47 protein-coding genes, 2 tRNA genes and 2 rRNA genes (2 of these 51 running past the window's edge) are annotated in these 57,247 nt (G+C 72.3%); 36 read left to right on the forward strand and 15 right to left on the reverse strand.

All coding sequences use genetic code 11. From position 1 onward, the window contains the following. The 5 genes from ACGFZP_RS00005 to ACGFZP_RS00025 form a co-directional block, all read left to right on the forward strand. Window positions 1-1,173, forward strand: a 23S ribosomal RNA gene (locus tag ACGFZP_RS00005) (it extends 1,796 nt beyond the left edge of the window). A gap of 85 nt (window positions 1,174-1,258) precedes the next feature. Further along, window positions 1,259-1,375, forward strand: a 5S ribosomal RNA gene (gene rrf, locus ACGFZP_RS00010). A gap of 418 nt (window positions 1,376-1,793) precedes the next feature. Next, window positions 1,794-2,810 (forward strand): ABC transporter substrate-binding protein, encoded by a 1,017-nt coding sequence (locus ACGFZP_RS00015; RefSeq protein WP_392926923.1) that lies wholly within the window; start codon window positions 1,794-1,796, stop codon window positions 2,808-2,810. Window positions 2,811-2,816: 6 nt separating this feature from the next. After that, the gene (locus ACGFZP_RS00020; RefSeq protein WP_392926924.1) at window positions 2,817-3,638 is read left to right on the forward strand and encodes an ABC transporter ATP-binding protein; all 822 of its coding nucleotides are present in this window, start codon (window positions 2,817-2,819) and stop codon (window positions 3,636-3,638) included. Continuing rightward, entirely contained in the window at window positions 3,635-4,603 is a 969-nt protein-coding gene (locus ACGFZP_RS00025; RefSeq protein ID WP_392926925.1) for an ABC transporter permease, read from the forward strand. Before ACGFZP_RS00020 ends, ACGFZP_RS00025 begins: the two co-directional genes overlap by 4 nt. A 91-nt stretch (window positions 4,604-4,694) precedes the next feature. Here the strand turns inward: ACGFZP_RS00025 and ACGFZP_RS00030 are convergent, their stop codons facing one another. Together ACGFZP_RS00030 and ACGFZP_RS00035 are read right to left on the reverse strand one after the other, a co-directional pair. After that, entirely contained in the window at window positions 4,695-6,020 is a 1,326-nt protein-coding gene (locus tag ACGFZP_RS00030; RefSeq protein WP_392926926.1) for an LLM class flavin-dependent oxidoreductase, read from the reverse strand. Window positions 6,021-6,165: 145 nt separating this feature from the next. Then, window positions 6,166-7,371, reverse strand: a complete 1,206-nt coding sequence (locus tag ACGFZP_RS00035) for an ROK family transcriptional regulator (RefSeq protein ID WP_392926927.1) — start codon at window positions 7,369-7,371, stop codon at window positions 6,166-6,168. 219 nt (window positions 7,372-7,590) lie between these two features. Between ACGFZP_RS00035 and ACGFZP_RS00040 the strand changes: the two genes are divergently transcribed. The 4 genes from ACGFZP_RS00040 (at window position 7,591) to ACGFZP_RS00055 (ending at window position 12,156) form a co-directional block, all read left to right on the forward strand. After that, on the forward strand, window positions 7,591-10,209 hold the full coding sequence (locus tag ACGFZP_RS00040) for an ATP-binding protein (RefSeq protein ID WP_392926928.1): 2,619 nt from the start codon (window positions 7,591-7,593) through the stop codon (window positions 10,207-10,209). 14 nt (window positions 10,210-10,223) lie between these two features. After that, window positions 10,224-10,904 (forward strand): response regulator, encoded by a 681-nt coding sequence (locus tag ACGFZP_RS00045; RefSeq protein ID WP_392926929.1) that lies wholly within the window; start codon window positions 10,224-10,226, stop codon window positions 10,902-10,904. A 92-nt stretch (window positions 10,905-10,996) separates the two neighbouring features. Next, window positions 10,997-11,404: an OB-fold nucleic acid binding domain-containing protein gene (locus ACGFZP_RS00050; RefSeq protein WP_387939610.1), complete on the forward strand. Its 408-nt coding sequence runs from the start codon at window positions 10,997-10,999 to the stop codon at window positions 11,402-11,404. 2 nt (window positions 11,405-11,406) lie between these two features. Then, the gene (locus ACGFZP_RS00055; RefSeq protein WP_392926930.1) at window positions 11,407-12,156 is read left to right on the forward strand and encodes a DUF3159 domain-containing protein; all 750 of its coding nucleotides are present in this window, start codon (window positions 11,407-11,409) and stop codon (window positions 12,154-12,156) included. A gap of 84 nt (window positions 12,157-12,240) precedes the next feature. Here ACGFZP_RS00055 and ACGFZP_RS00060 read toward each other — a convergent pair whose 3' ends face one another. Beyond that, window positions 12,241-12,912, reverse strand: a complete 672-nt coding sequence (locus ACGFZP_RS00060; protein ID WP_387939614.1) for a potassium channel family protein — start codon at window positions 12,910-12,912, stop codon at window positions 12,241-12,243. Next, on the reverse strand, window positions 12,912-13,580 hold the full coding sequence (locus tag ACGFZP_RS00065; protein ID WP_392926931.1) for a potassium channel family protein: 669 nt from the start codon (window positions 13,578-13,580) through the stop codon (window positions 12,912-12,914). The genes ACGFZP_RS00060 and ACGFZP_RS00065 overlap by 1 nt, the downstream gene beginning before the upstream one ends. A 229-nt stretch (window positions 13,581-13,809) precedes the next feature. Between ACGFZP_RS00065 and ACGFZP_RS00070 the strand changes: the two genes are divergently transcribed. Together ACGFZP_RS00070 and ACGFZP_RS00075 are read left to right on the forward strand one after the other, a co-directional pair. After that, on the forward strand, window positions 13,810-15,879 hold the full coding sequence (locus ACGFZP_RS00070; RefSeq protein WP_392926932.1) for an APC family permease: 2,070 nt from the start codon (window positions 13,810-13,812) through the stop codon (window positions 15,877-15,879). A 311-nt stretch (window positions 15,880-16,190) separates the two neighbouring features. Further along, a complete protein-coding gene (locus ACGFZP_RS00075; protein ID WP_392928272.1) occupies window positions 16,191-17,546 on the forward strand; it encodes a class I SAM-dependent RNA methyltransferase in 1,356 nt (451 codons plus the stop codon). A gap of 116 nt (window positions 17,547-17,662) precedes the next feature. On the opposite strand, the gene ACGFZP_RS00080 is transcribed toward ACGFZP_RS00075, so the two are convergent. After that, window positions 17,663-17,857, reverse strand: coding sequence for a hypothetical protein (locus tag ACGFZP_RS00080; RefSeq protein WP_392926933.1), 195 nt, complete (start codon window positions 17,855-17,857; stop codon window positions 17,663-17,665). A 408-nt stretch (window positions 17,858-18,265) separates the two neighbouring features. On the opposite strand from ACGFZP_RS00080, the gene ACGFZP_RS00085 reads away from it, so the two are divergent. Together ACGFZP_RS00085 and ACGFZP_RS00090 are read left to right on the forward strand one after the other, a co-directional pair. Then, entirely contained in the window at window positions 18,266-18,502 is a 237-nt protein-coding gene (locus ACGFZP_RS00085; RefSeq protein ID WP_387939622.1) for a toxin-antitoxin system HicB family antitoxin, read from the forward strand. Next, on the forward strand, window positions 18,499-18,921 hold the full coding sequence (locus ACGFZP_RS00090) for a fic family toxin-antitoxin system, toxin component (RefSeq protein ID WP_392926934.1): 423 nt from the start codon (window positions 18,499-18,501) through the stop codon (window positions 18,919-18,921). Before ACGFZP_RS00085 ends, ACGFZP_RS00090 begins: the two co-directional genes overlap by 4 nt. 82 nt (window positions 18,922-19,003) lie before the next feature. Here the strand turns inward: ACGFZP_RS00090 and ACGFZP_RS00095 are convergent, their stop codons facing one another. Next, the gene (locus ACGFZP_RS00095; RefSeq protein ID WP_392926935.1) at window positions 19,004-19,867 is read right to left on the reverse strand and encodes a GNAT family N-acetyltransferase; all 864 of its coding nucleotides are present in this window, start codon (window positions 19,865-19,867) and stop codon (window positions 19,004-19,006) included. Window positions 19,868-20,157: 290 nt separating this feature from the next. Here ACGFZP_RS00095 and ACGFZP_RS00100 point away from each other — a divergent pair, with 290 nt between their 5' ends. The 6 genes from ACGFZP_RS00100 to ACGFZP_RS00125 all read left to right on the forward strand — a co-directional run bounded on the left by ACGFZP_RS00100 (window position 20,158) and on the right by ACGFZP_RS00125 (window position 26,050). Next, a complete protein-coding gene (locus tag ACGFZP_RS00100; RefSeq protein ID WP_392926936.1) occupies window positions 20,158-21,153 on the forward strand; it encodes a RimK family alpha-L-glutamate ligase in 996 nt (331 codons plus the stop codon). Next, window positions 21,150-22,034, forward strand: a complete 885-nt coding sequence (locus tag ACGFZP_RS00105; protein ID WP_392926937.1) for a RimK family alpha-L-glutamate ligase — start codon at window positions 21,150-21,152, stop codon at window positions 22,032-22,034. Before ACGFZP_RS00100 ends, ACGFZP_RS00105 begins: the two co-directional genes overlap by 4 nt. 52 nt (window positions 22,035-22,086) lie before the next feature. Continuing rightward, window positions 22,087-22,917, forward strand: a complete 831-nt coding sequence (locus ACGFZP_RS00110) for a putative RNA methyltransferase (protein WP_392926938.1) — start codon at window positions 22,087-22,089, stop codon at window positions 22,915-22,917. Between the two features lie 314 nt (window positions 22,918-23,231). Further along, a complete protein-coding gene (locus ACGFZP_RS00115; RefSeq protein WP_392926939.1) occupies window positions 23,232-24,530 on the forward strand; it encodes an AAA family ATPase in 1,299 nt (432 codons plus the stop codon). 203 nt (window positions 24,531-24,733) lie between these two features. Beyond that, window positions 24,734-25,078 carry a nucleotide pyrophosphohydrolase gene (locus tag ACGFZP_RS00120; RefSeq protein ID WP_392928274.1) on the forward strand — a complete coding sequence of 115 codons (345 nt, stop codon included), beginning with the start codon at window positions 24,734-24,736 and terminating at the stop codon, window positions 25,076-25,078. A 165-nt stretch (window positions 25,079-25,243) separates the two neighbouring features. Next, window positions 25,244-26,050, forward strand: a complete 807-nt coding sequence (locus tag ACGFZP_RS00125; protein WP_392926940.1) for a DUF6099 family protein — start codon at window positions 25,244-25,246, stop codon at window positions 26,048-26,050. Between the two features lie 615 nt (window positions 26,051-26,665). On the opposite strand, the gene dapD is transcribed toward ACGFZP_RS00125, so the two are convergent. Further along, on the reverse strand, window positions 26,666-27,655 hold the full coding sequence (gene dapD / locus ACGFZP_RS00130; RefSeq protein ID WP_392926941.1) for a 2,3,4,5-tetrahydropyridine-2,6-dicarboxylate N-succinyltransferase: 990 nt from the start codon (window positions 27,653-27,655) through the stop codon (window positions 26,666-26,668). Between the two features lie 186 nt (window positions 27,656-27,841). On the opposite strand from dapD, the gene ACGFZP_RS00135 reads away from it, so the two are divergent. The 3 genes from ACGFZP_RS00135 (at window position 27,842) to argF (ending at window position 33,399) form a co-directional block, all read left to right on the forward strand. After that, window positions 27,842-29,497 (forward strand): 3' terminal RNA ribose 2'-O-methyltransferase Hen1, encoded by a 1,656-nt coding sequence (locus tag ACGFZP_RS00135; protein WP_392926942.1) that lies wholly within the window; start codon window positions 27,842-27,844, stop codon window positions 29,495-29,497. Beyond that, the gene (locus ACGFZP_RS00140) at window positions 29,494-32,214 is read left to right on the forward strand and encodes a polynucleotide kinase-phosphatase (RefSeq protein ID WP_392926943.1); all 2,721 of its coding nucleotides are present in this window, start codon (window positions 29,494-29,496) and stop codon (window positions 32,212-32,214) included. The genes ACGFZP_RS00135 and ACGFZP_RS00140 overlap by 4 nt, the downstream gene beginning before the upstream one ends. Window positions 32,215-32,397: 183 nt before the next feature. Then, window positions 32,398-33,399 (forward strand): ornithine carbamoyltransferase, encoded by a 1,002-nt coding sequence (gene argF / locus ACGFZP_RS00145; RefSeq protein WP_392926944.1) that lies wholly within the window; start codon window positions 32,398-32,400, stop codon window positions 33,397-33,399. Between the two features lie 26 nt (window positions 33,400-33,425). Here the strand turns inward: argF and ACGFZP_RS00150 are convergent, their stop codons facing one another. Together ACGFZP_RS00150 and ACGFZP_RS00155 are read right to left on the reverse strand one after the other, a co-directional pair. Beyond that, a complete protein-coding gene (locus tag ACGFZP_RS00150; protein WP_392926945.1) occupies window positions 33,426-33,959 on the reverse strand; it encodes a superoxide dismutase family protein in 534 nt (177 codons plus the stop codon). 164 nt (window positions 33,960-34,123) lie between these two features. After that, the gene (locus ACGFZP_RS00155; protein ID WP_392926946.1) at window positions 34,124-34,531 is read right to left on the reverse strand and encodes a type II toxin-antitoxin system VapC family toxin; all 408 of its coding nucleotides are present in this window, start codon (window positions 34,529-34,531) and stop codon (window positions 34,124-34,126) included. A 370-nt stretch (window positions 34,532-34,901) separates the two neighbouring features. On the opposite strand from ACGFZP_RS00155, the gene acnA reads away from it, so the two are divergent. Both acnA and ACGFZP_RS00165 read left to right on the forward strand, forming a co-directional pair. After that, window positions 34,902-37,547: an aconitate hydratase AcnA gene (gene acnA / locus ACGFZP_RS00160; protein ID WP_392926947.1), complete on the forward strand. Its 2,646-nt coding sequence runs from the start codon at window positions 34,902-34,904 to the stop codon at window positions 37,545-37,547. A 171-nt stretch (window positions 37,548-37,718) separates the two neighbouring features. Continuing rightward, the gene (locus tag ACGFZP_RS00165; RefSeq protein WP_392926948.1) at window positions 37,719-39,020 is read left to right on the forward strand and encodes a glycoside hydrolase family 18 protein; all 1,302 of its coding nucleotides are present in this window, start codon (window positions 37,719-37,721) and stop codon (window positions 39,018-39,020) included. Window positions 39,021-39,146: 126 nt separating this feature from the next. On the opposite strand, the gene pepN is transcribed toward ACGFZP_RS00165, so the two are convergent. Then, entirely contained in the window at window positions 39,147-41,711 is a 2,565-nt protein-coding gene (pepN, locus tag ACGFZP_RS00170; RefSeq protein WP_392926949.1) for an aminopeptidase N, read from the reverse strand. Between the two features lie 239 nt (window positions 41,712-41,950). Here pepN and ACGFZP_RS00175 point away from each other — a divergent pair, with 239 nt between their 5' ends. Next, entirely contained in the window at window positions 41,951-42,583 is a 633-nt protein-coding gene (locus ACGFZP_RS00175) for a DsbA family protein (RefSeq protein ID WP_392926950.1), read from the forward strand. Between the two features lie 112 nt (window positions 42,584-42,695). On the opposite strand, the gene ACGFZP_RS00180 is transcribed toward ACGFZP_RS00175, so the two are convergent. Further along, complete coding sequence (locus ACGFZP_RS00180; protein WP_392926951.1) at window positions 42,696-44,111, reverse strand: amino acid permease; 1,416 nt, start codon at window positions 44,109-44,111, stop codon at window positions 42,696-42,698. A 299-nt stretch (window positions 44,112-44,410) separates the two neighbouring features. Between ACGFZP_RS00180 and ACGFZP_RS00185 the strand changes: the two genes are divergently transcribed. The 4 genes from ACGFZP_RS00185 to ACGFZP_RS00200 all read left to right on the forward strand — a co-directional run bounded on the left by ACGFZP_RS00185 (window position 44,411) and on the right by ACGFZP_RS00200 (window position 47,826). Next, the gene (locus tag ACGFZP_RS00185) at window positions 44,411-45,016 is read left to right on the forward strand and encodes a biotin transporter BioY (protein WP_392926952.1); all 606 of its coding nucleotides are present in this window, start codon (window positions 44,411-44,413) and stop codon (window positions 45,014-45,016) included. Between the two features lie 54 nt (window positions 45,017-45,070). Beyond that, complete coding sequence (locus ACGFZP_RS00190) at window positions 45,071-45,556, forward strand: ribose-5-phosphate isomerase (protein ID WP_392926953.1); 486 nt, start codon at window positions 45,071-45,073, stop codon at window positions 45,554-45,556. A gap of 440 nt (window positions 45,557-45,996) precedes the next feature. Continuing rightward, the gene (locus ACGFZP_RS00195; protein ID WP_392926954.1) at window positions 45,997-47,163 is read left to right on the forward strand and encodes a PP2C family protein-serine/threonine phosphatase; all 1,167 of its coding nucleotides are present in this window, start codon (window positions 45,997-45,999) and stop codon (window positions 47,161-47,163) included. A gap of 468 nt (window positions 47,164-47,631) precedes the next feature. Continuing rightward, window positions 47,632-47,826, forward strand: coding sequence for a hypothetical protein (locus ACGFZP_RS00200; RefSeq protein WP_329487645.1), 195 nt, complete (start codon window positions 47,632-47,634; stop codon window positions 47,824-47,826). A 60-nt stretch (window positions 47,827-47,886) separates the two neighbouring features. Here the strand turns inward: ACGFZP_RS00200 and ACGFZP_RS00205 are convergent, their stop codons facing one another. Continuing rightward, window positions 47,887-48,672, reverse strand: coding sequence for a DUF6348 family protein (locus ACGFZP_RS00205; RefSeq protein ID WP_392926955.1), 786 nt, complete (start codon window positions 48,670-48,672; stop codon window positions 47,887-47,889). A gap of 199 nt (window positions 48,673-48,871) precedes the next feature. Between ACGFZP_RS00205 and ACGFZP_RS00210 the strand changes: the two genes are divergently transcribed. Next, window positions 48,872-49,426 carry a hypothetical protein gene (locus ACGFZP_RS00210; protein ID WP_392926956.1) on the forward strand — a complete coding sequence of 185 codons (555 nt, stop codon included), beginning with the start codon at window positions 48,872-48,874 and terminating at the stop codon, window positions 49,424-49,426. An 84-nt stretch (window positions 49,427-49,510) separates the two neighbouring features. Here the strand turns inward: ACGFZP_RS00210 and ACGFZP_RS00215 are convergent. Beyond that, window positions 49,511-49,581 (reverse strand) — tRNA-Gly (locus tag ACGFZP_RS00215). A gap of 146 nt (window positions 49,582-49,727) precedes the next feature. On the opposite strand from ACGFZP_RS00215, the gene ACGFZP_RS00220 reads away from it, so the two are divergent. The 6 genes from ACGFZP_RS00220 (at window position 49,728) to clpX (ending at window position 56,188) form a co-directional block, all read left to right on the forward strand. Then, a tRNA-Pro gene (locus ACGFZP_RS00220) sits at window positions 49,728-49,801 on the forward strand. Between the two features lie 120 nt (window positions 49,802-49,921). Beyond that, complete coding sequence (locus ACGFZP_RS00225) at window positions 49,922-51,391, forward strand: MDR family MFS transporter (RefSeq protein WP_392926957.1); 1,470 nt, start codon at window positions 49,922-49,924, stop codon at window positions 51,389-51,391. Window positions 51,392-51,642: 251 nt separating this feature from the next. After that, a complete protein-coding gene (gene tig / locus ACGFZP_RS00230; protein ID WP_392926958.1) occupies window positions 51,643-53,043 on the forward strand; it encodes a trigger factor in 1,401 nt (466 codons plus the stop codon). Window positions 53,044-53,311: 268 nt separating this feature from the next. Continuing rightward, a complete protein-coding gene (locus tag ACGFZP_RS00235) occupies window positions 53,312-53,926 on the forward strand; it encodes an ATP-dependent Clp protease proteolytic subunit (protein WP_329931219.1) in 615 nt (204 codons plus the stop codon). A 59-nt stretch (window positions 53,927-53,985) separates the two neighbouring features. Further along, on the forward strand, window positions 53,986-54,648 hold the full coding sequence (locus ACGFZP_RS00240) for an ATP-dependent Clp protease proteolytic subunit (RefSeq protein WP_387939674.1): 663 nt from the start codon (window positions 53,986-53,988) through the stop codon (window positions 54,646-54,648). 250 nt (window positions 54,649-54,898) lie between these two features. Continuing rightward, a complete protein-coding gene (gene clpX / locus ACGFZP_RS00245; RefSeq protein WP_063347569.1) occupies window positions 54,899-56,188 on the forward strand; it encodes an ATP-dependent Clp protease ATP-binding subunit ClpX in 1,290 nt (429 codons plus the stop codon). Window positions 56,189-56,292: 104 nt separating this feature from the next. On the opposite strand, the gene ACGFZP_RS00250 is transcribed toward clpX, so the two are convergent. Both ACGFZP_RS00250 and ACGFZP_RS00255 read right to left on the reverse strand, forming a co-directional pair. Then, window positions 56,293-57,105, reverse strand: coding sequence for a hypothetical protein (locus ACGFZP_RS00250; RefSeq protein WP_392926959.1), 813 nt, complete (start codon window positions 57,103-57,105; stop codon window positions 56,293-56,295). A gap of 84 nt (window positions 57,106-57,189) precedes the next feature. Beyond that, window positions 57,190-57,247 carry the end of a hypothetical protein gene (locus ACGFZP_RS00255; RefSeq protein WP_392926960.1) on the reverse strand. 827 nt of this gene lie beyond the right edge of the window, so 58 of the gene's 885 nt are visible here — the last part of the coding sequence; the start codon falls outside the window, past its right edge; it ends in the stop codon at window positions 57,190-57,192.

Below are 57,247 nucleotides of genomic sequence, written 5' to 3' on the forward strand. Positions count from 1 at the left end.
AGAGCTGGGGGTGGCCGCAGAGACCAGCGAGAAGCGACTGTTTACTAAAAACACAGGTCCGTGCGAAGCCGTAAGGCGATGTATACGGACTGACGCCTGCCCGGTGCTGGAACGTTAAGGGGACCGGTTAGCTCCATTTCGGTGGGGCGAAGCTGAGAACTTAAGCGCCAGTAAACGGCGGTGGTAACTATAACCATCCTAAGGTAGCGAAATTCCTTGTCGGGTAAGTTCCGACCTGCACGAATGGCGTAACGACTTCTCGACTGTCTCAACCATAGGCCCGGTGAAATTGCATTACGAGTAAAGATGCTCGTTTCGCGCAGCAGGACGGAAAGACCCCGGGACCTTTACTATAGCTTGATATTGGTGTTCGGTTCGGCTTGTGTAGGATAGGTGGGAGACTTTGAAGCAGCAACGCCAGTTGTTGTGGAGTCGTCGTTGAAATACCACTCTGGTCGTGCTGGATGTCTAACCTGGGTCCGTGATCCGGATCAGGGACAGTGTCTGGTGGGTAGTTTAACTGGGGCGGTTGCCTCCTAAAGAGTAACGGAGGCGCCCAAAGGTTCCCTCAGCCTGGTTGGCAATCAGGTGTTGAGTGTAAGTGCACAAGGGAGCTTGACTGTGAGACTGACGGGTCGAGCAGGGACGAAAGTCGGGACTAGTGATCCGGCGGTGGCTTGTGGAAGCGCCGTCGCTCAACGGATAAAAGGTACCCCGGGGATAACAGGCTGATCTTCCCCAAGAGTCCATATCGACGGGATGGTTTGGCACCTCGATGTCGGCTCGTCGCATCCTGGGGCTGGAGTAGGTCCCAAGGGTTGGGCTGTTCGCCCATTAAAGCGGTACGCGAGCTGGGTTTAGAACGTCGTGAGACAGTTCGGTCCCTATCCGCTGTGCGCGTAGGAGTGTTGAGAAGGGCTGTCCCTAGTACGAGAGGACCGGGACGGACGAACCTCTGGTGTGCCAGTTGTCCTGCCAAGGGCATGGCTGGTTGGCTACGTTCGGGAGGGATAACCGCTGAAAGCATCTAAGCGGGAAGCCTGCTTCGAGATGAGCACTCCCACCTCCTTGAGAGGGTAAGGCTCCCAGTAGACGACTGGGTTGATAGGCCGGATATGGAAGCCCTGTGAGGGGTGGAGTTGACCGGTACTAATAGGCCGAGGGCTTGTCCTCAGTTGCTCGCGTCCACTGTGTTGTTCTGAAACAACGACCCCCATGACATGGCCTGTCGTGGGTGCGATTGACAGTTTCATAGTGTTTCGGTGGTCATAGCGTGAGGGAAACGCCCGGTTACATTCCGAACCCGGAAGCTAAGCCTCACAGCGCCGATGGTACTGCAGGGGGGACCCTGTGGGAGAGTAGGACGCCGCCGAACAATCATTCCAAAGAAGCCCTGACCGGTCACCGGTCAGGGCTTCTTTGTATTTCCGGGAGTTGTCGGAGCGGGTCGGCTGGCGGGGTTTCTTCCGGTGGCTGAACATTCGTTGACCCTGCTCAGGGCCCGCTGCGACGCTGGGGTCGTGAGCCAATCCGAGCGCCTTGTGGGCCGCCTGTACGTCGATCTGCGACGTCACGCGAGCGCCCTCTGTGCTGCCTGCCGCTGACCGGCCTGCCGGGCCGGCGCAGTTCGCCGTGCTGACTCACCTGTCGGGCTGACCTTCTCGCCTGGCCCTGCCGCCTTCGCCGCTTCGCCTTCCGGCGTTCGGACCTCCGGTGGCGCCGGTCCGTCACAGCGGGTTCCTCCGTCTGCCGCACCTCCTCTCCCCAGCTTCCGTACCCGTAAAGGACCAGCCATGTCCGCTGCCCTGCCGTCCCGTCGACACTTCCTCGCCCTGTCCGCCGTTGCGGCGGCGGCCGCCGCGTGCGGTCGGGCCACCGCGAGTAGCTCAGGAGGCGCGGAGACCAGGAAACTCAGATACCAGGGCGTCGTGGGGCAGGTGACGCTGCCCGAACTCGCAGAGGATCTCGGCTACTTGGGCGATGTGAAGCTGGAGTGGGTCGGCAACACCATCAGCGGGCCGCAGGACATCCAGTCGGCGGCGACCGGCCAGACGGACTTCGGTGGCGCGTTCAACGGAGCGGTGGTGAAGCTGATCGCGGCCGGCGCGCCGGTGAAGGCGGTGATCAGCTACTACGGCGTGGACGCCGGCCTGTTCAACGGCTACTACGTGCTGGAGGACAGCCCGATCCGGTCCGCGCGGGACCTGATCGGCAAGAAGGTCGCGATGAACACCCTGGGCGCGCACGGTGAGGCGGTGCTCGACACCTACCTCCAGCGCAACGGCTTCGCGCCAGGGGAGTTGGGCAAGGTCGAGCGGATCGTGCTTCCGCCGGTCAACACGGAGCAGGCGCTGCGGCAGAAGCAGGTCGAGGTCGCGGTGCTCGGCGGCATCCTGCGGGACAAGGCCGTGGCGGCCGGCGGGATCCGGCCGCTGCTCAGCGACTTCGACCTGCTGGGCGCCTTCAGTGCCGGTACCTATGTGCTGACCAACAGGTTCCTCAAGGCGAACCCCACCACCTCGAAGACCTTCGTCACCGGCGTCGCCAAGGCCGTGGAGTGGGCCAGGACGACGCCCCGCGAGGAGGTGGTCGCCCGCAGTGTGGAGATCGTCAGGAAGCGCGGCCGCAACGAGGACACCTCCACGCTGCAGTACTGGAGGTCGTTCGGGGTCGCCGAGCCGGGAGGTCGGCTCAGCGACCGGACCTTCCAGATCTGGATCGACTGGCTGACCACCCACGGCGACCTGAAGCAGGGCCAGGTGAAGGCCGCCGACCTGTACACCAACGAGTTCAACGGCTACGGGAGTTGAGCAGGGATGACCGCGCACATCAGCTTCCGCCAGGTGACCAAGACCTTTCCGGTCAGGGGCGGCTCCGGCCGCGGGCCGGCCGCGTTCACGGCCCTGGACTCCGTCGAACTGGACGTCCCGGCCGGTGAGTTCATCGCTGTGGTGGGGCCCAGCGGGTGCGGCAAGTCGACGCTGCTCGACCTGCTCGGCGGGCTGACTGCACCGACCTCCGGCGAGATCCTGCTGGGCGGCCGGCCGGTGACCGGTCCGGGGCCGGACCGCAGCATCGTCTTCCAGCAGTACGCGCTGCTGCCGTGGCGGACCGCGCAGGGCAACGTCGAGTTCGGCCTGGAGGCGATCGGCGTGCCGCGCCGGCAACGGGCCGCCAGAGCGCGGGAGTACCTGGACCTGGTCGGTCTGACGGGCTTCGAGGACCGGCACCCGCACGAGCTGTCGGGCGGGATGAAGCAGCGGGTGGCGATCGCCCGGAGCCTGGCGTACGACCCGGAGGTGCTGTTGATGGACGAGCCGTTCGCGGCGCTCGACGCGCAGACCAGGGAGTCCCTGCAGGACGAGCTGCTGCGGATCTGGCGCAGCACCGGCAAGACGGTCGTGTTCATCACCCACGGCATCGAGGAGGCCGTCTACCTGGGTGGCCGGGTGGCGGTGCTGACCTCGCGGCCCGGGCGGGTGAAGGAGATCGTGGCGATCGACCTGGGGGAGCGGTCGGAGGGCCAGGACCTGCGGTCCAGCCCGGAGTTCGCGCGGTACCGGCATGAGATCTGGAGTCTGCTGCACGACGAGGTCAGCCGTGCGCAGCTGTTGGAGCGGGAGGTCAGCCAGGTATGAGCACCGATCTGAAGACGGCGGCGGTCGCCGGCCGGGGCGCCGGGAGCGGCACTGCCGACGAGGCCGAACGGACCGGGCTGGGGCCGCAGGACGTCCGGCAGGCCCCGGCCGCGGCGGTGGTGCGGCCGGACCGGACGGCACAGCCGGAGGGGACGGCGCGGTCTGAGCGGGGCCGGGCGGTGGCGGCGCTGCGGCGGTTGCCGAGGCTGCTGCTCGCCGGGCTCGGCAAGTCGGTGGCGGTGGCCGCGCTGCTGCTGCTCTGGGAGTTGGCGCCGCGCTTCGACCTGGTGGACCGGACCTTCCTGCCGCCGTTCTCCGAAGTGGTCGACGCCTGGGTCGGGTTGTTGGAGAGCGGCCAGCTGGCCGACAACACCTGGGCCAGTCTGACCCGTTCGCTGAGCGGGTTCGGGCTGGCGGTGGTGATCGGGGTGCCGCTGGGGCTGCTGATCGGCTGGTACCGGCCGGTGGCGAGCCTGCTGAGCCCGCTGCTGGAGCTGTTCCGGAACACGGCCGCGCTCGCGCTGCTGCCGGTGTTCGTGCTGATCCTGGGGATCGGGGAGACGTCCAAGATCTCCATCGTGCTGTACGCCTGCCTCTGGCCGATCCTGTTGAACACCATCAGTGCGGTGCGCAGCGTGGACCCGACGCTGATCCGCCTGGCGCGTTCGCTCGACCTGTCGGCGCCCCGGCTGTTCCAGAAGGTGATCCTGCCGGCGTCGGTGCCGATCGTCTTCACCGGCATCCGGCTGGCCGGGGCGGTCTCGATCCTGGTGCTGGTCGCCGCCGAGATGGTCGGGGCGAAGGCCGGGCTCGGCTATCTGATCAACGCCTCGCAGTACAACTTCGCGATTCCGCAGATGTACGCGGGGATCGTGACCATCTCGCTGATCGGGGTGGTCTTCAACCAGCTGCTGGTCGCCCTGGAGCGCCGGTTCACCGCCTGGCGTGCGCCGCTGGGTGGTTGAGAGCGGGGCAGCAGAGCGACGCGGTACGACGTGAGCCCCGAGGCCCTCTCCCGGCCTCGGGGCTCACGTCGTACCGTCGCAGTCGGCCTCGCTAAGCGGCGGCGTAGCGGCCGGCCGGGCGGGGCAGGCCGTAGTGCTCGCGCAGGGTGCGGCCGGTGTAGCCGTCGCGGAAGAGGCCGCGGCGGCGCAGGATCGGCAGCACCTGCTCGGTGAAGTCGGTGAGCCCGCCGGGCAGGACGGGCGGCATGATGTTGAAGCCGTCGGCCGCGCCCTGGCCGAACCAGCGCTCGATGTGGTCGGCGATCTGCTCGGGGGTGCCGGTGACGACCTGGTGGCCGCGGCCGCCGCCGAGCCGGCCGACGAGTTGGCGCAGGGTCAGCCGGTCGCGTTCGGCCAGGTCGCGGATCAGCTCGAAGCGGCTCTTGGCACCGTTGATCTCGGCGACCGGGGGCAGCGGGGGCAGTGGTTCGTCCAGCGGGTGGTCGGTGAGGTCGACGCCGAGGACGGTGGAGAGCACGCCGACCGCGCGGTCCGGGTTGATCAGCTCGTCCAGCTCCTGGTCCAGCCGCCGGGCCTCGGCCTCGGTGGAGCCGATGACGGGCACGATGCCGGGCAGGATTTTGACGTGCCCGGGGTCGCGGCCCGCGGTGGCGGCCTGCCGCTTGAGGTCGGCGTAGAAGGCCTGGCCCTCCTCCAGGGTCTGCTGGGCGGTGAAGACCGCCTCGGCCCAGCGGGCGGCGAAGGCCTTGCCGCTGGCGGAGGAGCCGGCCTGGACGAGCAGCGGGTGGCCCTGCGGACTGCGCGGGATGTTGAGCGGGCCGCGGACCTGGAAGTGCTTGCCGACGTGGTCGATGTCGTGGACCCGGGCGGCGTCGGCGAACCGGCCGCTCGCGCGGTCGAGGACCAGTGCGCCGTCCTCCCAGCTGTCCCAGAGCGCGGTGACCACGTCCAGGAACTCGGCGGCCCGCTCGTAGCGGACGGCGTGCTCCTGGTTGGCGGTGCGGCTGAAGTTCTGGGCGGAGCGCTCGCCGGCCGAGGTGACGATGTTCCAACCGGCCCGGCCGTGGCTGATGTGGTCGAGCGAGGCGAACTGCCGGGCCAGGTTGTAGGGCTCGGAGAAGCCGGTGGAGACCGTCCCGATCAGGCCGATCCGCTCGGTCACCACGGCGAGTGCGGTGAGCAGGGTGAACGGTTCGAAGTGGCTGATCAGGCCCCACCCGCCGTCGGAGCGGGCCTCGACGCCGTCGGCGAGGAACACCGAGTCGAAGGACGCGGCCTCGGCCTGCTGTGCCAGTCGCTGGAAATGCGCGATGGAACCGGCTTCGGCCGGATCGGTGCGCGGATGGCGCCAGGCGGCCTCGTGGTGGCCGACGCCCATCAGGAACAGGTTGAAGTGCAGCTGGCGGTTTTCGGGCACGGCGGAATCACTCCGGGAAGGGGAGGGAAATAGGGATACCCGAAATCCTTCCGGTCGGGCCCGGGGGCGACAACCATTCGCCAGGCCGTGGAATTAATCCGGCGTTGACGGGCGGTCATACAGGTCGGGTACGTGTGGCGGTCGGTCACCGGACGGCGCGCGCGGTGCGCAGTTCCATCGGCCGCTGGTAGACGCTGTCCAGCACGGGGGCGCAGGCCGCGACCGCGAGCACCTCGCTGCCGAAGCCGGTCGCGGTGACCAGCTGCTCGGGCCCGGCGTGCGAGTGGCGGCGGATCTGCTCGTACAGGTAGGGGCGCAGCGAGGGTGCGACCGTCAGGCCGGCCTCGCTGACCACCAGCACCTCGGGGTTGAGCATGTCGAGCAGCAGTGCGGCCGTGGGGGCGGCCAGTCGCAGCCGCTCCTCGAAGAGGCGCAGTGCGGCGCGCTCCCCGGCGCCCGCCAGGGCGAGCAGCCGGTCGAAGTCCGGTGCCGGGATGAGGCCCTGGGCGTGGGCGCGGCGGGCCAGGGTGTGTTCGGAGACGGCGGCCTGGAGGCAGCCGGTGCGGCCGCACAGGCACGGTTCGGTGGAGCCGGGTACCGGGAGGTGGCCGATGTCCCCGGCGCGGGAGCGGCGGCCGCGCAGCACGGTGCCGCCGGTGGCGATGGCGGCGTCGACGACGTTGCCGATGAACAGCTGGACGAGTTCGGTGGCGCCGCGGCCGGCTCCGAAGAGCAGTTCGGCCCGGGCGAGGGCGCGGGCGTGGCCGTCCACGTGGACCGGCAGCCGGGTGGCGCCGACCAGGACCTCGCGGACGGGGACGTCGCGCCAGCCGAGCGGGCCGTGCTCGACGACGCTGCCGCGTTCGGAGTCGACCCAGCCGCCGGTGACCACGCCGAGGCCGAGCAGCGAGTGGCCGGCGGCGCGGCGGGCCAGGAAGCCGGGGAGGTGGGTGCGGATCGCGGTGAGGACGGCGTTCGCGTCGCCGCGCCGGGGCAGGCGTTCGTGGGCGACGACCCGGCCGCGCAGGTCCAGCAGGGCGAAGGTGATCCAGGGCACGCCGATGTGGACGCCGCAGGCGAGGTGGTGGCGGGTGTCGATGTCCAGCGGCAGCCGGGGGCGGCCGGCCCGGGGCGGGCCGTCGGCGGGCGGGAGTTCGCGCAGCAGTCCGAGGCCGGTGAGGTCCGCGGTGTGCCGGGAGACGGCGGCCGGGCTGAGCGCGGTGGCCCGGCCGAGTGCGGTCCGGGTGAGCGGGCCGCCGGCCAGGACGGCGCGCAGGACGGCTCCGGTCCCGCCGCCCTCCGCGGGCGGTCGGGCCCTGTCGGGGGAGGGCGGTGCGACCAGGGAGAGCATGCGGTTGATGCTTCCAGCGGCGTGTTGCGCAGGCGTGGCGGCGGCATGAAGGGCCGGACGGCGCACCCCATCGGCCTTAACGGCTGTCAATATGCCGCTAAAACTGCCTGATCAGCGCCCCGATCGCTGGAGAATCGCCCGTCACGCCGTAGTCTCCAAGGTGAGGGGAACAGATGTCCGGGGTGGTTCCGCGGGCAGGCCGGATCAAGAATGGTGCACATGGGACGCGGCAGGCTGCGGATCTTCCTCGGGGCGGCGCCCGGGGTCGGCAAGACGTACGCCATGCTGGCCGAGGCGCACCGCCGGCTGGAGCGCGGTACGGACGTCGTCGTCGGGTTCGTCGAGGACCACGGGCGACGGAACACCGCCGAGCTGGTCCGCGGCCTGGCGATCGTCCCGCGCCGGGAGATGACCCACCGGGACGCCGCGTTCACCGAGATGGACCTGGACGCCGTGCTGGCCCGCCGCCCGCAGGCGGTGCTGGTGGACGAGCTCGCGCACACCAACGTCCCCGGCAGCCGCAACGCCAAGCGGTGGCAGGACGTCGAGGAGCTGCTGGCGGCCGGCGTCGACGTGGTCTCGACCGTCAACATCCAGCACCTGGAGTCGCTGGGCGACGTGGTCGAGGGAATCACCGGGGTGCGGCAGCGCGAGACCGTCCCGGACGAGGTGGTCCGGCGGGCCGACCAGATCGAGCTGGTCGACATGGACCCGCAAGCCCTGCGGCGCAGGCTGGCGCACGGCAACGTGTACGCGCCGGAGAAGATCGACGCCGCCCTCGCCCACTACTTCCGCCCGGGCAACCTCACCGCGCTGCGCGAACTGGCGCTGCTCTGGACGGCCGACCGGGTCGACGAGTACCTGCAGCGCTACCGCGCCGAGCAGGGCATCCAGGGCACCTGGCAGGCCCGCGAGCGGATCGTGGTCGGCCTGACCGGCGGGCCGGAGGGCGCGACGCTGATCCGCCGGGCGGCCCGGATCGCCGCCCGCGGCTCCGGCGGCGAACTGCTGGCCGTCCACATCTCCCGCTCCGACGGCCTGGCCGGCTCCGGCACGGGCTCCTCCCAGGCGCTGATCGAGCAGCGGGCGCTGGTGGAGGGCCTCGGCGGCAGCTACCACGCCGTGCTCGGCGACGACCCCGCCGCCGGGCTGCTGGACTTCGCGCGCGGCGTCAACGCCACCCAGATCGTGCTGGGCACCAGCCGCCGGCCGGCCTGGCAGTACCTCTACGGCCCGGGCGTGGGCACCACGGTGACCCGGGCGTCCGGCGACATCGACGTGCACATCGTCACCCACGAGCACGCCGCCAAGGGCCTCGGCCGGATCCCGATCCGCAAGGTCACCGACCTCGGCCGGACCAGGGCCGTCGCGGGCTGGCTGATCGGCCTCGGCGGGCCGCCGCTGCTGGCGCTGCTGCTGACCCACGTCGAGGGCCTCGGGCTCTCCACCGACATGCTGCTGTTCCTGTCGCTGACGGTGTGCGCGGCCCTGGTCGGCGGACTGTTCCCGGCGATCGCCTCGGCGCTGGTCGGCTCCTCGGCGCTGAACTACTACTTCGCGCCGCCGATCCATACCTTCACCATCGACGAGCCGCAGAACATCATGGCGGTGGCGATCTTCACCGCCGTCGGCATCGCGGTCGCCTCCGTGGTGGACCTCGCCGCCCGGCGCACCCACCAGGCGGCCCGCAGCCAGACCGAGGCGCAGACGCTCAGCGCGCTGGCCGGCACCGTCCTGCGCAGGGCGCCGAGCGGGGACGGCGTGCTGACCGCGCTGCTGGAGCAGGTCCGCGAGACCTTCCAGCAGGACTCCGCCGCGCTGCTGGAGCGGCCCGACCCGCTCATGCCCTGGCAGGAGGTGGCGGCGGCCGGACCGCACCCGCCGCAGCGCCCCGAGGCCGCCGACGTGGACGTCCCGGTCGGCGACACCCTGGCACTGGTGCTGCGCGGGCGGGTGCTGCCCGCCGAGGACCGCCGGCTGCTCGGCGCGTTCGCCGCGCAGGCCGCGGTGCTGCTGGAGCGCCGCCGACTGGCCGGGGAGGCCGCCGCCGCCCGCCGGGAGGCCGAGGGCAACCGGATCCGCACCGCCCTGCTGGCCGCCGTCTCGCACGACCTGCGCACCCCGCTGGCCGGCATCAAGGCCTCGGTGACCTCGCTGCGCTCGGCCGACGTCGAGTGGGACGAGGCGGACGAGGCCGAGCTGCTGGCCGGCATCGAGGCCGGCGCGGACCGGCTCGACCACCTGATCAACAACCTGCTCGACATGAGCCGGCTGCAGACCGGGACGGTCACGCCGCTGCTCCAGGAGACCGACCTGGACGAGGTGGTGCCGTTCGCCCTCGGCGGGGTGCCGCCGGAGTCCGTGCGCCTCGACGTCCCGGAGACGCTGCCGATGATCCGGGCCGACGGCGGGCTGCTGGAGCGCTCGCTCGCCAACCTGGTCGAGAACGCCGTCAAGTACAGCCCGGACGGCGTCAAGGTGCTGGTCAAGGCCGACGCCCTGCACCCGGCGGGCGGCCGGGGCCGGGTGGAGCTGCGGATCGTCGACCGCGGGCCCGGCGTACCCGAGGACGCCAAGGAGCGGATCTTCGCGCCGTTCCAGCGCTACGGGGACGCCCCGCGCGGCGCCGGCGTCGGACTCGGGCTCGCGGTGGCGCGCGGCTTCGTCGAGGCGATGGACGGCACCGTCACCGCCGAGGACACCCCCGGCGGCGGACTCACCATGGTCGTCAGCCTGCCCGCCGTCGACCGCCCGCCGGAGCCCGCCGAGGCGCCGCCGGCCGCGGCCGGCCCGGTCCCCGCAGGACCGCCCGACACCCACCCCTACCGACAGCTGTGAAAGGCGGAGCCCGTATGACCCGGGTCCTCGTCGTGGACGACGAACCGCAGATCGTCCGCGCGCTGGTGATCAACCTCAAGGCCCGCAAGTACGAGGTCGACGCGGCCCACGACGGCGCCGCCGCCCTGGAGCTGGCCGCCGCCCGCCACCCCGACGTGGTGGTCCTCGACCTCGGCCTGCCCGACATGGACGGCGTCGAGGTGATCAGGGGCCTGCGCGGCTGGACCAGGGTGCCGATCATCGTGCTCTCCGCCCGGCACGCCTCCGACGAGAAGGTCGAGGCCCTGGACGCGGGCGCGGACGACTACGTCACCAAGCCGTTCGGCATGGACGAGCTGCTCGCCCGGATGCGCGCCGCCCTGCGCCGGGCCGAACCGGTGTCCGGCGAGGACGACTCGCTGGTGGTCACCGACACCTTCACCGTCGACCTCGCGGCGAAGAAGGTCAACCGGGACGGCACCGACGTCCGCCTCACCCCGACCGAGTGGCACCTGCTGGAGGTCCTGGTCCGCAACGCCGGACGGCTGGTCAGCCAGACCCAGCTGCTCCAGGAGGTCTGGGGCCCGGCCTACCGCACCGAGACCAACTACCTGCGGGTCTACCTCGCCCAGCTGCGCCGCAAGCTGGAACGCGACCCCTCGCACCCGCGCCACTTCATCACCGAGCCGGGCATGGGCTACCGCTTCGAGGGGTGAGCCGGCGGGGGCCTGCCGGACGGGCCGGGTACCGGACCCCCGTTGACTTCGCGGCCTGCCCCCGGGGGCCCGGAAACCGGTACCCTTCGGGCATGAGTGGTGACATCAGCAGCGACCAGCCGCAGGGCCGCTTCCGCCGCATGCTCAGCCGGCTGACCTCCTCCGCGGAGGAGCTGCAGGCCGAGGAACTGCGCCAGGAGAGCGCGGCGGAGTCGGGCTGCACTCCGATCGCCAGCTGCGGGGACCGTGCTCTGGTCACCGTCGCCGGCACCCTGCGAACCGTGACCCTCCGGCCCCGGGCCGGGGTGCCCGCGCTGGAGGCGGAGCTCTTCGACGGCACCGAGGCGCTGGACGTGGTCTGGCTCGGCCGCCGGTCCATCGCGGGCATAGAGCCCGGCCGCCGCCTGGTGGCCAGCGGCCGGATCAGCCACGCACGCGGGCGCCGCGTGCTGTTCAACCCCCGCTACGAGCTGCGTCCGGTCGGACACGGGAGCGAATGAGCGTGAGCAACCACCCCGGCGGCGAGACCGCCGCCCAGCTCGACGCGGTCGAGGCCGCCTCCGGTGAGGCCGCGGCCCGTGAGGCGGCGGCCCGCGAGGCCGCCTCCCGGGAGGCCGCCGACACCGTGATGAAGGCGTTCGGCGGTGTCCGGGGCATGGTCGACATGACGCTGCCCGGCCTGGTCTTCATCATCACGTACAACATCACCCACCAGGTCCCGGCGGCCGCCTGGGCCGCGCTCGGCCTCAGCGCCCTGTTCGTGGTGGCCCGGCTGGCCCGGCGGGAGACCGTCCAGCACGCCTTCAGCGGCGTGTTCGGCGTCGCCATCGGTGCCTGGATCTCGATGAAGACCGGCAAGGCGGAGAACTTCTACCTGCCCGGCCTGCTCTGGAACGTCGGCTACGCCGTCGGCCTGGCCGTGTCGGCCCTGGTCCGCTGGCCGATGATCGGTCTGATGCTCGGCCCGATCACCGGCGAGATGTTCACCTGGCGCAAGCAGAACCCGGGCCGCCTGGCGGCCTACACCAAGGCCACCTGGGCCTGGGTGGTGATCATGGGCATCAAGCCGCTGATCCTCTTCCCGCTGTACTTCACCCACAACGTCAACCTGCTCGGCTGGCTGAAGGTGGCCCTCGGCATCCCGCCGATGCTGCTGGCGATGTACGTGACCTGGCAGATCCTGCTGAAGGCGCCGCCGCCGATCAAGGCGCAGGTGGACGACGAGGAGCCGGACGGCGCCCTCCGGAAGTGACCCGCGGCCGGACGCGACCCGGAACCGTCACGCGAGAGGGCCCGCACTCACCGAGTGCGGGCCCTCTCGCGCGGTTTCCCGGGCCTACTGGGCGCCGGAGGACGCCGAGAGCAGGTCCTCCAGCTCCTCCTCGCGCTCCTGCGCGGCCACGAAGAGCAGCTCGTCGCCGCCCTCCAGGGTGTCGTCCTTGCCCGGCGTGAGCACCCGGCCCTCGCGGATGATGGTCACCAGCGCGGTGTCCGGCGGCCACGGCACGTCGCCCACCCGCGTCCCGACCAGCTCGGTGTCGGCGGCCAGGGTCAGCTCGACCAGGTTGGCGTTGCCCTGGCTGAAGCGCATCAGCCGGACCAGGTCGCCGACGCTGACCGCCTCCTCGACCAGGGCGGACATCAGGCGCGGGGTGGAGACGGCCACGTCCACGCCCCAGGACTCGTTGAAGAGCCACTCGTTCTTGGGGTTGTTCACCCGGGCGACCACCCGCGGCACCCCGTACTCGGTCTTCGCGAGCAGCGAGACGACCAGGTTGACCTTGTCGTCGCCGGTCGCGGCGATCACCACGTGGCAGCGCTGCAGTGCGGCCTCGTCCAGCGAGGTGATCTCACAGGCGTCGGCCAGCAGCCACTCCGCCATGGGGACCCGCTCCACCGAGATGGAGTTCGGGTTCTTGTCGATCAGCAGGACCTCGTGGCCGTTCTCCAACAGCTCGCCCGCGATCGAGCGGCCGACGGCACCGGCCCCGGCAATGGCGACCCGCATCAGTGACCCTCCTCTTCCGGGCCCTGCGCGAACGCGGCCTCGACCGCCGTCAGGTCGGCCCGGCGCAGCATCACGTGCACCAGGTCACCCTCCTGCACCACCATCTGGGACGAGGGGAGCACGCCCTCCCCGAGCCGGGTGACGAACGACACGCGGGCGCCGGAGGCCTCCTCCAGCGCGCTGATCCGGTGACCGACCCAGCGCGGGTCGTACGCGACCTCGGCGAGCTGGACGGTGCCGCTCGGGTCCTGCCAGAGCGGCTCGGCGCCGCTGGGCAGCAGCCGGCGCAGCATCTGGTCGGCCGTCCAGCGGACGGTGGCCACGGTCGGGATGCCCAGGCGCTGGTAGACCTCGGCACGACGGGGGTCGTAGATCCGGGCGGCGACGTTCTCCACACCGAAGTTCTCCCGGGCGACCCGGGCGGCGATGATGTTGGAGTTGTCGCCGCTGGAGACGGCCGCGAAGGCGCCGGCCTCCTCGATGCCCGCCTCCCGCAGGGTGTCCTGGTCGAAACCGACACCCGTCACCCGGCGCCCGTTGAACCCGGCACCGAGGCGGCGGAACGCCGTCGGGTCCTGGTCGACGACGGCGACCGAGTGGCCCTGTTTCTCCAGCGCTCTGGCGAGGGCGGAGCCCACGCGGCCGCAGCCCATGATGACGATGTGCACCGGCGCTACCTCACCCGTCCCGTTGGGGTCTTGACCTGCGCAAACACCGTTCATCATCCTTCCCCGCCCCACCGTGCGGGGCGAGCGTTCTCGTGTGGCCTGACGCGACAACTTGAGTGTTGCCCGCCTGCTCGTATCCGACACGCTAGCCGGTCCACCGAACACAGTCGCGACGAAGGGGGGGCCATAAGTCGGACCGCACGCCGAACAGCCCCTACGATTCCTTAACGTGCCTATGCCGACTGACCTTCCGAAACGCATCCTGATCGGGCGTGCGTTGCGCAGCGACAAACTCGGGGAGACGCTGCTCCCCAAGCGCATTGCGCTGCCCGTGTTCGCCTCGGACGCGCTCTCCTCGGTCGCGTACGCGCCCGAGGAGATCCTGCTGACGCTCTCCCTGGCGGGTGCCTCGGCCATCCACTTCTCCTGGCAGATCGGCGTCGTCGTCGCGATCGTCATGCTCGCGGTGGTGGCCTCGTACCGGCAGAACGTGCACGCGTACCCCAGCGGTGGCGGCGACTACGAGGTCGCTACCGTGAACCACGGGCCCAACTCGGGCCTGGTGGTCGCCAGCGCGCTGATGGTCGACTACATCCTCACCGTGGCGGTCTCCACCACCTCCGGTGTTGCGAACGTCGTCTCCGCGGTGCCCGCGCTGCGCGGCCACGAACTGACCCTGTCCGTGGTCGTGGTCATCGTGCTGATGGGCATGAACCTGCGCGGGGTCCGCGAGTCCGGCTCCGCCTTCGCCGTCCCGACCTACGCCTTCATGGTCGGCGTGCTCGGCATGGTGGTCTACGGAGTGGTCCGGCACTTCGGCCTCGGCCAGGACATGCCCGCCGAGAGCGCCGGGTTCCACCTGCAGCCGACCGCGGGCAACGAGTCGCTGGCCGGCTTCGCCATGGTGTTCCTGCTGCTCAAGGCGTTCTCCTCGGGCTGCGCCGCGCTGACCGGTGTGGAGGCCATCTCCAACGGCGTGCCGGCCTTCCGCAAGCCGAAGAGCAAGAACGCGGCGACCACCCTGCTGATGATGGCGTCCATCGCCGTCGTGATGTTCATGGGCATCATCTGGCTGGCCCGCCTCACCGGCGTCCAGATGGCCGAGGAGCCCGCCGTGCAGCTGGGCGGCGCCCCCGGGGACTACCACCAGAAGACCGCGCTCGCCCAGATCAGCGAGGCCGTCTTCTCCAACTTCACGCCCGGCTTCTACTTCGTCGCGGCCGTCACCGGCCTGATCCTGGTGCTCGCCGCCAACACCGCGTTCAACGGGTTCCCGGTACTCGGCTCGATCCTCGCCCAGGACCGCTACCTGCCGCGCCAGCTGCACACCCGCGGTGACCGGCTGGCCTTCTCCAACGGCATCATCCTGCTGGCGCTGGCCGCGATCCTGTTCATCATCGCCTTCGACGCCGACCCGACCCGGCTGATCCAGCTCTACATCGTCGGCGTCTTCGTCTCCTTCAACATGAGCCAGTCCGGCATGATCCGGCACTGGACCAGGCTGCTGCGCACCGAGACCGACCCGGCCAAGCGCCGCCACATGCAGCGCAGCCGGGCGATCAACACCTTCGGCCTGGTGATGACCATGGCCGTCCTGATCGTCGTGCTCGCCACCAAGATCAGCCACGCCTGGATCGCGATCGCCGCGATGGTCGTGCTGTTCGTGATGATGAAGGCCATCCGCAAGCACTACGACCGGGTCTCCCACGAGCTGGTCGCCGCCGAGGAGCCGGACGACGTGGTGCTGCCCACCCGGGTGCACGCCATCGTGCTGGTCTCCAAGCTGCACAAGCCGGCCCTGCGGGCGCTGGCCTACGCCCGGCTGGCGCGCGCCCACACGCTGGAGGCCGTCACCGTCAACGTGGACCCGGCGGACACCGCGGCGCTGCGCAAGGAGTGGGACGAGCGCGGCATCGAGGTGCCGCTCAAGGTGCTGGACTCGCCGTTCCGCGAGATCACCGGCCCGGTCCTGGACTACGTGAAGAACCTGCGCCGCAGCAGCCCGCGCGACGTGGTGTCGGTCTACATCCCCGAGTACGTGGTCGGCCACTGGTACGAGCACCTGCTGCACAACCAGAGCGCGCTGCGGCTCAAGGGTCGCCTGCTGTTCAAGCCCGGAGTGATGGTGACCTCCGTACCCTGGCAGTTGGAGTCCTCCGAGCGGCGCAAGCCGCAGAAGGCCTGGTCGGCCCCCGGCTCCGTCCGGCGTGGCGAGCCCCGGGCGCCGAAGGCCGTAAAGTCGAAGGTCTCCGCTCCGCCCGAAGGCACCGCTGACAGCAGCAAGGACTCCTCCCAGTGACCCGCAACACCCCGCCCCGCTCCAACGGCTCCTCGGGCAAGGGCGCCCGCAAGGGCGCCGCCAAGCCAGGCCAGGTCGCCCGGCCGCGCTGGGGCAAGCCCGTGCGCCCGGCCGCCACCGACCGCGACGGCTTCACCGCGCAGACCGCGCCGCTCGCGCCGGGTGAGCGCGCCCCCGAGCGCCCGGCGCCCGCCGAGCAGCGCAAGGAGAAGCCCAAGCAGGCCGCCAAGCAGGGCGCCAAGCAGGGCGCCAAGGACCAGCCCAAGGGTGCGGAGCGGCCGCGCAAGCAGGCCGTCCGCCCGCCCAAGGCGCTGCGCGCCGTCCGTGCGCCGCGCGCCGAGGCGGCCCCCAGGGGCCCCGGCGGCGATCCGCTGGTCGGCGAGCGCTACGAGGTCGAGGTCGGCCCGGTCGCGCACGGCGGCGGGCACTGCGTGGCCCGGCACGAGGGCCGGGTGCTCTTCGTCCGGCACGCCCTGCCCGGCGAGACGGTGATCGCACAGGTCACCGAGGGGACCACGAAGTCCCGCTTCCTGCGCGCCGACGCGGTGGAGGTCCTCACCCCCGCGAAGGACCGGATCGCGCCGCCGTGCCCGTTCTCCGGGCCCGGCAAGTGCGGCGGCTGCGACTGGCAGCACGTCACGCCCGGCGGGCAGCGCAAGCTCAAGGTGCAGGTGCTCACCGAGCAGCTGGCCAAGCTGGCCGGCCTCACCCCGGCCGAGGCCGGCTGGGACGGCAGCGTCGAGCCGGTCGGCGACAAGCTGCCGGCCGGGCAGGTGCCGGCCTGGCGCAGCCGGGTGCAGTACACGGTCGACCAGGCGACCGGCAAGGTCGGCCTGCGCAAGCACCGCTCGCACGACATCCAGCCGATCGACCGCTGCCTGATCGCCTCCGAGGGCGTCACCGAGCTGGGCATCGAGGCGCGCGACTGGCCGGGCGTCGCCTCGGTCGAGGTGATCGCGGCCTCCGGCTCCTCGGACCGCCAGGTGGTGCTGACCCCGGCGCCGGGCGCGCAGCTGCCGCTGGTGGAGCTGGACAAGCCGGTGTCGATCGCCCGGATCGACGACCACGACAACATCCACAAGGTGCACGGCCGCTCCTTCGTGCGCGAGCGCGCGGCCGGTCGGACCTGGCGGGTCAGCAACGGCGGCTTCTGGCAGATCCACCCCGAGGCCCCGGACACCCTGGTCGACGCCGTCCTGGACGGGCTGGACCCGCAGTGGGGCGAGAACGCGCTCGACCTGTACTGCGGTGTCGGCCTGTTCGCGGGCGCGTTGGCCGACCGGGTCGGCGAGGAGGGCGCGGTGCTCGCCATCGAGTCGTCCAAGCAGGCCGTCGTCGACGCCCGGCACAACCTGGCCGTGCTGGACAACGTCCGGATCGAGTGCGACCGGGTCGAGACGCTGCTGCCGCGCACCGGCATCACCGCCACCGACCTGATCGTCCTCGACCCGCCGCGGGCCGGTGCCGGGCGGGAGACCGTCGCGCACCTGGTCGGGCTGGGCGCCCGCCGGATCGCGTATGTCGCGTGCGACCCGGCCGCGCTCTCCCGTGACCTGGCGTTCTTCCGCGAGGGCGGCTACCGGCCGGTCTCGCTGCGCGCGTTCGACCTGTTCCCGATGACCCACCACTTCGAGTGCGTGGCGATCCTGGAGCCGGTCGGCGAGTAGCCGTGACGTGACGGAGGCGGCACCCGGGGGTCCGGGTGCCGCCTCCGTGCGTTGTGCGGGGCGTCCGTCGTGCGGCCGTGCGGTCCCGGGGGGCGTGTGGTCGGGTGCGCGGGCCGTCAGCTCTCGCCGCGCGCCTCGTCGGCGGTGTGCGGCAGGGCGATGCCGTGTTGGGCGGCGAGTCGGAGCAGTCCGGCGATCCGGCCCTCGTAGGCCTGGACGCCGTCGGCGTCCCCGTCGGCCCGGGCGGCCGCGAGTTCCTTGCGGGCCTGTGCGAGCTGCTCGCGCAGCTCCTGGTCGAAGATGGCTGTCATGTGCCGGCCTCCACACCGGTCGGTGCCGCTCCAGGGAATGCTCAGGGGGGTTCAGACTCTACGAATGTGAAGAACTCTTCAAGTCTCGCTCCCCGCGGCGGCCCGGAGGGGTTGGGCAGGCCGGTCGGACGGGTGGTCCTGCGCGGCCCGGCGGTCTGCGGGTGTCGGCGCGGGCCGGGCGTGCCCCGGCGCCGTCCCGCTCCTGCCTTGAGATGGTCGGCCCGGTCGGCCCGGTCGGCCCGGTCGGCCCGGTCGGCCCGGTCGACCCGGTTGGTTCGCGGGGGTTCGCGCCCCCGGCGCCGGGGCATGGCCGGGGGTAGTGGAACCGTCGGGGTGGTGGGAACGGGGGCGCGCAGGCGTGTGGATGCGCCCTTGTTGTGCTAGCACTTCAGCGCTAGCTTGAGGTGCATGGGTAAGAAGCAGCTGAACGTCCGGGTGGACGCCACCACCGCGGAGATGGCCCGGGAGCGGGCGGAGCAGCAGGGGATCAGCATGAACCAGTACATCGAGCGCCTGGTCCAGCAGGACATGGGCGAGGCCGGGCGGGCGTTCGTCGACGCCGCCGCCCAGTTCATGAAGGAGTACGAGACGGCGTTCCTGGCCGAGTTCGGCGGCGGGGCCGACCTCCAGGACGTGCGCCGTTGAACCTGGAGGTCGACCTCTCGTGGCTGCTCATGACGGCCGAGCAGTACACCCCCGGTGACCCGCAGGTCACCGACTACGGATCGCTGCTCGCCGCGGTCTCCCGCCATCAGGCCGAGATCTTCGACATCGCCGTCTATCCCGAACCGCAGGACCGTGCCGCCGCCCTGATGCACCAACTGATCCGGGTGCCGGCCCTGGAGAAGACCAACGAACTGTTCGCCACCGCCGTCGCCTACGCCTATCTGGTGGCCAGCGGCTGCACGGTGGCGACCACCGCCCGCGAGGTGCGCAGCCTCGCCCGGGCCATCCGCGAGGGCCGGCTCGGTGTGGCCGGGGTCGCCGAACGGCTGTCCGCCTGGGTCGTGGACGAGGCGGAGGGCGAGGGCGTCAGCGGCGAGGAGGACGAGGACACGGACTGACCCTCCGTTCGTCCGTCCGGCGGGTCAGGGCAGGGCGGGCGGGGCAGGGCGGTTCGGATCGCGGCCCCGGCCCCGGGGCCGGTCAGGCTCCGGCGGGCTCGGCGATCAGGGCCGTCGCGAACGGGCGGAAGCCCACCCGGCGGTAGATCCGGGCGACGTCCTCGTCGGCGGCGGACAGGAACACCGTCCGCACGCCGTTCGCCCGTGCGTGCGCGACCAGCGCCGCCGTCACCGCGAGGCCGAGGCCGCGGCGACGGGCCGAGGGCAGGGTGCCGACCCCGGCCACCTCGGTGACCGGGCCGACCGGGTTGTGCTGGCCCGCGCACAGCGCCGCGCCGTCCTGGAGGGCCGCGGCGAGCACGGTGGACCCGGCGGCGATCCGGCCGGCGATCCGGGCGACCGTGCCGTCCGCCACCGACTTCTCGGCGGCCACGGCCAGCTCCCCGGCGCCGGCGGCGCCCAGACCGGTGCCCGGCTCGGCGAACGCCAGGTGCGGGACGGTCACGGCGCTCGCCAGGCCCGGGTCGTCGGCGGCCAGGACCCGCACCGACACGCCCTCGGCCACGGCCGGCGCCGGGGCGTCCGGCGCGTCGTCCGGGCCGAGCACCAGCAGCGGGTGCTCGTGCACCACCAGTCCGGCCTCCTCCACCGCCGCGCGCAGCAGCGGGTCGTGCTCGGCCACCCACTCGAAGGCCTCCGGCGCCCCCAGCTCGCGCTGACGGGCCAGCACCCGGCGGACGTCCTCGGCGGTGGCGGCCGGGCCGTCGTGGCCGAGGGCGGGCCGGGCGTAGTACGGCCAGCCCTCGCCGTCCCGGACGAACAGGCTGAGCGGACCGAAGTCCTCGACGCGGGCGGCGGAGCGCGGCACGGCGTCGTAGTAGCGCTCGATCTCGTCGAGCAGCGGGCGGTGGGCGGGATCAAGATCGACAGGATTCACGCCGTGCATCCAAGCAGGGCGGGCGCGGTCCTGCCACCGGTTTGTGCGGGCCGGTGGCGGGCGGGCGGTGGTGCGCGGGCCGGTGGCGGGCGATCGGGCGATGGGCGGTCGGTGGGCGGACCGGTCCGCGGATCTTGCAGGTCGCCCAGGGCCCGGGCATTTCGGACCGATTGTTGCCGAATGCTTACAGGCCGGGCGATCTTGCGCGCAGGCCGCGTGGCATCCTGGGGCCTTTACAGCTCTGCCGGACGGGAACGGCGGACGTCCGCGCTGGGCGAGGCGAGGGGGATGACAGGCTCATGAGGCTCTGCTTTCTGGTCGAGGAGCACTACCGGCACGACGGCATGCCGCTCGACGTCGTGCGCCAGCTCACCGCGTGGGGGCACCGGGTGGACGTACTGCGCCCCGGCAACTCGCTGATGGCGATCTCCGAGGCGGTCCGGGCGGGCAGCCACGACGCCTGGGTGCTCAAGACCGTCTCCGGCGGACCGGGCCTGACCCTGCTGGAGGCGGCCGCCGCCGTCGGCCTCACCACCGTCAACGACGTCCGCTCGATCCGCAGCGTCCGGGACAAGGCGCTCGCCTCGGTCATCGCCCGCACCCGGGGCCTGCCCGTCCCGGTGACCTACGCGGCCGCCCGCTGGGAGCGGCTGGCGGAGATCCCCCAGTCCGAGTACCCACTGGTGGTCAAGCCCGCCGACGGCAGCTCCGGCCGGGCGGTACGACTGGTGCCGACCCCCGAGCACCTCGTCGAACTCGGCCCCGAACTGGCCGGCGAGGGCCTGCTCATCGCCCAGCCGTACGTGCCCAACTCCGGTACCGACCTCAAGGTGTACTGCGTCGACGGCGAGTTGTACGCGACCGAGCGCTGCTCGCCGCTGCACCCCGGCCAGGGCGTGCGCGAGCGGCAGGTCCCGCTGCCCGCCGAGGTGGCGCGGATCGCCGGCCAGGTGGGGGAGGTGTTCGGCCTCGACCTGTACGGCGTGGACGTGCTGCTCGGCCCGGACGGGCCGGTGGTGGTCGACATCAACGACTTCCCGAGCTTCCGGAAGGTGCCGGACGCGGTGGCCAAGGTCTCCCGGGCGGTGCTGCGGCTGGCCCGGACCGGGACGGCGGTCTCGGCGCCGGCGTCCGTGCCCGCCTCCGCCGCGGAGGCCGTCCGGCTGCCGGCCCAGGGGTCGGTCGTCGGACTGGCCGCCCCGCTGGGCGCTCCGTTGGGCGCTCCCGGGTACGGCGATGCGGCCGGGGTCGGCGGCCCGGCGTACGGCGGTCTGGGCGTCGGCGGCCCGATGTGAGGATCTGCCTCCTCACCCCCGACCCCGGGCACCCGCTGCTGGCCGCCACCGCCGAACTGCTGGCGCCGGGCCACCGGGTGGAGAGCCTCGACCCCACGGCCGGCCACGCCCCGCCCGCCGAACTGCTCGGCCCCGGCCCGCTCGCCGACGTCTACCTCCTCAAGGCCCGCACCCCGCGCGCCCTGGCGCTCGCCCGCCACCTGGAGGAGCGCGGCGCACCCGTGGTCAACTCCGCCGCCGCGACCGGGTTCTGCCAGGACCGCACCGGGATGGCCGAACTGGCCCGGGCCGCCGGACTGCCGTTCGCCGACACGCGCACCGCGCCCACCCTCGCCCAACTGCCCGACCCGGACTTCCCGTTGGTCGTCAAGAGCCGCTACAGCCGGCGCCACGACCTGGTCGCCCGGGTCGACGACGCCGCGCAGCTGCACGCCCTCGCCGAACAGTGGCCGGACGAGCCGGTGATAGCACAGCCCTACCTCGCCAACACCGGCTGGGACCAGAAGCTGTGGGTGATCGCCGGGCAGGTGTTCTGCGCCCGCCGCCGCTCCGAACTCGCCGAGGCCGTCGGCGCCTCCACCCCGGGCGCCGGCGCGTTCGGCCCCCGGGAGCTGCCCGCCGAGCGGGCCGACCTGGCCCGGCGGGTGGGCGAGGTGTTCGGCCTCGACGTGTACGGCGTCGACCTGCTGGACGGGCCCGCCGAACCGGTGATCGTCGACGTCAACGCCTTCCCCGGGGTCCGCGGGCAGGCGGGCGCGCCCGAGGCGCTGGCCGCGCTCGCCCTGCACGCGGCCGGCCACGGGACCACTCCCCGGGTGCCCGGCGTCCCCCGGGTGCCCGGTGCTCCCCGGGTGCCAGGCCAGCGCGGCGCCGGTCGTTAGGCTTGCCCTTCCGGCCGCCGCCTCCCGGCCGGGATCGCGAGAGAGACGGACCGTGCTGCAGGACATCGAGCCCTACCTGGCGTGCCCGCACTGCGCGCAGGCCCTCACCCCCGACGGACGCACCCTGCGCTGCCCGTCCGGCCACAGCTTCGACGTCGCCAAACAGGGCTACGTCAGCCTGCTCGCCGGTGACGCGCACACCGGCACCGGCGACACCGCCGAGATGGTGGCCGCCCGCGGCGACTTCCTCGCCGCCGGGCACTACCGTCCGATCGCCGAGGCCCTCGCCGACGCCGCCGCGGCCGCCGACCCCGAAGGCCTGGTCGCCGACCTCGGCGCCGGCACCGGCCACTACCTGGCGCACGTCCTCGACGCCCTGCCCGGCCGGCCCGGCGCCGCCCTGGACATCTCCAAGTTCGCGCTGCGCCGCGCCGCCCGGGCGCACCCCCGGATCGGCGCCGTGGTCTGCGACGCCTGGCGCCCGCTGCCGCTGCGGGACGCCTCCGCCGGGCTGATGCTCAACGTCTTCGCACCGCGCAACGGCCCGGAGATCCGCCGGGTGCTGCGCCCCGGCGGGACCTTGCTGCTGGTCTCGCCGACCCCCCGCCACCTGCGGGAACTGGTCGACGCCCTGGGCCTGCTCTCGGTCGACGAGGACAAGCAGCGGCGGATCGACGAGAAGCTCGGCCCGTACCTGACGCCGGTCGGGCGGCGGGAGGTCGAGTTCCCGATGCGGCTGTCGGCGGCCGACGTCCGGACCGTGGTGGGGATGGGACCGAGCGCCTGGCACACCGACCCGGACCGGCTGGAGGAGCGGCTCGGCGCGCTGCCCGACCCGGTGGGGGTGACGGCCTCGGTGACGGTCGCCGAGTACCGCCGCTGAGGGCGGCGGGGCGGGTGTGACGGGTGGGGTCCAAGTGACTGTGACGGGTGGTCCGGACCGCGGACCCCGTTGGGATGAATCTGCCGAGCAGGCACGTTTCTGCCTCCTGAGCTGCGGCTAACGTCCGACGGGTGAACCGAGAAGCCGCCCGGCCCACCCTCCCGGCCCAGCCCGATCCGCGTCCTCCGGGACGGGGCGAGCAGCCCGTGCGGAGGCCGGGTGAGCAGCCGGTGCGGGGGGCTGGGGAGCGGCCGGCGCCGGGGCCCGGGGAGCAGCCGGTGTCGGGTGGCGGGCCCGTGCAGCGCGGGGAGGCCGTGAAGCGCCCCACCGTCGAGGAGATCCGGCTCACCTCGTTCAAGTCCTACCGGCGCGCGGTCCTGCCGCTCGCGCCCCTCACCGTGCTGCACGGCCCCGCCGGGGTCGGCAAGTCCAACGCCCTCGACGCGCTGGCCGTCCTGTCCCGCCTCGCCCTCGGCGAGGAGATCGCCGACTCCCTCGACGGAGGGCCCGCACTCACCGGCCCGCTGGCCACCCCCGTCCGCGGCGGCCTGGCAGGCTGCGTCCCGCACGGCCGCAACGCGATCATCCTCGGCTGCACCGTCCGCTCGGCCGAGGGCCCGATCCGGCTGGAGCTGGTGATCCGCACGGACGGCCCGGTCAGGATCGCCCGCGAATGGCTCACCCTCGACGGCCGGACCCTGGTCGAGACCGGCGAACAGGACGTCCGGCACCGCCGGATCAACGTCACCTGGCACAACGACACCCGCCAGGGCGACATCCGGGCCCCCTTCCCCAGCGGCGGCCTGGTCACCGCGCAGATCCCGCTGCGGGTGGCCGGATCCTCGACCGGCGAACGCACGGTGCTGGCCGCCGCCGAACAGCTGCTCACCGCCCTGCGCGAGGTCTTCCCCGTCCACCCCGTGCCCGCCCTGATGCGGGACTGGGCCCGGCCCGACCCGCAGGCCAGGCTGGTCACCAGCGCCGCCAACATCTCCGCCGTGATCGCCCGGCTCGCCGGCGAGTGCGCCCGCCGCTACGGGCAGCTCCTGCGGGTCGTCCAGTCGGCCGCGCCGCACCCGCTGCTCGGGCTCGACCTCGCCCGCCGCGGCGAGGGCGACCGGGAGCGGGTGCTGGCCGTGTTCGACGAGGGCGTCCTCGGTCGTACCGGCGCCGACCAGGCCTCCGACGGCATGCTGCGCCACCTCGCGTTCGCCGCGGTGCTGCTCACCGGTGCCGGGGTGCTCGACGTGGACGCGGCGGCCGAGGTGCCCTGGGCGCACCGGCAGCTCACCGTGCTCGCCGAGGACCTCGGCGCCGGGCTCGGCACCGAGCAGGCCGCCTCGCTGCTGCGGCTGGCCCGCGAGATGTCCGGGCGCAACCAGCTGCGGGTACTGGCGGCGCTCCAGGAGCCGGCCGCGGCCCGCGAGGCGCTCGGCGGGCCGGGGGAGCTGCCGCCGGGGGTGGCGCTGGTCGAGTGCCGGCGCGATCCCGGGTCCGGGCACACCGTGCTGCGGACGGAGACGGCGCGGGTGCCCGCGCAGGCGGTGCGCGGGGAGGACGGCGCGGGGGAGGGTGAGGGCGCGGGTGCGGATGGGGTAGACCTGGACGGATGAGCGAACGAGTGACGGAGCCGTCGGCCGCGGGGGCGCGGCCCGGGGCGGGGTCGGGGGAACCTGCGGTGTCGGTGTCGGTGTCGGTGTCGGTGTCGGTGTCGGGGTCGGGGGCGGCGGCGGTGCCGGAGTCGGTGTCGGAGTCGGAGTCGGGGGTGGCCGCGCGGTCGGGGTCGGGGGAGGCGGCGGGACCGACGTTGGAGAGCCTGCGGGAGCGGTTGGCGCAGTTCGCCGCCGCCCGGGACTGGGGGCCCTTCCACACGTCGAAGAACCTGGCCGCGGCACTGAGCGTGGAGGCCGGGGAACTGCTGGAGATCTTCCAGTGGCTCACGCCCGAACAGGCCGCCTCGGTGATGTCCGATCCGGACAGCGCGCACCGGGTGCGCGACGAGGTGGCCGACGTGCTCGCGTACCTGCTGCAGTTCTGCACGGCGGTGGGAGTGGATCCGCTGACCGCGCTGGCGGCCAAGATCGAGCGGAACGAACTGCGCTTCCCGGTGCCCGGAGCCGCGCGCGACGTCAACTCCGACGTGGGCGACCAACCCGTGTGAGGGACGGAGGTTATCCACACCCCGGGGGTTGTCCACAGCTTCTGACGAGGTCGCGGCGCCGATCCTCCCCTCCGTGCACGCTTTCGCCGTGACCACCCGACCGCGGCACCCGCGGTCGTGCGGTGGTCGCGGTCGGAGTGTTCGCGAGCGAAAGGGGTGGCGGCCATGGAGGCGCTGCGACTGATCAAGACGGCCCGGCACGCCCTGGCCGAGGCCAGGAACGTCCCGGACGTGGTGGCCGAGGCTCGGCAGGCCGCGCTGCTCACCGAGGCGGTGGGCGCCAGGCTGGCCGAGCTGGACGACGGGGAGCCGGCGGGGCTCGGCCAGCAGTTGTCCGAGGCGGCCGGCCACGCGGCGGGCTGCCTGGACCAGCCGTCGGGCGAGCCGGGCGTCGCGCCGGGCCTCGGCGGCCGGCGGGCCGACCGGCTCGGCGAACTCGGCGCGCTCGACCCGATGCTGGCGGAGCTCGGCGGGCTGCTGCGGGACGTCGCCGAGACGCTGGTGGTGCTGGCGTGCGGGGCGGAGACGGAGAGCCTGTACTGGACGTGCATCGACGGGGTCGACGCGGGCGCCGAGTGCCAGGCCCTGGTCGCCCGGCTGCACCAGGTCGTGCGGGGCGAGGCGGAGGAGTACGACCCGACTCCGGCGGAGCCCGTGGCGGTCGACCCTCCGCCGCCGGTGCCTCCGCCGCCGGTGCCTCAGCCGTCGGAGCGCGAGGCGCCGTTACTGGTGCTCAGGCTTGACCCGCCGTCCGTCCAGGCGTCAGCGCCGCCGGAGCCCCGGACGCCGGAGGACTGCAGCTCCGCGAGGTCCGCGGTCACCGAGGCGAGCAGTTCCTGCATCTGCTCCAGCAGGCTCTTCGGAGTGGCCGGCGCCGCCGACGCGTCGGCGGCCGGATGCTGTGGCGCGGCGGATTCCGCGGACCAGGCTTCGGACATGAGGGAACCTCTTCGGATCGGTGGTGCGGTGTGAAACGGCTGGTGGCGGCTCGGCGCGCGGACGTCGACGCCGGGGCGGGAGCCGCCGCCGTTGCAACCAACGAACCGCCCGATACCGGGTCACCGGCCACCACCCGATGCGGTCCAACTCCGTTGGGAGGTAAGCCTCCCGGGTGACCCGGGCTTGCCGCTCGCGGGCCGCCTCGGTTAGGGCGTGTCCGGGCGGCCGGGCGGCCGGGCGGCCGGGCGGCGGGTCGGTCGGCCGGACAGGTCCCGGGTGGCCCCGGTGGAGGGGCGCGCCCAGGGCGGTGCGCCATCTGCCGGTTGGTGTCCTCAGCGCTGAGCGCTCACTGCTGAGGACACCAACCGGGGGGCGGCCGCGGGCGGTTGCGCGAGTGGCCGGCGTTGGCAGGTGGTCCCGCGAGTGGCGGGTGTTGGCCGTGCTGCCCGGTGCCGGGGCTGCCCCGGCACCGGGCAGCCACCCTGGGGAAGGGTTCCGGAGTTCAGGGGCGGGGGTGGGCGGGGAGGGGTGGGGGGAGGGCCCCAAAGGAAGGCAACCGCAGACAAGGCAACCGCCAGGAGCAGACCAAAGGCCCCCGGCGCCGCAGCAGCGGCGCCGGGGGCCCGAGACCCCGGAAGAGGGAGGAGGTCAGTTGTGGGCGTGCAGCTCGGCGTTCAGGCCGCCCCAGGAGCCGGAGCGGGCGATGACCTCGACGGCGCCGGTCTGGGAGTTGCGACGGAACAGCAGGTTGTCCTGGCCGGACAGCTCGACCGCCTTGGCCACCTTGCCGTCCGGGGTGGTCACCCGGGTGCCGGCGGTGACGTAGAGGCCGGCCTCGACCACGCAGTCGCTGCCCAGCGAGATGCCGATACCCGCGTTGGCGCCGAGCAGGCAGCGCTCGCCGACCGCGACGACCTGCTTGCCGCCGCCGGACAGGGTGCCCATGATCGAGGCGCCGCCGCCGATGTCGCTGTGGTCGCCGACCACGACGCCCGCGCTGATCCGGCCCTCGACCATGGAGGTGCCCAGGGTGCCGGCGTTGAAGTTGACGAAGCCCTCGTGCATCACGGTGGTGCCGACGGCGAGGTGGGCGCCGAGGCGGACGCGGTCCGCGTGGGCGATCCGCACGCCCGACGGCGCGACGTAGTCGGTCATCCGCGGGAACTTGTCGATCCCGTAGACGGCGAGCTGGCCGCCCTGGACGCGGACGGCGAGACGGGCCTGCTCGACCTTGTCCACCTGAACCGGGCCGATGCTGGTCCACGCCACGTTGGCGAGCAGGCCGAAGAGGCCGTCCAGGTTCTGGCCGTGCGGCTTCACCAGGCGGTGGCTCAGCAGGTGCAGCCGCAGGTAGGCGTCGTGCGCGTCGAGCGGCTTCTCGTCCAGCGAGGCGATGGTGGTGCGCACGGCGACCACCTCGACGCCGCGGCGGGCGTCGGCGCGCAGCGCCTCGGCCGCGCCGGCGCCCAGTTCGGCCTCGGCCTGCTCGGAGGTCAGGCGGACGGTGCCGGCCGGGCCGGGCTCGGCGGTCAGCGCGGGGGCGGGGTACCAGGTGTCGAGGACGGTGCCGTCGCTGGCGATGGTGGCCAGACCGGCGGCGACGGCGCCGCTTGCGAGGGAGGTGGATTCAGCAGTCACATCGTGCACGTTAACGAATACGGGCGGCCGGTGCCGAACACGCTCACCGTGCGGACACGGCCGGGCCGCGGTGGCGCGGGGCGACGGCCGGTGTCTCGGGCGGTGCCCCGACGGCCGTCGCTGCACCGCCCGCGCGGGGGCAAAACCCGGTGCTCAGGGGGTGGATACTCGGCAATACTCGGGCGGGTGTTCATCTCGATCTCCACCACGGGCACGGCCGAGAGCCCTGCCACCGACCTCGGTTTCCTGCTGCACAAGCACCCGGACAAGGTCCAACGGTTCGGGACGTCGCACGGCGAGGCCCACGTCTTCTACCCCGAGGCGGGCGACGAGCTCTGCACGGCGGCCCTGCTCCTGGACGTCGACCCGATCGCGCTGGTCCGCCGCGGCCGGGGCAAGGGCCGCGGCGGCTCGCCGGACTTCGCGCTCGCCCAGTACGTCAACGACCGCCCCTACGCCGCGTCCTCGCTGCTCGCGGTGGCGCTGCGGACGGTGTTCCGGTCGGCGATGAAGGGCGTCTGCGAGGGCCGCCCCGGTCTGGCCGAGCAGGCCCGGCCGCTGCGGATCACGCTGCCCGCCGTGCCCGCGAACGGTGCGGGCGAGGACGGCGGCGCCGCGATGGTCCGCAGGCTCTTCGAGCCGCTGGGCTGGCAGGTCGAGGCGACGGCGATCCCGCTGGACGAGGCGTTCCCCGAGTGGGGCCGGTCGCGCTACGTCCGGATCGAGCTGACCGCGGAGACGCTGCGCCTGTCCGACGCGCTCCAGCAGCTGTATGTGCTGCTGCCGGTGCTCGACGGCGCCAAGCACTACTGGGTCGCCCCGGACGAGGTGGACAAGCTGCTCGCGGCCGGGCAGGGCTGGCTCGCCGACCACCCCGAGCAGGCCCTGATCGCGCGCCGCTACCTGTCCCGGCGCTGGACGCTCACCCGGCGGGCGATGGAGCGCCTGGAGCTGGCCCGGCTGGCGGAGGCCGACGACCGCGAGGTCGAGGAGATCGACAACGCGGTCGACGACACGGCCGAGGCCGAGGCCGACGACGTCGGGCAGCCGGTGCCGGCGGCCGCTGCCGAGGCGGCCGCAGCAGGAGCAGCCACAGCAGATGCAGCCGAACCAGAGGCGGCCGCGGAGAACCGCGAGGAGAAGAAGGTCCGGCTCGCGGAGCAGCGCAGGGCGGCGATCCTCGACGCCCTGCGCGAGGTCGGGGCGGCCCGGGTGGCCGACCTCGGCTGCGGGCAGGGCGAGCTGATCGGAGCACTCCTCAAGGACCCCCGGTTCACCGAGGTGCTGGGCGTGGACGTGTCGGCGCGGGCGCTGTCGGCGGCCGCCCGCAGACTGCGACTGGAGCGGATGTCCGAGCGTCAGGCGGCCCGGGTCGAGCTGGTCCAGGGCGCGCTGACGTACACCGACGCACGGCTGAAGGGCTTTGACGCGGCGGTGCTCTCCGAGGTCATCGAGCACGTCGACCTGCCCCGGCTGCCGGCCCTGGAGTACGCCGTCCTCGGCGTCGCGCGTCCGGCGGCGGTCGTCGTGACCACGCCGAACGTCGAGTACAACGTCCGCTGGGAGAGCCTGCCGGCCGGTCATGTCCGGCACGCCGACCACCGGTTCGAGTGGGACCGCGCGCAGTTCCGGGCCTGGGCCGAGCGGGTGGCGGCGGCCTACGGCTACACCGTCGTCCTGCGCCCGGTCGGGCCGGAGGACCCGGAGGTGGGCGCACCGACCCAGCTCGCGCTGTTCCGGATCGGGACACCGCCCGAGCCGACGACCGCGGCCACCGCCACCATGACCACCGCCGCCCTCACCACCGCCACCACCACGCCCGAAGGGGGCGAGACCCGATGACCGACGACGCACAGCCCCTGCAGCCGACCGAGCCCGCACCCGCCGAGGCCGCGCCCATCGAGGCCGCACCCGCCGAGGCCGCACCCGCCGAGCTTGCGACGACGCCCGCACAGACCGAGCCCGCACAGACCGAGCCCGAGCCCACCCCCGGCAAGCCCCGCCGCCTCCCGGTCACCGACGTCTCCCTCGTCGTCCTGATCGGCACCAGCGGCGCGGGCAAGTCCAGCTTCGCCCGCAAGCACTTCCTGCCCACCCAGGTGATCTCCTCCGACTTCTGCCGCGGCCTGGTGGCCGACGACGAGAACGACCAGTCGGCCTCCACCGAGGCCTTCGCGCTGCTGCACCACATCGTCGGCATGCGCCTGGCCGCCGGCCGGCTGACCGTGGTGGACGCCACCAACGTCCAGCCGGAGGCCCGCAAGCAGCTGGTCCGGATCGCCCGCGACCACGACGTGCTGCCGATCGCGATCGTGCTGGACGTCCCGCCGGGCGTCTGCGCCGAGCGCAACCGGACCCGCCCCGACCGCCAGCTGCCGGCGCACGTGATCCCGCGCCAGCACCGCGAGCTGCGCCGCTCGCTGCGCGGCCTGGAGCGCGAAGGCTTCCGCAAGGTGCACATCCTGCGCGGCGAGGCGGAGGTGACGGCCGCCGAGATCGTCCCGGAGAAGCGGTTCAACGACCTGCGCCACCTGACCGGCCCGTTCGACATCGTCGGTGACATCCACGGCTGCCGCTCCGAGCTGGAGACCCTGCTCACCCGCCTCGGCTACGGCCTGACCCGGGACGCCGAGGGGCGGGCGGTCGACGCCGCGCACCCGCAGGGCCGGACGGCCGTCTTCGTCGGCGACCTGGTCGACCGCGGCCCGGACACACCCGGTGTGCTGCGCCTGGTGATGGGCATGGTCGCGGCCGGCCACGCCGTCTGTGTGCCCGGAAACCACGAGAACAAGCTCGGCCGGGCGATGGACGGCAGGAAGGTCACCGTCTCGCACGGCCTCCAGGAGTCGCTGGACCAGCTGGCGGGCGAGTCCGAGGAGTTCCGCGCCGAGGTCCGGGCGTTCATGCACGGCCTGGTCAGCCACTACCTGCTGGACGGCGGCGCCCTGGTGGTCTGCCACGCCGGCCTCCCGGAGAAGTACCACGGCCGGGCCTCCGGCCGGGTCCGCTCGCACGCGCTGTACGGCGACACCACCGGCGAGACCGACGAGTACGGCCTGCCGGTGCGCTACCCGTGGGCGGAGGAGTACCGGGGCAGGGCCCTGGTGGTCTACGGCCACACGCCGGTGCCGGTCGCGAGCTTCCTCAACAACACCATCTGCCTGGACACCGGCTGCGTCTTCGGCGGCAGTCTGACCGCGCTGCGCTACCCGGAGCGCGAGCTGGTGAGCGTCGAGGCGGAGCAGGAGTGGTACGCGCCGGTGCGCCCGATGATCACGGACGCACCGGGCTCCCGCGAGGGGCGCCCGCTGGACCTCGCCGACGTGGCCGGCCGCCGGGTGGTCGAGACGGCGCTGCACGGCCGGGTGGCCGTCCGGGAGGAGAACGCCGCCGCCGCGCTGGAGGTGATGAGCCGGTTCGCGATCGACCCGCGACTGCTCGCCTACCTGCCGCCGACGATGGCGCCGAGCGCGACCTCGCGCCGTCCGGGCTACCTCGAACACCCCGAGGAGGCCTTCTTCGCCTACCGCCAGGACGGCGTGCGGCAGGTCCTCTGCGAGGAGAAGCACATGGGCTCCCGCGCCGTGGTGCTGGTCGCCCGGGGCGAGGGGGCGCTGGAGAAGCGGTTCGGCATCGCCGGGCCGGGCGCGATCTGGACCAGGACCGGCCGGGCGTTCCTCGGCGACGACGCCCTCACCGCCGCCGTCCTGGACCGGCTGCGGGCCGCCGCCGAGCGCTCCGGGCTGTTCGAGGAGCTGGGCACCGGCTGGCTGCTGCTGGACGCCGAGCTGATGCCGTGGTCGCTGAAGGCCGCCGAGCTGCTGCGCCGCCAGTACGCGGCGGTCGGCGCGGCGGCGGGCGCCGCCCTGCCCGCGGTGCTGTCGGCGCTGGAGCAGGCGGCCGGCCGCGGGCTGGACCTCGCGGGCCTGACCGCCCGCCAGCGGCAGCGCGCCGCCGACGCACAGGCCTTCACCGAGGCGTACCGGCGCTACTGCTGGCCGACCGAGGGGCTGTCCGGCATCCGCCTGGCGCCGTTCCAGGTGCTGGCCGCCGAGGGGGCGAACCTCGCGGTGCGCCCGCACGACGTGCACCTGGGGTGGATCGACCGGCTGGTCGCGGCGGACGATCCGCAGGCCCCGATCCTGCACGGCACCGGCCGGCTGCTGGTCGACACCGCCGACGAGGCGTCCATCGCGGCGGGCGTCGCCTGGTGGGAGGAGCTGACGGCGGCCGGCGGCGAGGGCATGGTGGTGAAGCCGCTCGCCTCGCTGGTCCGGGGCAAGGCCGGGGAGGGGCGGCCCGGCGGGCTGGTCCAGCCCGGGGTGAAGGTCCGCGGCCGGGAGTACCTGCGGATCATCTACGGTCCGGACTACACCGAGTACCTGGACCAGCTGCGCCAGCGCTTCCTCGGGCACAAGCGCTCGCTGGCGCTGCGCGAGTACGCGCTCGGTCTGGAGGCACTGGACCGCCTGGCGGCCGGCGAGCCGCTGTGGCGGGTGCACGAGCCCGTGTTCGCGGTGCTCGCGCTGGAGTCCGAGCCGGTCGACCCCCGGCTGTAGCGGTCCGGCCGCCCGCCCTGCACGCGGTGGGCGGCCCGGCCGGGCCCCGGATGGACAGGCCCCGCAGTCGCCCTGCGGGGCCTGTTCCGTTTCCGTTCCCCCCGCGCCTGCATAGAAATTCCAAGCATCGTATACAATTGCCGCTTCAGTTCTCGAACCCGCGTCACCACTCAGGAGCCCGGCATGGCTTTCAACCTCCGGAACAGGCACTTCCTCAAGGAGCTCGACTTCACGCCCCAGGAGTTCCGTTTCCTGGTGGACCTCGCCGCCGAGCTCAAGGCGGCGAAGTACGCGGGCACCGAGCAGCCCCGGCTGCGGGGCAAGAACATCGCGCTGATCTTCGAGAAGACCTCCACCCGGACGCGCTGCGCCTTCGAGGTCGCCGCCCACGACCAGGGCGCCTCCACCACCTACCTCGACCCGTCGGGCTCGCAGATCGGCCACAAGGAGTCGATCAAGGACACCGCCCGGGTGCTGGGCCGGATGTTCGACGGTATCGAGTACCGGGGCCACGGCCAGGAGGTGGTCGAGGAGCTGGCCGCGTACGCGGGCGTCCCGGTCTGGAACGGCCTCACCGAGGAGTGGCACCCGACCCAGCTGCTCGCCGACGTGCTGACGATCAAGGAGCACACCGCCAAGCCGCTCGACGAGGTGACCCTCGTCTACCTCGGCGACGCCCGCTACAACATGGGCAACTCCCTGCTCGTCACCGGCGCGCTGCTCGGGATGGACGTCCGGATCGTCGCGCCCCGCTCGCTCTGGCCCGCCGAGGAGGTCCGCAAGGCCGCCGAGGCGCTCGCCGAGTCCTCCGGCGCCCGGATCACCCTCACCGAGGACGTCGACGCGGGCGTGGCGGGCGCGGACTTCCTCTACACCGACGTCTGGGTCTCGATGGGCGAGCCCAAGGAGGTCTGGGCCGAGCGGATCGCGCTGCTCAAGCCGTACCAGGTGTCGATGGACACCGTCCGGGCCACCGGCAACCCGGCCGTGAGGTTCCTGCACTGCCTGCCGGCCTTCCACGACCTCGGCACGGTGGTCGGCCGGCAGATGCACGAGCTGACCGGGATGACCGAGCTGGAGTGCACCGACGAGCTCTTCGAGTCGGAGCACTCCATCGTGTTCGACCAGGCGGAGAACCGCCTGCACACCATCAAGGCCGTCCTGGTCGCCACCCTCGGGGCCTGACCGGTCCCTACGGCGCGGCCGCAGGCCTACTCGGGGAGGTTCACGCAGGCCGCCCGGTCGCCCGCGGCGTGCGGGCCGGCCGGGGTGCCCGCGTGCAGCACCAGCGAACGGGCCTCGCCCGGCCGGGGCTGCCAGTCCACCGAGGCCCCGGCCGTGCCGTCGCCCCGCTCGTCCGTCCGCAGCGTCAGCCGCAGCTCGTTGCGGTCGTTGGCGTACGCCGGGTCGGTGGACGGCCGGACCGGGTCCACGGCGTCCTGGTAGTGCGGCCCGGAGGCGGCGGGGTCGGCCCCGCAGCGGCCGGTGTGCAGGTGGGCGGGGAACTCGTGCCCGGGCGCCAGACCGGTCACGGACAGCGTCAGCACCGTCCGCCCGGCGGCCGAGCGGTCGACCACCACGCGGGCGTGCGAGCCGTAGGGGACGAGGTCGGTCGCGTGGCTGATGGCGGCCGGCGGGACGAAGGCCGTCGCCGGGTCGAAGTCCGCCTCGACGACGGACACCGGGGAGGCGGCGGGCGCCAGCAGGGCGAGCGGAAGCAGGGCGGCGGCGAACGGAGCGGGCATCGGGGGCCTTCCGGAAGCGGTGGGACGGACGCCCTGATCAACGGCCGCCCGGGCCGAACGGACACGACACCCTCCGCGAGCACCCGGCCCCCGCCCGGGCGCGCAGCAGGTCCGCAGCCGCCCGCAGCAGGTCCGCAGCCGCCCGCGGCAGACCGCACCGGGCCTCAGCCGGCGGAGCGGCGGATCCCCCGGATCTCGCAGCGCGGTCCGCTGGACCGCATCAGCCGCAGGTCCGCCGTCACCAGCGGCACCCCGTACTGCTCGGCCACGGCGACGTACGCGGCGTCGTCCGGGGTGAGGTTGTCCTTCAGCTCCCAGATCCGGCCGAGCAACGGGGTGGTCTCGACCTTCCGGATGGCCAGCCCGGGGAGCAGGGCCGCGAGCTCGCCGACCCGCTCGGCGGTGAGCTCCTTCGCCAGATAGAGGCCGCGCAGCGACTGCATCACCTCGATCACGACGTGCTCGGGGGCCACCCACTCGCCGCCCGCCGCGAGCTCGGCCCGGGCGGCGTCCCCGCGCTCGCCCTCGTCCGCCAGTGCCAGTACCAGCGCGGACGCGTCCACCACGATCATCAGTCGGCCCCCGGACTCTTCCAGTCTCGAACGGTGTCGAGCGGTGTCGAACTCCCCGGTCACCGTACCCGGCCGCCCCCAACGGCCCCGGCGGCCGGTGCGCGGGTCGCGCGCGCGGTAGGAAGGCAGTAGGCAGGAGGTGGGTCAACGGGGAAGGATCGGCCCGGGGCATGCCTGCGGTGGTGAACGCGTGGGCATGCACTATGGTTTATCTCGACATCGAGATAACTGCCCCTTACTATATATCTCGACATCAAGATACTTGCCGAGAGGCGCTCCCCGGCGATGCGGGCAAGGTCAACCTAAGTAAGGCTGACCTTACCACCGTGGCGGCCGGCATACCGCACGAAGCACCTAGAAGGAGTCAGTCGTGTCCGCGAACAGCTTCGACGCCCGCAGCTCGCTGCAGGTGGGCGACGAGTCGTACGAGATCTTCAAGCTCTCCGCCGTCGAGGGTTCCGAGCGGCTGCCGTACAGCCTCAAGGTGCTGCTGGAGAACCTGCTCCGCACGGAGGACGGCGCGAACATCACCGCCGACCACATCCGGGCCCTCGGCAACTGGGACGCCGACGCCCAGCCGAGCCAGGAGATCCAGTTCACGCCGGCCCGCGTGATCATGCAGGACTTCACCGGTGTGCCGTGCGTGGTCGACCTCGCCACCATGCGCGAGGCCGTCAAGGAGCTGGGCGGCGACCCGGCCAAGATCAACCCGCTGGCCCCGGCCGAGCTGGTCATCGACCACTCCGTCATCGCCGACAAGTTCGGCACCCCGGACGCCTTCGTCCAGAACGTCGAGATCGAGTACGGCCGCAACAAGGAGCGCTACCAGTTCCTGCGCTGGGGCCAGACCGCGTTCGACGAGTTCAAGGTCGTCCCGCCGGGCACCGGCATCGTCCACCAGGTGAACATCGAGCACCTGGCCCGCACCGTCATGGTCCGCGGCGGCCAGGCGTACCCCGACACCTGCGTCGGCACCGACTCGCACACCACCATGGTCAACGGCCTGGGCGTGCTGGGCTGGGGCGTCGGCGGCATCGAGGCCGAGGCCGCGATGCTCGGCCAGCCGGTCTCCATGCTGATCCCGCGCGTGGTCGGCTTCAAGCTCAACGGCCAGCTGCCGGCCGGCACCACCGCCACCGACCTGGTGCTCACCATCACCGAGATGCTGCGCAAGCACGGTGTGGTCGGCAAGTTCGTCGAGTTCTACGGCGAGGGCGTCACCGCGATCCCGCTGGCGAACCGCGCCACCATCGGCAACATGTCGCCGGAGTTCGGCTCGACCTGTGCGATCTTCCCGATCGACGCCGAGACCATCAACTACCTGAAGCTCACCGGCCGCGACGCGCAGCAGCTCGCCCTGGTCGAGGCGTACGCCAAGGAGCAGGGCCTCTGGCACGACCCGTCGGTCGAGCCGGTCTACTCCGAGTACCTCGAGCTGGACGTCTCCACCGTCGTCCCGTCGATCTCCGGCCCGAAGCGCCCGCAGGACCGCGTGATCCTGGCCGAGGCCGCCGCCAGGTTCGCCGAGGCGCTGCCGACCTACTCGGCCGAGGCCTCGAAGCCGACCGCGGTGACCGCCCCCGACGGCTCGACCTACGAGATCGACAACGGCGCGGTCGTGATCGCCTCGATCACCTCCTGCACCAACACCTCCAACCCCTCCGTCATGCTGGGCGCCGCCCTGCTGGCGAAGAAGGCCGTGGAGAAGGGCCTGACCGTCAAGCCCTGGGTCAAGACCACCCTGGCCCCCGGGTCCAAGGTCGTCATGGACTACTACGAGAAGGCCGGCCTGCTCCCGTACATGGAGAAGCTGGGCTTCAACCTGGTCGGCTACGGCTGCGTCACCTGCATCGGCAACTCGGGCCCGCTGCCCGAGGAGGTCTCGGCCGCCGTCAACGAGTCCGACCTGGCGGTCGTCTCGGTGCTCTCCGGCAACCGCAACTTCGAGGGCCGGATCAACCCGGACGTCAAGATGAACTACCTGGCCTCCCCGCCGCTGGTGGTCGCCTACGCCCTCGCCGGCAACATGAACATCGACATCACCCGTGACGCCCTGGGCCAGGACGCCGACGGCAACGACGTGTTCCTCGCCGACATCTGGCCGTCCGAGAAGGAGGTCGCCGACACCGTCGCCGGCTCCATCGACGAGGCCATGTTCGACAAGGGCTACCAGGACGTCTTCGCCGGCGACCACCGCTGGCAGTCGCTCCCGGTCCCGACCGGCAACACCTTCGAGTGGGACGCCGAGTCCACCTACGTCCGCAAGCCCCCGTACTTCGAGGGCATGGCCAAGACCCCGAGCCCGGTGAACGACATCGCCGGCGCCCGCGTCCTGGCCAAGCTGGGCGACTCGGTCACCACCGACCACATCTCCCCGGCCGGCAACATCAAGCCGGGCACCCCGGCGGCGCAGTACCTGACCGCCAACGGTGTGGAGAAGCGCGACTTCAACTCGTACGGCTCGCGCCGTGGCAACCACGAGGTGATGATCCGCGGCACCTTCGCCAACATCCGCCTGCGCAACCAGATCGCGCCGGGCACCGAGGGCGGCTACACCCGCGACTTCACCCAGGCCGACGCGCCGGTGTCGTTCATCTACGACGCCTCGCAGAACTACCAGGCCGCCGGCACCCCGCTGGTCGTCCTGGCGGGCAAGGAGTACGGCTCCGGCTCGTCCCGCGACTGGGCCGCCAAGGGCACCGCGCTGCTGGGCGTCAAGGCCGTCATCGCCGAGTCCTACGAGCGCATCCACCGCTCGAACCTGATCGGCATGGGCGTCCTGCCGCTGCAGTTCCCGGAGGGCGAGAACGCCGAGTCCCTCGGCCTCACCGGCGAGGAGACCTTCTCCTTCACCGGCGTGACCGAGCTCAACGAGGGCCGCACCCCGAAGACCGTCAAGGTCAAGGCCGGGGACAAGGAGTTCGACGCGGTCGTCCGCATCGACACCCCGGGTGAGGCGGACTACTACCGCAACGGCGGCATCCTGCAGTACGTGCTGCGCAGCCTGATCGGCTGACCGCAGCGGCTGGTCAAGCCGCTGCAAACACCAGGTCAACAAGAGGCCGGATCGCGTTCACGCGGTCCGGCCTCTTGTGTGTCCGGAACAAATGGACTAAACCTCTGTCTCAGCTTGGTCCAGACCATTTGACGCTGAATCAGAGAAAGCCGCAGGTCTTCTCCCATGCGCATGCTCAGTCGTACCGCCGCCCTCATCGCCGCCGCCACGGTGGCCGCCGCCCTCGCCGCTCCCACGGCCCAGGCCCACGACCGCGACCACGGCCCGAGGCTGAAGGGGCAGCGGGTCGGCTACTTCACCCAGTGGGGCGCCGACAGCTCCGCGAAGCGGGTGCAGGAGTCCGGCCAGGCCGGGAAGCTCACCGTCATCAACTACGCCTTCGGCAACGTCTCCGCCGAGGGCACCTGCTTCGAGACCAACGACGCCGGGCAGGGCGACGCCCTGAACGACTACCAGCGCCCCTTCAGCGCCGCCGAGTCGGTGGACGGCGTCGCCGACCGCCCCGGCCAGAAGCTCAAGGGCCACTTCAACCAGCTGCGCAAGCTCAAGGCCGAGAACCCGCAGCTGAAGACCGTGATCTCGCTCGGCGGGTGGAGCTGGTCCAAGTACTTCTCGGACGCCGCCGCGACCGAGGAGTCCCGCAAGAGGTTCGTCTCCTCCTGCATCGACCTGTACATCAAGGGCAACCTGCCCCAGCTCGGCACCGCCGAGGGCGGCAAGGGCGTTGCCGCCGGCGTCTTCGACGGCATCGACCTCGACTGGGAGTACCCGGGCGGCGGCGGTGACGGCGGCAACGTCGTGCGCCCCGAGGACGGCCACAACTTCACCCTGCTGGTCCAGGAGTTCCGCCGCCAGCTGGACCAGCTCAGCGGCCGCAAGGGCCCGCACTACCTGCTGACCGCGGCCGTCGCCGCCAACGAGACCGTCGCCGCCCGGCTGGAGCTCCCCACGCTCTCGCGCTCGATCGACTGGCTCAACCTGATGACCTACGACCTGCACGGTCCGTGGGAGGGCACCGGCCCGACCGCCCACCACGCCAACCTCTACTCCGACCCGAAGGACCCGTCGCCGCTGCAGCGCAGCGCCGACCGGGCGGTCGACTTCTACGCCCAGCACGGCCTGCCGGGCTCCAAGACCGTCCTCGGCGTGCCGTTCTACGCCCACGGCTGGACCGGGGTGTCGGCCGGCGCCGGCAACGGCCTGTACCAGCCGGCCGCCAAGTCCACCGCGGACTTCACCTACAACGAGATCTCCAAGCTGCCCGGCAAGGTCTACACCGACCGTGACCACGGCGCGTCCTGGAAGTACGACGGCACCAGCTTCTACAGCTTCGACAACGCCGAGGTGCTCACCCAGAAGGCCCGCTACACCCGCTGGAACGACCTGGCCGGTGTGATGGTCTGGTCGCTGGACGGCGACGACGCCAAGGGCAGCGCGCTCGCCGCCCTGGACCGCGGCCTCCAGCACGGCTGACCGGAGGCGCCTTGGGTGGCTGATCGGCAGAGGTCGGCCGCAACAGCTGCCCGGAACGGCTGCCCGGAACGCCCGAAGGGCCCGCCGCGATCGCTCGCGGCGGGCCCTTCGGGCGGTGTGCCGTGCTCAGGCGCGGTCGCAGGCCTGCGCCCGCAGCGCCCGGGCCAGGTCGTCGCGGCACTCCAGCACCAGCCGGCGCAGCGCGGGCGCGGCGCCCCGGTTGCCGTCCAGCCAGGCGTCCGCCTCGGCCAGGGTCTGCTCACTGGTCTGGGCCCGGGGGAAGAAGCCGCCGACGATCCGCATCGCGATCTCGATGGTCCGATCGGCCCAGACCCGCTCCAGGAGCTTGAAGTAGGGAGCGGCGTACAGCGCGGTCAGATCGCGGTGGCCGGGCAGCGCGAAGCCGGCGATGTTCGCCTCGACCAGGGCGTTGGGCAGCTCCTCCGAGTCGATCACCGCGGACCAGGCGGCGGCCTTGGCCTCGGGGGTCGGCCGGGCGGCCAGCGCCTGGGTGTACTGGCGCTTGCCGCTGGCGGTGTTGTCGGCCGCCAGCTCCCCGGCCAGCTCCTCGTCGGAGGCCTGGCCGGCCGCGGCCAGCGTCAGCCAGAGCGACCAGCGCAGCTCCTGGTCGACGTCCAGGCCGTCGATCCGGGCGGTGCCGGCCAGCAGGCCGCGGACCAGCCCGAGGTGCTCGGAGCCGTTGGCGGTCTGCGCCAGGAACCGCGCCCAGGCCAGCTGGTGGTCGCTGCCCGGGGCGGCGGCGCGCAGTTCGCGCAGCGCGCCGTCGGCCAGCAGCCGGCCGCCCTCGCCGCGCCAGGCCGGGTCGGCGTACAGGTCGACGGCGCCCTTGGCCTGCTGGTGCAGCGACTGCAGCACGCCGATGTTGGACTCCTGCCCGGCGAAGCGCAGCACCAGCGCGACGTAGTCGCGGGCCGGCATCAGGCCGTCGCGGGTCAGGTTCCACACCGCGGACCAGGACAGCGCCCGGGCCAGGTCGTCCTGGATGTCGCCGAGTCCGGCCCGCAGGGTCTCCAGCGACTCGGCGTCGAAGCGGATCTTGCAGTAGGTCAGGTCGTCGTCGTTGAGCAGGACCAGTGCGGGCCGGGGGCGGCCGACGGCCTCGGCGACCACGGTCCGGGCGCCGGTGACGTCCAGCTCGATCCGGGCGGTGCGGACCAGGGCGCCGTCGGCGTCCCGGTCGTAGAGGCCGACGGCGATCCGGTGCGGGCGAAGCACGTCCCCGTCCTGCAGGACGGCGAGTTCGGTGATCCGCCCCTCGGAGTCCACGGTGACCTGCGGGGTGAGCGAGTCGACCCCGGCGGTCTGCAGCCAGGCCGCCGCCCAGGACTTGAGGTCGCGGCCGCTGGTCTCCTCCAGGATGTCCAGCAGGTCGGCGAGTTCGGTGTTGCCGAAGGCGTGCGCCTTGAAGTAGCGGCGGGCGCCCTCGAAGAAGGCGTCCGAACCGGCGTACGCCACCAGCTGCTTGAGGACCGCGGCGCCCTTGGCGTAGGTGATGCCGTCGAAGTTGAGCTTGGCGTCCTCGAGGTCCCGGATGTCCGCGGTGATCGGGTGGGTGGTCGGGAACTGGTCCTGCCGGTAGGCCCACGCCTTGCGCTGGTTGGCGAAGGTGATCCAGGCCGAGGAGTAGCGGGTGCGGGCGCCGATCAGCGCGTAGGAGCCCATGAAGTCGGCGAAGGACTCCTTCAGCCACAGGTCGTCCCACCAGCGCATGGTGACCAGGTCGCCGAACCACATGTGCGCCATCTCGTGCAGGATGACGTTGGCCCGGCCCTCGTAGGCGGCGTCGGTGACCTTCGAGCGGAAGACGAACTCCTCGCGGAAGGTGACGCAGCCGGGGTTCTCCATCGCGCCGATGTTGTACTCCGGCACGAAGGCCTGGTCGTACTTGCCGAAGGGGTACGGGTAGTCGAACTCCTCGTGGAAGAAGTCGAGTCCGAGCTTGGTGACGCCGAGGATCTCGTCCGCGTCGAAGTAGGGGGCGAGCGAGCGGCGGCACATCGCGGAGAGCGGGATCTCCAGGGTGGAGCCGTCGGCCAGGGTGCGGCTGTAGTGGTCGCGGACCACGTGGTACGGACCGGCCACCACGGCGGTGAGGTAGCTGGAGATCGGCTGCGTCGGCGCGAACTCCCAGGTGCGGGCGTCGCCCTCGGCGGTGACGCGCTCGTGCACGGCGTTGGACCAGACGTCCCAGGCGGCGGGCGCGGTGACGGTGAAGGTGAAGGGCGCCTTCAGGTCGGGCTGCTCGAAGGTGGCGAACACCCGGCGGGCGTCGGCCGGCTCGTAGTGGGTGTAGAGGTACGTCTCGTGGTCGACCGGGTCGGTGAAGCGGTGCAGGCCCTCGCCGGTGCGGCTGTACGCGCAGTCGGCTTCGACCACCAGGACGTTCTCCGCGGCCAGGCCGTCGACGTGGACGCGGGCGCCGTCGAAGGCGGTGGCCGGGTCCAGCTCGCGGCCGTTCAGGGTGACGGCGCGCACGGCGGAGGCGAGCAGGTCCAGGAAGGTGGAGGAGCCCGGCTCGGAGCAGCGGAACGTCAGGGTGGTGGTGGAGCGGAAGGTGGCGGCCGCCGGGTCGGGGGCGGAGGTCACGTCCAGCTGGACCTGGTAGCCGTCCACGGCCAGGATGCTGGCCCGCTGCTGGGCTTCGTCGCGGCTCAGGTTCTTGCCCGGCACGGCGGTACTCCTTTGTCCGGTCCCGCACGGTGGTGCGGTCTGCGGGGTGGTGCGGTCGGGGTGCTGCTGCGGTCCCGTGCACGTGCTGTTCGGTGCACTGGGGCATCCTTTCACGGCACCCGCGCCGGTACCATTGCACAATCCGGCCCCCGGAGGCGGAATCAGCGGCGGCGGGCGGGCGTTGGGCCCGGGGAAGCCCCGCGCGGGGGCCCGCCCCTCTCTGACGAAGGACGACAGCCGTGACGACTGCCGCTGAGCGCAAGACCGCCGACTTCTGGTTCGACCCGGCCTGCCCGTGGGCCTGGATGACGTCCCGCTGGCTGATCGAGGTCCAGCAGCTGCGCCCGGTGGACGTGAACTGGCACGTGATGAGCCTGTCCGTGCTGAACGAGCACCGTGACCTGCCGCAGGAGTACCGCACCCTGCTGGACAACGCCTGGGGCGCCGTCCGGGTCGCCATCGCGGCCGCCGAGAAGCACGGGGACGAGGTGCTCGGCCGCCTCTACACCGAGCTGGGCACCCGCTTCCACAACCAGGGCCTGCCGCAGAACCGCGAGACGATCGAGGCGGCCCTGGTCGCGGCCGGCCTGCCGGTCGAGCTGGCCGACGCGGCCGACACCGACGCCTACGACGAGGCGCTGCGCGCCTCGCACAAGGAGGGCATCACCCTGGTCGGCGAGGACGTCGGCACCCCGGTGATCGCCGTCGAGGGAGCGGACGGCGAGCGGGTGGCCTTCTTCGGCCCGGTCGTCACCCCGACCCCGCGCGGCGAGGCCGCGGCCCGGCTGTGGGACGGCACCGTGCTGGTCGCCTCCACCCCGGGCTTCTACGAGATCAAGCGCACCCGTACGGCGGGCCCGTCCTTCGAGTAGCACCCCCGTACGGCACTGCGCAGCACAGCACAGCGCACAGGGGCCCGGTACCGCGTCCGCGGTACCGGGCCCCTCCGTCTGTCCGTCCGGCCTCGCCGGGCCTGGCTGGGGTCTAGCGGACCGCCGCGGCGTCCCGGCGCTGCTTGAGCAGGCCCGCGCCCGCCAGCAGGGCGACCAGGACCGCGGCCGCGTACAGCTGCTCCCGGTTGCCCTCGGTGGTGGTCATCAGGCCGAGGATGCCGACCACGGCGGCCATCGAGACCCAGGTCAGGTACGGGAAGCCCCACATCTTGACGGTCAGCAGCTCGGGCGCCTCGCGCTCCAGGCGGCGGCGCATCCGCAGCTGGACGATGCAGATGAAGAGCCAGACCACCAGGATGGCGACGCCGGTGGTGTTCATCAGCCAGGTGAAGACGGTGTCCGGCCAGAACTTGCCGGCCAGCACCGCGCCGAAGCCGAACAGGCAGGAGGCCAGCACGGCCACCCGGGGCACGCCGCCGCCGACCTTCGCCAGCGCCTTCGGCCCCTGGCCGCGGGAGACCAGCGAGTACGCCATCCGGGAGGAGCCGTAGATGTTGGCGTTCATCGCGGAGAGCAGGGCGATCAGCACCACGACCTCCATGATGGTGCCCGCGCCGGGCACGCCCAGGTGCTGGAGCACGGTCACGTACGGACCGTTGGCGACGATCGACGGGTCCTTCCAGGAGACCAGGGTGACGACCAGCGCCATCGAGCCGATGTAGAAGATCGCGATCCGCCAGACCGCGGTGCGCACCGCGTTGGCCACGTTCTTCTGGGGGTCGTCCGACTCCGCGGCGGCGATGGTCACGGTCTCCAGGCCGCCGTAGGCGAACACCGAGGCGAGCAGGCCGACGATCAGGCCGCTCGTGCCGTTGGGCAGGAAGCCGCCCTGGCCGGTGAGGTTGGCGGCGCCGGGGGCCCCGTCACCGAGTACCCCGGCGACCCCGAGCGTGCCGAGCACCAGGAAGGCCAGGATCGCGGCGACCTTCACCGCGGCGAACCAGAACTCGAACTCGCCGAAGTTCTTCACCGCGGTCAGGTTGCTGGCGCAGAAGAAGACCATGAAGAGGCCGACCCAGATCCAGGCGGAGACGCCGGGGATCCAGCCGTTCATGATCTTGCCGGCGGCGGTGGCCTCGGCCGCGACGCCGCAGCAGAGCATCACCCAGTACATCCAGCCGGCCGTGACCCCGGCCCACGGGCCGATCTCCTTCTCGGCGTGCACCGAGAACGAGCCGGACGCCGGACGGGCCGCGGACATCTCGCCCAGCATCCGCATGATCATCATGACCAGCAGGCCGGAGAGCGTGAACGCCAGGATGATCGCCGGTCCGGCCGCCGCGATGCCCGCGCCGGAGCCGACGAACAGGCCGGCGCCGATCACGCCGCCGAGCGCGATCATCGAGAGGTGGCGCTGCTTGAGCCCTCGCGAGAGCTGCTGGCCGTCGGACGGGGGAGCGCCGGTGGAGGTCGTCCCGGGCGCCGGGGGCGCGGAGGTACGGGCCATGAGGGTGGATCCAGACTGTTCGGACAGCGGGGTGAGTCGCCCAATATCCGGTGAACAAGTTGTCCATGCCAAGAATGGGGGAGCGGGGCTCACCATCCGGAACGGTCGATGGCGGGCGGTAGTCGACATTGTACGCTCCGGAATCGTCCCTGGGTCGGACCCGACAACCACGGCCCCCGGGGGTTTGTCAGGTTCCCTGACGGTGGCTCGGACGATCAGCGCGTAGGTTCACAGTTGTTCACTCATCTGCTCACCGAGCACCCGACCGCCTGACCGTCCCGACCGTGCGGAGAACCCCGATGGCCACTGCCAGCACCCCGATACCGACCCGTGCCGCCGTCCTCGCCGACCTGCTGCCCGCCGCGACCACCCGGCTCGGCGCACAGGCCCGCGACCTCGCCCTGGTGGCGGGCGGCGCCGCCCTCACCGGCCTGGCCGCCCAGTTCTCGGTGAGCGTCGTGGGCTCGCCGGTGCCCGTCACCGGCCAGACCTTCGCCGCACTGCTGGTCGGCACCGCGCTCGGCACCCGTCGGGGCATCGCCTCGCTCGGCCTCTACCTGCTCGCCGGCATGGCCGGCCTGCCGTGGTTCGCCGAGGGCACCTCCGGCTGGACCATGCCCACGCTCGGCTACGTGCTGGGCTTCGTGCTCGCGGCCGGCCTGGTCGGCGCGCTGGCCCGCCGCGGCGCCGACCGCACCCCGCTGAACACCGCCGTCACGATGGTCCTCGGCACCCTCGCCATCTACGCCGTCGGCGTGCCCTACCTGGCCTTCTCGCTGGACGTCCCGCTCGCCCGCGCGGCCGAGCTGGGCCTCTACCCGTACCTGGTCGGCGACGCCCTGAAGGCCGTCCTGGCGGCCGGCGCCCTGCCGCTCGCCTGGAAGCTCCTCGGCAAGCGCGGCTGACCGCCGCCAGCCCCGCTGCGGAGCCCGGGCGCACCCGCATGCCACACTGCTGCCATGCGCGTGTACCTGGGCTCCGACCATGCCGGCTACGAACTGAAGAACCACCTCGTCGAGTGGCTCAAGGAGGCCGGCCACGAGCCGGTCGACTGCGGGCCGCACATCTACGACGCCCTCGACGACTATCCGCCGTTCTGCCTGCGCGCCGCCGAGCGCACCGCGGCCGACCCGGAGGCACTGGGCGTCGTGATCGGCGGCTCGGGCAACGGCGAGGCGATCGCCGCCAACAAGGTCAAGGGCGTGCGGGCCGCACTGGCCTGGAGCGAGCAGACCGCCTCGCTCGGCCGCGAGCACAACAACGCCAACGTGATCTCCATCGGCGGCCGGATGCACACCGAGGCGGAGGCCACCAAGTTCGTCGAGGTCTTCCTCAAGACCCCGTACAGCGGCGACGAGCGGCACACCCGCCGGATCGACATGCTGAGCGAGTACGAGACCACCGGCGAGCTCCCGCCCATCCCGGCCCACCACCCGCAGGGCTGACCCACCCCTTCCCTCCGGCCCCGAACGGCCGGCCGCGCACCGTGCCGCGGCCGGCCTTCGTGCTTTCCGCCCGCGCCGCGCGCAGTGCCGCGGTCGTCGTGTCGAGACGGAGCGGGTGCCGCGCCCCGGTGCCGCGCTGTGCGGTCGCTGTGTCGTCGGCCACAGCGCCCACCCGGCCCGGGCGGCGCCCTTCGGCGCCCGCACGCGGGGCGCACGTCGCTCACCCGGTTCGTACGCCCAACCGGCGCACGCCTCCTGACGCAGCGGCTGCGGCCGCCCCGATCGGCTGAAACCCGCTGACGCGCCCGCGCCACGGCGGCGCCGCCCGCGCACAAGCCGTCGACGCGGACCCGTACCGCTGGATATGGTCGGTCCCCATGGCTGGCAGACCGCAGGGCGCACCGCCCCAGACGACTGCGACGAGGCCCGACACCGCCCCGGTGAAGGACCCCGTGACGGCCCGGTTGCGCAAGAGGCTCCGCCGGGTCCGCCGAAGGCTGCGCACCGCCGGGGTCGACTACTTCCGCGGCGGCCCGGCCGACTGGCCGGTGCTCTGCGTGCTCGCCCTGCTCGTCCCGCTGCTGATCATGCTCAACATCTGGATCCCCGCCTGGGCCCCGCCCACCGCCCTGGTCCTGCCGATCCTGGCCGCCGCCCTGCTGCTGCGCCCCGGCAGCCTGGTGGTGCTGTACGCGCTGACCGCCCTCGGCCTCTCCGCCGAGTCCGTGATCCACACCGGCCAGCGGGTCGCCAGCGCCGATCCGGACGCCTACACCTACGGGGTCACCCCCGGCGCCGCCCTGGTGGTCGGCGCGGCCGGGGTCGGCGGCCTGCTGCTGGCCCAGTTCCGCAGCCGGGTCGGCGTGCCCTGGTGGGGCGGCTCCACCATGCTCTTCGACCTGCGCGAGCGGCTGCGGGTGCAGAGCCGCGTCCCGAAGCTGCCGGAGGGCTGGCACGCCGACATGGCACTGCGCCCGGCCGGCGGGCAGTCCTTCTCCGGGGACTTCGTGGTGGCGGCCCGGACCGGGCCGGGCCAGCGGGTGCTGGAGGTGGTCCTCGCGGACGTCTCCGGCAAGGGCATGGACGCCGGCTCCCGGGCGCTGCTGCTCTCCGGCGCGTTCGGCGGCCTGCTCGGCTCGCTGCCCGCGCACGAGTTCCTGCCCGCCGCCAACGGCTACCTGCTCCGGCAGTCCTGGGAGGAGGGCTTCGCCACCGCCGTCCAGCTGGTGCTGGACCTGGACACCGGCGAGTACGAGCTGCTCTCGGCCGGCCACCTGCCGGGCATGCAGCGGCTGGCGGGCGCCGGGCGCTGGGAGATCAAGGAGACCACCGAGGGCCCGCTGCTCGGGATCTACGACGGCGCCAAGTTCGAGGGCGTGCGCGGTCGGCTGAACCGCGGCGACGTCCTGCTGCTCTGCACCGACGGCATGGTCGAGGCGCCCGGCCGCGATCTCTCCGAGGGCATGGACCGGCTGATGGGCGAGGCCGACCGGCTGGTCCCCGGCAGCGGTCCCGGCGCCGGGAGCGGCGCGGCGTCCCGGCTGATCGAGACGGTCGCCCGGGACATCAACGACGACCGCGCGGTGCTGCTGCTCTGGCGGGACTGACCCGCCGTGGATATGCCGCGGGCAGCTGCTGTCAAGGCCGGCAGCTGATCTTCGGCCATTTCCGGTCCGCCGTCGGCTGAGCGGACCAGGCGGTTCCGGTCCGGGCCGCCGGGCGCTTCCCGGCCGCTCAGCGCGCCCCGCCGACGATTCGTCAGAACGCCTCCGCTATCGTCTCGGTCGGCGGAAACTCGTCTCACATCGCAGGATATCGGCGTTCGGCTGACAGTCAGACCTTTACGCAATCGGCACGGTCGACCACACTGAGTCCGGGCGGGACTGGTCAGGATTCGGGGGATGGGGGGCGTCGCGTGCGGCACGACGGGAACTGTGCGGCACGGAACTCCTCTCCGGTGCGACGTACCGGACGATCGGCAATTCCGCCTCGGGACCGTCGGACAGACCGGGGTCCGGCTTCGCAGGGGCTACCAGTCGAGGGCGCCCCGCTATGAAACGAGGAAGTGAGTCCGGGTGGCACTCTCCGTCTCCGCGCTGGTCCTGTTCGGCGTCATCTGCTTCATCTTCATCCGCAACAAGCAGCTGAAGGTCGGACACGCCATCCTGGCCGCCCTGTTCGGCTTCATGCTGAACCAGAGCACCGCGGCCAAGCCGATCCAGGATTTCCTGAGCCAGATCGCCAAGAGCATCTCCAACATCGCCAGCTGACCCCCACGGGGTTCTGCCGGGCCCTGCGGGGCCGAGCGGGGGAGGGGCCGGCCGCCCGCGTTACCGGTCGGCCCGTCTGGCCTGCCGCCAGCGGCTGAACAGACCCCGGGGGCGGGCCGCCGCCGGGACGGTCGCGCGGGCCGGCGCAGGTGCCGGCGCGCCCGCGGGCGCCGCCGGTCGGTGCGGCGCGTCCGGAGCCGTCAGCAGGACGAACAGCCGTGCCCAGCAGAGCCGTTCGCCGCGCGGCCAGTCCAGCGCGCGCAGCGCCGTCGAGGCGGCCTCGCAGACCTCGCCGTTGACCCGGACCTCGGCGACGTCGTCCCCCGCCTTGCCGCCCAGGAACAGCTTCACCCCGTTCAGCGGCCGGCCGGCCAGCTCCGGCAGCAGCGCGGGCGCCAGCGCGGGCAGCACCCGGTGCTCCGCGAGCCAGCCCGCCAGCGTCTCGTTGCCGAAGCCGAACACCGCGGCCGGCCCCTGCACGGCGTGCCAGCCGGGCAGTTCGGGGTGGTCGTAGTGGTCGCCGTGCGCGCCGCGACGCTCCGTCAGCTCGACCAGCGCCGAGGCGGTGGTGGTCGCCCACATCCGTACCGCGTTGGCGAGCTTCTCCTCCTCGGTCTTGCCGAGGCCGGCCGTGCAGTCCCAGACCACCGGCGCGTCGGCGCGCCCCAGGTGCAGGACGAAGCCCAGGTCGACATGGCCGTCGTCACCGGGGTGCTCCCGGACGGCCACCGCCGTGGTGCCCGGACCGCGGACCACCTCGCCGTCGATGACGAACACCTGGCCGAGTCGCGCCATCTCCCGGACCACACAGCGCTGTATGACGTCCAGTCGGTCCTGGGGGCGCACGGGAACTCCTCCACCATCGGGCTCGGCGCGTTCTCGAACTGCTCTCGAACGCCCGCCGAGGCTATCGGCCCGGAGCCCCGCCGGGAAACCGCCGCACGCCCGCCGCCGGCGCCGGGCGGTCCGCTCTCCGGTCGCGGGAATGCCCCATATGTACCATTTTGGGTAGCGGCAACCGTAGGCACCCGCCTGGAGAACCCGCATGCCCCGCACCGAACTGACGCCCCCTTCGCCGGCCCTGCTCACCCCGGACGGCTCCGGGCTGGTCGCCGAGATCGAGGCGTACCTGGCCTCACTGCCCGCCCCGGCGCGCACCCCGGCGCCCTACGTCGGTCGGCCGGCCGTCTGCCCGCTGGGCTCGGCGCTCCAGCCGTGGCACGCCGGCCACCCCTCGCCCCGGGCCACCCTGCTGGACCGGGCGCTGCGCCGCCCGGCCCGCCCGGTGCCGGTGACCGCCGCCGAGCACCTGCGGCTCGCCTCGCGCTACCTCGGGGCCTTCGGCTGGGTGCAGGGGGCGATGTGGGACGGCGCCGGCCGGGTCTGTCTGCTCGGGGCCCAGGCCGCCGTGCTCGCCCACGGCTACGGGACGCCGGCGACGGTCCGCACCGCGCGGGTGCAGCTGATGGAGGTGCTGCACGCCACCGGCCGGCCGGCGGCCTCCCCCGACGAGTACAACGACCGCCCGACGACCCGCCAGGCCGACGTCCACCAGCTGCTCGACCGGGCCGCGGCCCGGGCCCTGCGGCTGGGCCTCTAGGGCGGGCCGCCCTGCTGACGGACCCTCGGGAACGCGTCCGGCCCCGGAGAGGCGCTGGGCGTCTCTCCGGGGCCGGACGGTCGGAGCGGGTGACGAGAATCGAACTCGCGTGACTAGTTTGGAAGACTAGGGCTCTACCATTGAGCTACACCCGCACTGATCCTCCGGCCGTCGCCGGACGGAAGGTCGGGGAACAGCGTACCTGGTCCGGTCGGCCTCGTGCACACCGGATTCGCTCCGAGGGCCCCGGATATGTCGGGGAACCGGGAGGGCCCGGCGTGTACGCTTCCTCTCGGCACCACGGGGTGTGGCGCAGTTTGGTAGCGCGTCCGCTTTGGGAGCGGAAGGCCGTCGGTTCGAATCCGGTCACCCCGACAGTGCGGCAGGGTCTCGTCGTCGGCGGGGCCCTGTTGGCGTTTTCGGTGCTGTTGTCGTTTTCGGGCCGGTTCAGGCATGGTGGGTGGTTGATTTTTCACCCATGCGCTGGAGCCCCGGATGAGCCCGATGAGGATGAACCCCAAGATCGCGGTCGGAGTCGTCTTCGTCGCCTCGCTGTTCATGACGATCATGGATACCACGATCGTCAACGTCGCCCTGCCCGCTATCGGGCGCCAGTTCGACACGGATCCGGCCGGCGTCGGCGTGATCAACGTCGGCTACCTGGTGAGCCTGGCCGTGTTCGTCCCGCTCTCCGGCTGGCTGGGGGACCGCTACGGCACCCGCCGGGTCTTCCTCGTCTCGCTCACCCTGTTCACCGTCGCCTCGCTGCTCTGCGGCGCGGCCGACTCGATGACCCAGCTCACCCTCTACCGGATCTTCCAGGGGGCGGCCGGCGGCCTGCTCACCCCGGTCGGGATGACCATGCTCTTCCGGGCCTACCCGCAGGAGGAGCGGATGCGGGCCACCCGCATCCTGATGCTGCCCACCGCCGTGGCACCCGCCGCCGGCCCGGTGCTCGGCGGCTGGCTGGTGGACGGCTGGTCCTGGCACTGGGTCTTCATCGTCAACGTGCCGGTCGGCGTCGCGGCCCTGGTCTTCGCCCTGCTCTTCCTTCCCGACTACCGGGCCGAGCGGGCCGGGCGCTTCGACACGGCCGGCTTCCTGCTCTCCGCCGTCGGCTTCGGCGCGGCGATGTACGCGCTCTCCGAGGGCGCGTCCCAGGGCTGGGGGAGCGCGCGGATCGTCGCCGCGGCGCTCGTCGGCGTGCTCGCGCTGGTCGTGCTGGTGCCGGTCGAGCTGCGCCGCCCGGAGCCGATGCTCGACCTGCGGCTCTTCCGGGACCGCATCTTCCGCACCACCAACCTGCTTTCGCTGTTCTCCGGCGCGGCCTTCCTCGGGATGCTCTACCTCTTCCCGCTGCTGATGCAGGACGGGCTCGGCATGGACGCCCTGCACAGCGGCCTGATGGTCTTCCCCGAGGCGCTCGGCGTGATGCTCGCCTCCCAGGTGGCGGCCCGGCTCTACCCGCGGATCGGTCCGCGCCGGATCCTGGTCGCCGGCGCCACCGTGGTGGCCTGCTGCCTGGCCCTGATGGCCACGATCGGCCCGGAGAGCAACCTCTGGGCGGTGCGGGCCCTGATGTTCGTCACCGGCTACGCGATGTCGCACGTCTTCATGCCCTCCCAGACGGCCGCCTTCGCCACCGTCTCCGCGGCCTCCACCGGCGCCGCCTCCACGCTCTACAACGCGCAGCGCCAGCTCGGCTCCGCGCTCGGCGTCGCGGTGCTCGGCACCGTTCTGACCGCCGTCGGAGCCTTCACCGCGGACGCTTCGGGTACGCCCGTGGCGAACCTCGCCGCCTACCGCGCGGCCTTCCTCACGGCCTCCGCACTGGCCCTCGTGGCGGCCGGGATCGCTGTGCTGGTACGGGATTCGGACGCCGCCGCGACCATGCGCCCGGTACCGGCGGGGGGTACCGGCGAGCCGGTCGGGGAGGCCGCCCCGGAGCTCGTCGGCAAGGCCTGACCGGCCCTGGACGGCAGCGTCCTGGCGTCCGCCTTTCGTGGTACCGGTAGGATGGGGCGCTGGCGGTAGTCCCTGTGGCGTCCACCCAGGTCAACCGCACGAGGGCGAGGAGTCACGCTCACCGTCCACCCCCCACGGGAGATGCAGCTCCAACCGCCCATCGCCCGTCTCGCCCGACCCGCCCGTACGGCCCCGGCCGGCGGCAGGGAGGGTGCAGGCAACCTGACCGCAAGCCCATAGGAGACCAAACCGTGAAGAGCGCCGTCGAGACTCTGAACCCGACCCGGGTTCGACTCACCGTCGAGGTGCCCTTCGAGGAGCTCAAGCCCAGCCTCGACGCGGCGTACAAGAAGATCAACCAGCAGGTCTCGGTCCCGGGCTTCCGCAAGGGCAAGATCCCGAACCGTGTCATCGACCAGCGTTTCGGTCGTGGCGCCGTGCTGGAGGAGGCCGTCAACGACGCCCTCCCGCGCTTCTACACGCAGGCAGTCGACGAGGGCAAGATCGAGGTTCTCGGACAGCCCGACATCACCAACATCGAGGGTGTCGAGAAGATCGCCGATGGTGGCGACCTGAAGTTCACCGCCGAGGTGGACATCCGCCCGGAGATCACCCTCCCGGACTTCTCGACCATCGAGGTCGTCGTCGACCCGATCGTGGTCGCCGACGAGGACATCGACAAGTCGCTGGAGCAGCTGCGCGAGCGCTTCTCCTCGGTCAAGGACGTCGAGCGCGCCGCGGCCGCCGGCGACATCGTGGTCGTGGACCTCGAGGCCAAGGTCGACGGCGAGGTGCCGGAGGACGGCACCGCCGCCGGCGTCAGCTACGAGATCGGCTCCGGCCGCCTGATCGACGGCATCGACGACGCCGTCATCGGCCTGGAGGCCGGTGGCACCGCCACCTTCGACACCGAGCTCAAGGGCGGCACCCAGGCGGGCAAGACCTCCGAGGTCACCGTCACCGTCACCGCCGTCCAGGAGAAGGAGCTGCCCGAGCTGGACGACGAGTTCGCCCAGCTGGCCAGCGAGTTCGACACCCTGGAGGACCTGCGCGCCGACTCCCGCAAGCGCCTCGAGCGCATGAAGGAGTACGACCAGGCCACCCAGGCCCAGGAGAAGGTGCTCGACGCGCTGCTGGCGCTGGTCGAGATCGAGTTCCCGGAGAAGCTCCTCAAGGACGAGATCGAGACCCGCAAGCACAACCTGGAGCACCACCAGCTGGAGCCCATGGGCCTCAACCTCGCCGCGTACCTGGAGACCCAGGGCAAGACCGAGGAGGAGTTCCTGGCGGAGACCGAGGAGCAGGCGAAGAAGGGCATCAAGACCCAGTTCGTCCTGGACCAGATCGTCGCCGACGAGGAGCTGGGTGTTAACCAGGAGGAGCTCACCGAGCACCTCATCCGCCGCGCCGCCGGCTCGGGCCTGACCCCGGACCAGTTCGCGCAGCAGGTCGTCCAGGGTGGCCAGGTGCCGCTGCTGGTCGGCGAGGTCGCCCGCGGCAAGGCGCTGGCCACCGTGGTCGAGGCCGCCAAGGTCGTCGACACCGAGGGCAACGAGATCAACTTCGACGACGACGAGACCGACGAGTCGGGCGAGACCGTCGACGCCCCGGCCGCCGTCGAGGCCGAGGCCGAGGAGAAGACCGAGGCCTGATCGCCCCGGTCGCGCTGACAGAGCAGCGGGCCCGGACGCCGTACGCGGTGTCCGGGCCCGCTGTTGTTCCGTCTTCCGCCCCCTGTCCACCCTGCGCTCACAGCGAACAGTTCTGCGTGGGGGATTCTGCGGCCCGGCCTGCGCGTTAGGGTCCTTGGACAGCAACAATCACACCGTGATACCCGGAAGCTGTGCGACACGTGACGGCCGTGGAGCGACCGTCCAAATCGACTGAGCAGGTGGCTAAGTGACGTTCCCGCAGATGCAGATGGGCCCGATGGCGCCGCACGCCGCCTCTGGTGACGTGCTCGGCGGCCTGGGCGACCAGGTCTACAACCGGCTCCTGAACGAGCGGATCATCTTCCTCGGCCAGCAGGTCGACGACGACATCGCCAACAAGATCACCGCCCAGCTGCTGCTGCTGGCCGCGGACCCGGAAAAGGACATCTTCCTTTACATCAACTCCCCGGGCGGCTCGATCTCGGCCGGCATGGCGATCTACGACACCATGCAGTACATCAAGAACGACGTCGTCACCATCGCGATGGGCATGGCCGCCTCGATGGGTCAGTTCCTGCTGACCGCCGGCGCCAAGGGCAAGCGCTTCTCGCTGCCGAACGCCAACATCCTGATGCACCAGCCCTCCGCCGGTCTGGGCGGTTCGGCCACCGACATCCGCATCCAGGCGGAGCAGCTGCTCCGCACCAAGAAGCGGATGTCCGAGCTGATCGCCTTCCACAGCGGCCAGTCCTTCGAGCAGATCACCCGGGACTCCGACCGCGACCGCTGGTTCACGCCCGAGGAGGCCCTGGAGTACGGCCTGATCGACGCGATCATGCACAGCGCCGCGGACGTTCCGGGCGGCGGCGGCACGGGCGCCTGAGCCTCGGCCCCGGCTCCCACGAGACCACAGCCACAACGCTCCGGAGGACAAGAACCCCCATGAACATCCCCAGCCTGTCCAGCGCCAAGGCACGCGTCGAGGACATGCGCGCCGAGGGCCGCTACATCGTCCCGCGCTTCGTCGAGCGCACCTCGCAGGGCATCCGTGAGTACGACCCGTACGCCAAGCTGTTCGAGGAGCGCATCATCTTCCTCGGCTCGCAGGTCGACGACGTCTCGGCGAACGACATCATGGCGCAGCTGCTGTGCCTGGAGTCGATGGACCCGGACCGCGAGATCCAGATGTACATCAACTCGCCCGGCGGCTCGTTCACGGCCCTGACGGCCATCTACGACACCATGCAGTACGTGAAGCCGGACATCACCACCGTCTGCATGGGCCAGGCGGCCTCGGCGGCGGCCGTGCTGCTCGCGGCGGGCACCCCCGGCAAGCGGATGGCGCTGCCGAACGCCCGTATCCTGATCCACCAGCCGTACACCGAGACCGGCCGCGGCCAGGTCTCGGACCTGGAGATCCAGGCCAAGGAGATCTTCCGGATGCGCGAGCAGCTGGAGGAGATGCTCTCCAAGCACTCCAACAAGCCGGTGGAGCAGGTGCGCGACGACATCGAGCGCGACAAGATCCTCACCGCCGAGGAGGCCCTGGAGTACGGCCTGATCGACCAGATCATCTCCACCCGCAAGTCCTCGCTGACCTCCTGAGGCCGGCACCCGCCGGGGGTCGGCGCGCGCAGCGGTTGCGCGCGCGGCCCCCGGCCCGCCGACGGCAGCGGCTCCGGCATCTGTTCGGTATCAATTCGCCCAGGGCGTAGGGCAGACCTGGCGAAGAGGACGGAATCCCGGGCCCGGCAGAGTACCGTCGGATAGCGAGACCGAGCGCCGACGGCGCGGACGGTCCACAGCACCAGGCCCCGGAACCCCCGCGGGGCCCCTGGCGAAGGGGAAGCACCTCGTGGCACGCATCGGAGACGGTGGCGACCTGCTCAAGTGCTCGTTCTGCGGCAAGTCGCAGAAGCAGGTGAAGAAGCTGATCGCCGGCCCAGGCGTGTACATCTGCGACGAGTGCATCGACCTGTGCAACGAGATCATCGAGGAGGAGCTCGCCGAGACCTCCGAGGTGCGCTTCGAGGAGCTCCCGAAGCCCCGCGAGATCTACGAGTTCCTGGACCAGTACGTGGTCGGCCAGGACCTCGCCAAGAAGGCGCTGTCGGTGGCCGTCTACAACCACTACAAGCGCGTCCAGGCGGGCGAGGCCGGCCGTAGCGGCGGCAACGGCCGTGAGGACGCCATCGAGCTGGCGAAGTCCAACATCCTGCTGCTCGGGCCGACCGGCTCCGGCAAGACGCTGCTGGCGCAGACCCTGGCCCGGATGCTGAACGTGCCGTTCGCGATCGCCGACGCCACCGCGCTGACCGAGGCCGGGTACGTCGGCGAGGACGTCGAGAACATCCTGCTCAAGCTGATCCAGGCGGCCGACTACGACGTCAAGAAGGCCGAGACCGGGATCATCTACATCGACGAGATCGACAAGGTCGCCCGCAAGAGCGAGAACCCGTCGATCACCCGCGATGTCTCCGGCGAGGGCGTCCAGCAGGCGCTGCTGAAGATCCTGGAGGGCACCACCGCCTCGGTGCCGCCGCAGGGCGGGCGCAAGCACCCGCACCAGGAGTTCATCCAGATCGACACCACCAACGTGCTGTTCATCGTGGGTGGCGCGTTCGCCGGCCTGGAGCGGATCATCGAGGGCCGCGCGGGTGCCAAGGGCATCGGCTTCGGCGCCAACATCCGCTCCAAGCGGGAGTCGGACGCCAGCGACCACTTCCGTCAGGTGATGCCGGAGGACCTGGTCAAGTTCGGCATGATCCCGGAGTTCATCGGCCGGCTGCCGGTGATCACCAGCGTGCACAACCTGGACCGCGAGGCGCTGCTGCAGATCCTCACCGAGCCGAAGAACGCGCTGGTCAAGCAGTACCGCAAGCTCTTCGAACTGGACGGCGTGGAGCTGGAGTTCTCCCGCGACGCGCTGGAGGCCATCGCCGACCAGGCGATCCTGCGCGGCACCGGGGCGCGCGGCCTGCGGGCCATCATGGAGGAGGTGCTGATGTCCGTGATGTACGAGGTGCCCTCGCGCCAGGACGTCGCCCGCGTGGTGGTCACCGGGGACGTCGTCTCCAAGCACGCCATCCCGACCCTGGTCCCGCGCGACATGATCAAGCGCGAGCGGCGCGAGAAGAGCGCCTGACCTACGGCCCTACGACGGCGGCCCCGCACCGGATCCTCTCCGGTGCGGGGCCGCTTTCGTGTTCCGGCCGGGGCCGGGGGGGGTCGGACGGGCTGTGCGGGTGGTTACTTGGGGACCTCGGAGATCGCCCGCAGGTCGCGCGCCTCGGCGGCGAGCGCGCTGAGGTCGGGGGACTTGCCCTCCTGGGGTGCCCGCATCAGCATGACCAGGCTGCTGTTGTCCGCCCAGGCGCACAGGCCGATCTCGGAGCCGTCCTCGGTGGCCTTGGCGCACTCCATCGTGCCGCCCTTGGACCCGGCGTCGACCGAGTGCCGGTCGGTGATGCTCGGCCCGCTGCTGGAGACGCCCTTGAACATGGCGTCCATCTCCTGCTTGGGGAGCAGCACCTTGCCGTAGCCGCCGACCACGATCAACTGCGGCTCGCTGTCGCGGTCCTGGTAGACCGCGCTGACCCCGGTCGGGTTCCAGGCGCCGTCGCCCTTGCCGAACTCGCTGGTGATGTCCTCTTCCAGCTTCTTGGCGATCTCGCTGTTCTCGTCCCTGCTGAGGTCCTTGAACTGGGCCGGGAGCACGATCTTCTGGGTGCCGGCGTTGGAGGTCACGTCGAAGACGAAGTACGCCAGCAGGCCGCCGATCAGGGCCAGCACGCCGACCAGGACGCCGATCAGGATCCAGAGCGTCTTGCGGGACTTGCGCGGCGGCGGCGCCGGGGCGTACGCGCCGTACCCCGGGTAGCCGGGCTGGCCCCCGCCCGGCGCCGGGTACCCGGGCGGCGGGGCCTGCGGCGGGACGGCGCCGTAGGCCGGGGCGGCCGGCTGCGGGGGCACCGCGCCGTAGCCCGGCTGCGGGGGCGGCGGTGCGCCGTACGGCTGGCCGGCCGGCGGCTGCGGAGTGCCGTAGGGGTTCTGGTCGGTCACGGTGGCCCTTTCTTGGACGGACGGGGCACGCTGCCGCCCGGCCCGGGAGGCCGGTGTGACGCGCTGCCACCACGGTGGGAACGGCTACTTGGCGGAGACCATCGCGTCGCGGATCGCCCGGGTCTTCGCGGCGGCCTCGCTC

The organism is Kitasatospora sp. NPDC048239 (genome assembly GCF_043202015.1).
In the GTDB taxonomy this organism is placed as follows: Bacteria; Actinomycetota; Actinomycetes; order Streptomycetales; family Streptomycetaceae; genus Kitasatospora.

What these genes read in the sequence shown, in the direction of transcription:
- ACGFZP_RS00015 (WP_392926923.1), top strand. Translation starts at nt 1,794, where the DNA reads ATGTCCGCTGCCCTGCCGTCCCGTCGACACTTCCTCGCCCTGTCCGCC.
- ACGFZP_RS00020 (WP_392926924.1), top strand. Translation starts at nt 2,817, where the DNA reads ATGACCGCGCACATCAGCTTCCGCCAGGTGACCAAGACCTTTCCGGTC.
- ACGFZP_RS00025 (WP_392926925.1), top strand. Translation starts at nt 3,635, where the DNA reads ATGAGCACCGATCTGAAGACGGCGGCGGTCGCCGGCCGGGGCGCCGGG.
- ACGFZP_RS00035 (WP_392926927.1), bottom strand. Translation starts at nt 7,371, where the DNA reads ATGCTCTCCCTGGTCGCACCGCCCTCCCCCGACAGGGCCCGACCGCCC.
- ACGFZP_RS00040 (WP_392926928.1), top strand. Translation starts at nt 7,591, where the DNA reads ATGGGACGCGGCAGGCTGCGGATCTTCCTCGGGGCGGCGCCCGGGGTC.
- ACGFZP_RS00045 (WP_392926929.1), top strand. Translation starts at nt 10,224, where the DNA reads ATGACCCGGGTCCTCGTCGTGGACGACGAACCGCAGATCGTCCGCGCG.
- ACGFZP_RS00050 (WP_387939610.1), top strand. Translation starts at nt 10,997, where the DNA reads ATGAGTGGTGACATCAGCAGCGACCAGCCGCAGGGCCGCTTCCGCCGC.
- ACGFZP_RS00060 (WP_387939614.1), bottom strand. Translation starts at nt 12,912, where the DNA reads ATGCGGGTCGCCATTGCCGGGGCCGGTGCCGTCGGCCGCTCGATCGCG.
- ACGFZP_RS00080 (WP_392926933.1), bottom strand. Translation starts at nt 17,857, where the DNA reads ATGACAGCCATCTTCGACCAGGAGCTGCGCGAGCAGCTCGCACAGGCC.
- ACGFZP_RS00085 (WP_387939622.1), top strand. Translation starts at nt 18,266, where the DNA reads ATGGGTAAGAAGCAGCTGAACGTCCGGGTGGACGCCACCACCGCGGAG.
- ACGFZP_RS00095 (WP_392926935.1), bottom strand. Translation starts at nt 19,867, where the DNA reads ATGCACGGCGTGAATCCTGTCGATCTTGATCCCGCCCACCGCCCGCTG.
- ACGFZP_RS00100 (WP_392926936.1), top strand. Translation starts at nt 20,158, where the DNA reads ATGAGGCTCTGCTTTCTGGTCGAGGAGCACTACCGGCACGACGGCATG.
- ACGFZP_RS00125 (WP_392926940.1), top strand. Translation starts at nt 25,244, where the DNA reads ATGGAGGCGCTGCGACTGATCAAGACGGCCCGGCACGCCCTGGCCGAG.
- ACGFZP_RS00140 (WP_392926943.1), top strand. Translation starts at nt 29,494, where the DNA reads ATGACCGACGACGCACAGCCCCTGCAGCCGACCGAGCCCGCACCCGCC.
- argF (WP_392926944.1), top strand. Translation starts at nt 32,398, where the DNA reads ATGGCTTTCAACCTCCGGAACAGGCACTTCCTCAAGGAGCTCGACTTC.
- ACGFZP_RS00150 (WP_392926945.1), bottom strand. Translation starts at nt 33,959, where the DNA reads ATGCCCGCTCCGTTCGCCGCCGCCCTGCTTCCGCTCGCCCTGCTGGCG.
- ACGFZP_RS00155 (WP_392926946.1), bottom strand. Translation starts at nt 34,531, where the DNA reads ATGATCGTGGTGGACGCGTCCGCGCTGGTACTGGCACTGGCGGACGAG.
- ACGFZP_RS00165 (WP_392926948.1), top strand. Translation starts at nt 37,719, where the DNA reads ATGCTCAGTCGTACCGCCGCCCTCATCGCCGCCGCCACGGTGGCCGCC.
- ACGFZP_RS00180 (WP_392926951.1), bottom strand. Translation starts at nt 44,111, where the DNA reads ATGGCCCGTACCTCCGCGCCCCCGGCGCCCGGGACGACCTCCACCGGC.
- ACGFZP_RS00185 (WP_392926952.1), top strand. Translation starts at nt 44,411, where the DNA reads ATGGCCACTGCCAGCACCCCGATACCGACCCGTGCCGCCGTCCTCGCC.
- ACGFZP_RS00190 (WP_392926953.1), top strand. Translation starts at nt 45,071, where the DNA reads ATGCGCGTGTACCTGGGCTCCGACCATGCCGGCTACGAACTGAAGAAC.
- ACGFZP_RS00210 (WP_392926956.1), top strand. Translation starts at nt 48,872, where the DNA reads ATGCCCCGCACCGAACTGACGCCCCCTTCGCCGGCCCTGCTCACCCCG.
- ACGFZP_RS00225 (WP_392926957.1), top strand. Translation starts at nt 49,922, where the DNA reads ATGAGCCCGATGAGGATGAACCCCAAGATCGCGGTCGGAGTCGTCTTC.
- ACGFZP_RS00235 (WP_329931219.1), top strand. Translation starts at nt 53,312, where the DNA reads ATGGGCCCGATGGCGCCGCACGCCGCCTCTGGTGACGTGCTCGGCGGC.
- ACGFZP_RS00240 (WP_387939674.1), top strand. Translation starts at nt 53,986, where the DNA reads ATGAACATCCCCAGCCTGTCCAGCGCCAAGGCACGCGTCGAGGACATG.